The sequence below is a fragment of the Citrobacter rodentium NBRC 105723 = DSM 16636 genome, from assembly GCF_021278985.1.
In the GTDB taxonomy this organism is placed as follows: Bacteria; Pseudomonadota; Gammaproteobacteria; order Enterobacterales; family Enterobacteriaceae; genus Citrobacter_A; species Citrobacter_A rodentium.
In genome coordinates this window covers 2123754-2180117 of sequence record NZ_CP082833.1, presented here as the reverse complement: position 1 = coordinate 2180117, position 56364 = coordinate 2123754, and the positions used below count along the sequence as shown (strand labels likewise).

The following is a 56364-nucleotide window of genomic DNA, read 5'->3' as shown; positions in this document are numbered from 1 at the left end:
TTTCTTTACAGGGAATAGCAATGAATTCAACGATCTGGCTTGCGCTGGCCCTCGTTCTGGTGCTGGAGGGACTTGGCCCGATGCTCTATCCGCGCGCGTGGAAAAAGATGATTTCCGCCATGACGCAGCTGCCGGAAAATACTTTGCGCCGCTTCGGCGGTGGACTTGTGGTTGCAGGCATTGTCATCTACTACATGTTGCGGAAAACGGTTGGCTGATCAAAAAGTGGTCGGATTTGGCATGATTCAGGGGCAAAAAGTGCTGTATCTCTGAAAAAGCGATGGTAGAATCCATTTTTAAGCAAACGGTGATTTTGAAAAATGGGTAACAACGTCGTCGTACTGGGCACCCAATGGGGTGACGAAGGTAAAGGAAAGATCGTCGATCTTCTGACTGAACGGGCTAAATATGTTGTGCGCTACCAGGGTGGACACAACGCAGGCCATACTCTCGTAATCAACGGTGAAAAAACCGTCCTCCATCTTATTCCATCAGGCATTCTTCGCGAGAACGTAACCAGCATCATCGGTAACGGTGTTGTGCTGTCTCCTGCTGCGCTGATGAAAGAGATGAAAGGTCTGGAAGACCGTGGCATCCCCGTTCGTGAGCGTCTGCTCCTGTCTGAAGCCTGTCCGCTGATTCTTGATTATCACGTGGCGCTCGATAACGCCCGTGAGAAAGCGCGTGGCGCAAAAGCGATCGGCACCACAGGTCGCGGCATCGGGCCGGCTTATGAAGACAAAGTGGCGCGTCGCGGTCTGCGCGTCGGCGACCTGTTCGACAAAGCGACCTTCGCTGAAAAACTGAAAGAAGTGATGGAATATCACAACTTCCAGCTGGTTAACTTCTACAAAGTGGAAGCCGTTGACTACCAGAAAGTGCTGGATGATGTGATGGCGATTGCCGACATCCTGACCGCTATGGTTGTTGATGTTTCCGATCTGCTGGACCAGGCGCGCAAGCGTGGCGATTTCGTCATGTTTGAAGGCGCGCAGGGTACGCTGCTGGATATTGACCACGGTACGTATCCGTACGTGACCTCCTCGAACACCACCGCTGGCGGCGTGGCGACCGGCTCCGGCCTGGGGCCGCGTTATGTGGACTACGTTCTGGGGATCATCAAAGCGTACTCCACGCGCGTGGGCGCGGGTCCGTTCCCGACCGAGCTGTTTGATGAAACCGGCGAGTTCCTCTGCAAGCAGGGTAACGAATACGGCGCCACCACCGGTCGTCGTCGTCGTACCGGCTGGCTGGACTCCGTCGCCGTGCGCCGTGCGGTACAGATCAACTCTCTGTCTGGCTTCTGCCTGACCAAACTGGACGTGCTGGACGGTCTGAAAGAGGTGAAAATCTGTGTCGCCTACCGTATGCCGGATGGCCGCGAAGTCACCACCACTCCGCTGGCGGCTGACGACTGGCAAGGTATTGAGCCGATCTACGAAACCATGCCGGGCTGGTCTGAGTCCACCTTCGGCGTGAAAGAGCGTAGCGGTCTGCCGCAGGCGGCGCTGAACTACATCAAGCGTATCGAAGAACTGACCGGCGTGCCGATTGATATTATCTCTACCGGCCCGGATCGTACTGAAACCATGATTCTGCGCGATCCATTCGACGCATAATTACGGTATAATGCCCGGCAGCGTGATGGTTGCCGGGCCTGAAACACAGACCGGATAAGGCGTTTCGTTGCCATCTGGCTTTATACAATGCAAGATCCTCGCTTTTTTCCTTCCCGAACTGAAATAAATTAGCGACCTGGCGAGTGGCTGGTTTATCATCATTAGATAAGTTTTATCCCGTTTTCCCCTTTTCCTTGAGGTTGATGTGCAGTTAACGAGTTTCACCGATTACGGACTACGAGCGCTAATTTATATGGCGTCGCTACCGGAAGGCCGCATGACCAGTATTTCTGAAGTGACAGAAGTCTACGGCGTGTCGCGTAATCATATGGTCAAAATAATCAATCAACTTAGCCGGGCGGGCTTCATTACTGCTATCCGGGGAAAAAATGGCGGGATACGCTTAGGCAAAGCGGCGAATACAATTCGTATTGGCGATGTGGTGCGTGAACTTGAACCGCTGTCGCTGGTGAACTGTAACAGCGAATTTTGCCATATTACTCCTGCCTGCCGACTCAAACAGGCGCTTTCTAAGGCCGTGCAAAGTTTTCTGACGGAACTGGATAACTACACGCTTGCCGATTTGGTTGAACAGAATCAACCGCTTTATAAATTATTGCTGGTGGAGTGACGAAAATCTCCACCGGAGCTGACAATGGAGGAACCTCAATGTCACATGATCCTTTCCAGGAACGCGAAGCTGAAAAGTACGCGAACCCTATCCCGAGCCGGGAATTTATCCTCGAACATTTAACAAAACGTGAAAAACCGGCCAACCGCGACGAACTGGCCGCTGAACTGCACATTGAAGGCGATGAACAGCAGGAAGCCCTGCGTCGTCGTCTGCGCGCGATGGAGCGTGACGGTCAACTGGTCTTTACCCGCCGCCAGTGCTATGCGCTGCCGGAGCGTCTCGATCTGCTGAAGGGCATCGTTATTGGCCATCGCGACGGCTACGGTTTTCTGCGCGTCGAAGGGCGTAAAGACGATTTGTACCTTTCCAGCGAGCAGATGAAAACCTGCATTCATGGCGATCAGGTGCTGGCACAGCCGTTGGGCGCAGATCGTAAAGGTCGTCGTGAAGCGCGCATCGTCCGCGTACTGGTGCCGAAAACCAGCCAGATTGTGGGGCGCTATTTTACCGATGCGGGCGTGGGCTTTGTCGTCCCGGACGACAGCCGCCTGAGTTTTGATATCCTCATCCCGCCTGAAGAGGTGATGGGCGCGCGGATGGGTTTTGTGGTGGTGGTTGAACTCACCCAGCGCCCGACCCGCCGCACCAAAGCGGTGGGTAAAATCGTCGAGGTGCTCGGCGATAATATGGGCACCGGCATGGCCGTTGATATGGCGCTGCGTACCCATGAAATCCCCTACATCTGGCCGCAGGCGGTAGAGAAGCAGATTGCCGGTCTGAAAGAAGAGGTGCCGGAAGAGGCGAAAGCGGGACGCGTGGATCTGCGTTCCCTGCCGCTGGTGACCATCGACGGTGAAGACGCTCGCGACTTTGACGATGCGGTTTACTGCGAGAAGAAACGCGGCGGCGGCTGGCGTCTGTGGGTGGCGATTGCCGACGTAAGCTACTACGTTCGTCCACCGACGCCGCTTGACCAGGAGGCGCGCAACCGTGGTACTTCCGTCTACTTCCCTTCGCAGGTGGTGCCGATGCTGCCGGAAGTGCTCTCCAACGGTTTGTGCTCCCTCAATCCGCAGGTCGATCGTCTGTGTATGGTCTGTGAAATGACCATCTCGAATAAAGGCCGTCTGACCGGATACAAATTCTACGAAGCGGTGATGAGTTCGCATGCGCGTCTGACCTACACCAAGGTCTGGCATATGCTGCAGGGCGATCGGGAGCTGCGCGAGCAGTATGCGCCGCTGGTTAAGCACATCGAAGAGCTGCACAATCTCTACAAGGTGCTGGAGCAAGCGCGTGAAGAGCGCGGCGGTATCTCGTTTGAAAGCGAAGAGGCGAAGTTTATTTTCAACGCCGAGCGCCGTATCGAACGTATCGAGCAAACGCAGCGTAACGACGCGCATAAGCTGATTGAAGAATGCATGATTCTGGCCAACATTTCCGTGGCGCGTTTCGTTGAGAAAGCCAAAGAGCCAGCGCTGTTCCGTATCCATGATAAGCCGACCACCGAAGCGATTACCTCTTTCCGTTCCGTGCTGGCGGAGCTGGGGCTGGAGCTGCCGGGCGGAAACAAACCGGAGCCGCGCGACTATGCGGAACTACTGGAGTCGGTTGCCGATCGTCCGGACGCGGAAATGCTGCAAACCATGCTGCTGCGTTCGATGAAGCAGGCGATTTACGATCCGGAGAACCGCGGTCACTTTGGTCTGGCGCTACAGTCCTACGCGCACTTTACCTCGCCGATTCGCCGTTACCCGGATCTCTCGTTGCACCGCGCCATCAAATATCTGCTGGCGAAAGAGCAGGGGCATACCGGAAACACCACTGAAACCGGCGGCTATCACTACTCTATGGAAGAGATGCTGCAGTTAGGTCAGCACTGTTCCATGACCGAACGCCGCGCTGACGAAGCGACGCGTGATGTCGCTGACTGGCTGAAGTGCGACTTTATGCTGGATCAGGTCGGCAACGTCTTTAAAGGCGTAATTGCCAGCGTCACCGGCTTCGGCTTCTTTGTGCGCCTTGACGAGCTGTTCATCGATGGTCTGGTACATGTCTCCTCGCTGGAAAACGACTATTACCGTTACGATCAGGTCGGACAGCGTCTGACCGGCGAATCCAGCGGCCAGACCTATCGTCTGGGCGACCGCGTGGAAGTGCGCGTTGAAGCGGTCAATATGGATGAGCGTAAGATCGATTTCAGCCTGATCTCCAGCGAGCGCGCGCCGCGTAACGTTGGCAAAACGGCGCGTGAAAAGGCGAAAAAAGGCGATGCCGGCAAGAAAACCAGCCGCCGTCGCCAGGTCGGCAAAAAAGTGAACTTTGAGCCGGACAGCGCATTCCGCGGCGAGAAAAAAGGTAAGGTGGCTACTCAGCCGAAAGCGGCGAAGAAAAGCGACAAAAAAGCGAAAAAACCGTCAGAAAAAACGCTTAAAATCGCTGCCGCCACGAAAGCTAAACGCGCGGCGAAGAAAAAAGCCGCCGAATAATCGCCAGACACCAGCCGCCGGGGGGCAAATATGACCTGGCGGCCATAACCTTAACGAGTACTTTCATGAGTGAAATGATTTACGGCATCCACGCGGTGCAGGCTCTGCTGGAGCGCGCGCCTGAACGTTTTCAGGATGTGTTTATTCTTAAAGGCCGTGAAGATAAGCGCCTGCTGCCGCTGATTCACGCGCTTGAAGCGCAGGGCGTGGTGATCCAGCTGGCGAACCGCCAGTTCCTCGACGAAAAAAGCGAAGGGGCGGTCCATCAGGGGATTATCGCCCGGGTGAAGCCGGGGCGTCAGTATCAGGAAAACGATCTGCCGGACCTTATCGCTTCGCTCGAACAACCGTTTCTGCTGATCCTTGACGGCGTAACCGATCCGCATAACCTCGGGGCCTGCCTGCGTAGCGCGGACGCCGCTGGCGTCCATGCGGTGATTGTGCCGAAAGATCGCTCCGCGCAGTTGAATGCGACGGCGAAGAAAGTCGCCTGCGGCGCGGCCGAAAGCGTTCCGTTAATCCGCGTCACCAACCTCGCGCGCACCATGCGTATGTTGCAGGAAGAGAATATCTGGATTGTGGGAACGGCGGGCGAAGCTGATCATACCCTTTATCAGAGCAAAATGACCGGACGCATGGCGCTGGTGATGGGCGCGGAAGGCGAAGGTATGCGCCGTCTGACGCGCGAACACTGCGACGAACTGATTAGCATTCCGATGGCGGGTAGCGTTTCGTCACTCAACGTTTCGGTGGCGACAGGCATCTGTCTGTTTGAGGCCGTTCGTCAGCGTAGTTAAAACTCACTTTAAACGCTAAGCCATCCCTTTTCGGATGGCTTTTTTGTGACCGTTATCCCAGGCGTACTTTTCTCTCCCTGACCATACTTACTGTCGCTGCCATTGACGGAGGGAGACACAATGCACTGGCAAACTCATACCGTTTTTAACCAGCCGTTACCCCTTAACAACAGTAACCTTTTCCTTTCTGACGGCGCGCTGCGCGAAGCGGTTGCCCGCGAAGGCGCTGGCTGGGACAGTGAACTGCTCGCCAGCATCGGACAACAACTTGGCACTGCGGAATCGCTTGAACTGGGGCGGCTGGTGAATGCCTGGCCGCCTGAGTTGCTGCGTTATGATCCGCAGGGGCAGCGGCTGGACGACGTTCGTTTTCATCCCGCCTGGCACCTGCTCATGCAGGGGCTGTGTACCAATCGCGTGCACAATCTGCCCTGGGAAGAGGAGGCGCGCGCCGGATCGTTTGTCGCCCGGGCGGCGCGTTTTATCTTACACGCCCAGGTCGAAGCCGGAACGCTATGCCCGATAACCATGACCTTTGCCGCCACGCCGCTGTTGCAACAGATGCTGCCAGCCCCGTTTTCAGAGTGGCTGACGCCGCTGATGAGCGATCGCTATGATTCGCACCTTATGCCGGGCGGGCAAAAGCGCGGCCTGCTGATAGGCATGGGGATGACCGAAAAACAGGGCGGTTCCGATGTCCTGAGCAATACCACCCGGGCCGAGCGTCTGGAGGATGGTACGTACCGGCTGGTGGGGCATAAATGGTTTTTCTCGGTGCCGCAGAGCGACGCCCATCTGGTGTTGGCGCAGGCGCAGGCGCGAGGGGGGCTTTCCTGCTTTTTCGTGCCGCGTTTCTTACCCGACGGCAGGCGCAACGCGGTCCGCCTGGAGCGGCTGAAGGACAAGCTGGGCAACCGCTCAAACGCCAGCTGTGAGGTGGAGTTTGATGATGCCATCGGCTGGCTGCTGGGCGAAGAGGGAGAGGGTATTCGTCATATTCTGAAGATGGGCGGTATGACGCGCTTTGACTGTGCGCTCGGCAGTCACGGCCTGATGCGCCGCGCGTTTTCGGTGGCGATTTACCATGCCCATCAGCGGCAGGTTTTTGGCAAGGCGTTAATCGATCAGCCGATGATGCGACAGCTGCTCAGCCGGATGGCGCTCCAGCTTGAGGGGCAAACCGCGCTGCTGTTTCGTCTGGCGCGCGCCTGGGATCGCCGCGGGGAGGCGAAGGAGCAGCTGCTGGCGCGTTTGTTTACACCCGCCGCGAAATTTGCCGTCTGTAAAAGCGGTATTCCGTTTGTTGCCGAAGCGATGGAGGTGCTCGGCGGCATCGGCTATTGCGAGGAGAGCGAACTGCCGCGCCTGTACCGGGAAATGCCGGTCAACAGTATCTGGGAAGGGTCCGGCAACGTGATGTGTCTGGATATTCTGCGGGTGCTCAGCAAACACGCCGGCGCAGAAGAGATGCTTATCGGGATGTTCTCTGAAGTCAGAGGCCAGGACCGGCATTTTGACCGCGCAGTCCGCCAGCTACAGCAGCGTCTGCGCAATCCTGTAGAGGAACAGGGGCGTGACATCGCCCGGTTGATTTATCTGCTGGGCTGCGGCGCCCGGATGCTGCGGCACGCTTCGCCTCCCGTGGCGCAGGCCTGGTGCCAGATGATGCTGGATACGCGTGGGGGAATGCGGATTTCCGCGCAGGTTCAGGATGAGGTGCTGCTGCGGGCGACGGGGGGAGTACGCTGATAACGTTGCCGGGTAGCGTTGACGCTTACCCGGCCTGGTTGCCTGTTATGCGTAAAGGATGGCCTGAACGCGCCAGTTGTCTGGCTGCTGTTCTTCATACATCTGGATAATGCGATACCATGAAGCGCCTTGTTCATCCGCTTTTAACGCCACGATACGCTCCACATCCTGTGGATTTCCTGGAATATTACTGACAGAAATCAGGCCAATTTCATTCAGGCCCGTCACGCAATCCGCGCTGGCGAATTCAGCAGACTGGGCCGTAGTGCTTATAAGTCCGGCAGTAAGCAACACTGAATTAAAGGCAAAAGATTGTTTCATCGTCAGCTCCATTTTACGTTTCCCCGCATGATGCAGGGCGAGTCCATCGCCGAAATAAACCTTCAGCCTCCTGCTGTTGGTTTATTGTGCACAGGAAAACGTATAGAGGCGTAAAGCAACGTGAAACTGTCTTAAATTCCACGCTTTTTTATTTACGATATAAAACGGCCTGTGAATACCACTGACCCGTCACGATGGTTTCATCCACCATGACGATAACGTAATAATCCGCTTGCGCTGCGGCGGCTTTGGCTCTGACCTCGTCTAACGCATCATCCGGAGAACCTCTGACCAGCGAGGTCACGGTTCCGATTCGCTGCAACCCCTGCGTCTGGTTGCGCCGAATCTCCTGCGGATGATCGGCAACCGGGGGCGCTGGCTGCGGCGTTCCCTGGAGGGCGCTACATCCGCTTAACAGCATAACCAGCATCAAAGGGGCAAGCCGACGCATAACTCTATCTCGTTTCCTGATAGCCATAGTGTAGTGCCTATTTTATTTCCCTTTGGGGGAATGTTCCCGAAATGTTAACTTCCGCGCGATTTTCGAATGAAAATATCGCGAAAGCGTAATCCAGTTCTCAACATTATGAATCGTTAATCAACACCTGACCTTGCTAAATGAATTACCCCGTGGCATACCGGATGAAAAAGGGGCTAAATATGATTGAAATCGAAACGCGACAATTAACCGGACAGCATCTGCTTCATGCCTTTCCCGGCGGCAAAAATAATACGCCGTTGCCGGTGATTGTTTTCTACCACGGATTTACCTCCTCTGCGCTGGTCTATAGCTATTTTGCCGTCGCGCTGGCGCAGGCCGGATTTCGGGTCATTATGCCGGACGCCCCGGAACATGGCGCACGTTTTAACGGCGATGCGCAGACAAGAATGTCTCGCTTCTGGCAAATCCTGCAGCAAAACATGGAAGAGTTTGCGGCGTTACGTGCGGCTATCGACGCGGAGGGCTGGCTACAGCATGACCGGCTCGCGGTCGCCGGAGCGTCAATGGGCGGCATGACCGCGCTGGGGATTATGGCCCGCCATCCGGACGTTAAGTGCGTCGCCAGCCTGATGGGGTCGGGCTATTTTACCCGCCTGGCGCGGACCCTGTTTTCCCCTTTCCCTCTTGATACCGCCGCGCAGCAGGCGGCGTTCGCCAGCCTTATCGCGCCGCTGGCGCAGTGGGAGGTGACGCAGCAGCTGGAACGCCTGGCGGACAGGCCACTGCTGTTATGGCACGGAGAGGATGACGACGTCGTTCCGGCGGCTGAATCATTCCGCTTACAGCAGGCGATGCGTCAGGCAGGCCTGGATCGGCATCTGAGCTGCCACTGGCAGGCGGGCGTGCGTCATCGCATCACGCCTGAAGCCCTGGCGGCAACGGCGTCGTTTTTTCGCCAGCACCTTTAGACGCGCAGAACGTTCACGCCCTGCGCTTCCAGCTGTTGCAGGATGTCTGGATCAGCGTTTTTGCCGGTGATCAGCATATCGATGCGATCCGCGCGGCTGAACAGCATACCCGCGCGCGCGCCGACTTTGCTGCTGTCGACCAGCACAACCAGCTTACCCACCACGCTAAGCATCTTTTGCTCGGCCATGGCGGTCAGCATGTCGGTTTTGTACAGACCATCCGCCGTCAGCCCTTTACCGCTGGTAAACATCCAGTGCCCGGCATAGAGGCTGTTTTCACTGCCCTGCGGGCTTAAGGTGATCGACTGGCTTTTATTGTACTGACCGCCCATGATAATGACGCTCTCATGCTCCTGGTCGATAAGATAGTTCGCCAGCGGCAGATAATTGGTGATGATCTGCACGGGTTTACCGCACATCTCCCGGCCCAGTAAAAATGCGGTGGAGCCGCAGTTGATCACCACGCTTTCCCCCGGATTGACCAGCTGAGAGGCGGCCTTCGCGATACGCACTTTTTCATCATGGTTCTGCGCCTGGTGCAGATTCATCGGCGTCCAGCGCGGGCGCTGCTGGGTGATAGCTTCAGCGCCATTGCGAACTTTTTTCAGCTTACCGCTCTCGTCGAGTTTATTAATATCCCGGCGCGCTGTCGCCGGGGAAATGCCTAAGCGCTCAACGACATTTTCAACGGTTACAAAGCCCAGCTGCGCCAGCATATCCAGTAAGATTTGATGTCTTTGTGCTTCCGTCATGCGCTATTCCGATACAAAATGATTTTTAAAGATGATATTTGAAATAGCCTGAAAATACTAAAGTAAATGGAAAAAAATGCCGGGAAAACCCGGCATTTTCGCAATTACAGGAAGGATTTGAACGGCAGGTCCGGCTCGATCGTAAAGCAGTCGTCAAAGCCGCGCGGGTAGTGGTATTCAAAGTTGTCTTTATCCGCGGGCCAGGTAAATTTCCCGCCAACCTGCCAGATGAACGGCTTAAAGCCGTACTGCAGGCGATTTTTCTTCATCTCCCACAGCACGCGGATCTCCTGTGGATCGGCCTGGAAATTCGACCAGATATCGTGGTGGAACGGGATAACCACTTTCGTATTCAATGCTTCCGCCATCCGCAGGATATCGGCGCTGGTCATTTTATCGGTAATACCGCGCGGGTTTTCGCCATAGGAGCCCAGCGCCACGTCGATCTGATGTTCATTGCCGTGCTTTGCATAGTAGTTGGAATAGTGGGAATCGCCACTGTGGTACAGCGTGCCGCCTGGCGTTTTGAACAGATAGTTAACGGCACGCGCATCCATGCCGTCCGGCAGAATGCCAGCCGCTTTCCGATCCGCCGGCAGGGTGATCAGCGCGGTGCGATCGAACGCATCAAGCGCGTGAATTTCAATGTCTTTGACTTTGACGACATCGCCGGGTTTCACCACGATGCAGCGCGCTTCCGGCACGCCCCAGCCGATCCACAGATCCACGCAGGTCTGCGGCCCAATAAACGGCACATCGTCAGCGCAGTTTTGTATTACTGCCGCCGCCACGTTGACGTCGATATGATCGTTATGATCGTGCGTCGCCAGCACCGCGTCGATCTGACGAATGGCGAAAGGGTCGAGTACAAACGGCGTGGTGCGCAGGTTCGGCTGTAATTTTTTCACCCCGGCCATGCGCTGCATCTGGTGGCCTGTTTTCATTAGCGGGTTGCCGTGGCTTTGTTTACCGGTGCCGCACCAGAAATCCACGCAGATGTTGGCGCTGCCTTCTGACTTCAGCCAGATGCCGGTACAGCCCAGCCACCACATCGCGAAGGTGCCTGGCGCGACCTGCTCCTGCTCTATTTCCTCGTTCAGCCAGCTTCCCCACTCCGGGAATGTGTTCAGGATCCATGACTCACGGGTGATGGTATTCACTTTGCTCATTGTTTTGACTCCTGGTTAAATCAAATCTAATCAGTTAATGACTCGTTATGATTAATGTTGTCACCATTTTGAGCAGTTTGCAATGGGCTTTGCAGACGCTTTTTGGCAGCATCCTATGCGTATAACCTCATATTTTTTCGGAATTACAACAAGATTCTTCAATTATTTAATTGAAAATAAAGGGTTATTCTCTTTGTGGATTCGTCTGGTGAAAAACACTGCAAACGCTATGGAAATAATTTGCGTGATGCGTCACAAATAATCAAATTCAATCTTGTGGTGATTATTTGTGATTACTAGAGTGATGGCACCCACCACGGAGGGATTGCCCTTTGTGTTCTTGTTTACCGGAGAGAGTTATGGAGATCCTCTACAACGTCTTTACCATTTTCTTTAATCAGGTAATGACCAATGCCCCGCTGCTGCTCGGTATCGTGACGTGCCTGGGGTATATCCTGCTGCGTAAAAGCGTCAGCGTAATTATTAAAGGCACCATTAAAACCATTATCGGCTTTATGCTGCTGCAGGCAGGATCTGGCATTCTGACCAGCACCTTTAAGCCCGTGGTGGCGAAAATGTCGGAAGTGTACGGTATCAACGGCGCGATTTCCGACACCTACGCCTCCATGATGGCGACCATCGAGCGGATGGGCGACGCCTATAGCTGGGTTGGATACGCCGTGCTGCTGGCGCTGGCGCTGAATATTTGTTACGTCCTGCTGCGGCGTCTCACCGGGATCCGCACCATCATGCTTACCGGACACATTATGTTTCAGCAGGCGGGGCTGATCGCGGTTTCGCTCTATATCTTCGGCTATTCGATGTGGACCACCATTATCTGCACCGCCATTCTGGTTTCCCTGTACTGGGGCATCACCTCCAACATGATGTACAAACCGACTCAGCAAGTGACCGACGGCTGCGGTTTCTCCATCGGTCACCAGCAGCAGTTCGCTTCCTGGATCGCCTATAAGGTCGCGCCGTACCTGGGCAAAAAAGAAGAGAGCGTGGAAGATCTTAAACTGCCGGGCTGGCTGAACATTTTTCACGACAATATCGTCTCAACGGCAATCGTCATGACGATTTTCTTCGGCGCGATACTGCTCTCCTTCGGCATCGATACGGTGCAGGCGATGGCGGGCAAAACCCACTGGACGATCTACATCCTGCAAACCGGCTTTGCGTTTGCCGTGGCGATTTTCATTATCACCCAGGGCGTACGTATGTTCGTCGCCGAACTTTCCGAAGCGTTCAACGGCATCTCTCAGCGCCTGATTCCTGGCGCCGTCCTCGCCATCGACTGCGCCGCGATTTACAGCTTCGCGCCTAACGCGGTGGTCTGGGGCTTTATGTGGGGCACCATCGGTCAGCTGATCGCCGTCGGCATTCTGGTGGCCTGCGGTTCGTCCATCCTGATCATTCCGGGCTTTATCCCGATGTTCTTCTCTAACGCCACCATTGGCGTCTTCGCTAATCACTTCGGCGGCTGGCGCGCGGCGCTGAAGATATGCCTGGTGATGGGGATGATCGAAATCTTTGGCTGCGTCTGGGCGGTGAAACTGACGGCAATGAGCGCCTGGATGGGGATGGCTGACTGGTCGATTCTGGCGCCGCCGATGATGCAGGGCTTTTTCTCCATTGGCATCGCGTTTATGGCCGTCATTCTGGTTATCGCGGCAGTTTACATGGTCTTCGCCGGGCGCGCGCTGCGTGCGGAAGAAGACGCAGAAAAACAACTGGCAGAACACTCTGCCTGATAAGGAGTCTGGATTATGACCGTACGTATTCTGGCTGTATGTGGCAACGGGCAAGGGAGTTCCATGATCATGAAAATGAAAGTGGACCAGTTTTTGACCCAATCCAATATCGACCACACGGTAAACAGCTGTGCTGTGGGCGAGTACAAAAGTGAGCTGGGCGGCGCGGATATCATCATCGCCTCAACGCATATCGCTGGTGAAATTAGCGTAACAGGTAACAAACATGTGGTTGGCGTGCGCAATATGCTGTCGCCTGCCGATTTTGGTCCAAAGCTGCTGGAAGTGATCAAAGCGCATTTCCCGCAGGACGTGAAGTAAGGAGGCGTCATGAAACTACGTGATTCGCTGGCGCAGAACCATTCCGTTCGTTTGCAGGCGGAAGCCAGTAGCTGGCAAGAGGCGGTGAAGATTGGCGTCGAGCTGCTGGTGGCCGCCGACGTGGTCGAACCGCGCTACTACCAGGCCATTCTCGATGGCGTTGAGCAGTTTGGCCCGTACTTTGTGATTGCGCCGGGTCTGGCCATGCCGCACGGACGACCAGAAGAGGGGGTGAAGAAAACCGGCTTTTCGCTGGTGACGCTGAAAACGCCGCTGGCGTTCAATCACGAAGATAACGATCCGGTCGATATCCTCATCACTATGGCCGCCGTTGATGCCAATACCCATCAGGAGGTGGGCATCATGCAGATCGTGAATCTGTTTGAAGACGAAGCCAACTTTGACCGTTTACGCGCCTGCCGTACCGAGCAGGACGTGCTGGATTTAATTGACCGCGCCACGGCGGCTGTTTAAAGGAGTTTCATATGTCTCAGTTACCTATGTTGCAGGTCGCGCTGGATAACCAAACGTTGTCCCACGCCTACGAAACTACCCGCCTGATTGCGGAAGAGGTCGATATCATTGAAGTGGGCACCATTCTCTGCGTCGGCGAGGGGGTACGCGCGGTGCGCGACCTGAAAGCGCTGTATCCGCATAAAATCGTGCTGGCGGACGCCAAAATTGCCGATGCAGGTAAGATTCTCTCCCGGATGTGCTTTGAAGCCAACGCAGACTGGGTCACCGTGATCTGCTGCGCGGATATCAACACCGCGAAAGGCGCGCTGGAAGTGGCGCAAGAATTTAACGGCGACGTGCAGATTGAGCTGACCGGTTACTGGACCTGGGAACAGGCGCAGCAGTGGCGTGACGCGGGCATACAGCAGGTGGTTTATCACCGTAGCCGCGACGCGCAGGCGGCGGGCGTCGCCTGGGGCGAGGCGGATATCAGCGCCATCAGGCGTCTTGCCGATATGGGCTTTAAAGTGACCGTGACCGGCGGCCTGGCGCTGGACGATCTGCCGCTGTTCAAAGGCATTCCGATTCACGTCTTTATTGCCGGTCGCAGCATTCGCGATGCCGACTCTCCGGTGGAGGCCGCGCGTCAGTTCAAACGTTCCATCGCCCGGCTGTGGGGATAAGGAGCGGTTATGCTGTTGAAACAGAACCCGCTGGGCATTTATGAAAAAGCGCTCCCGGCCGGGGAGTGCTGGATGGAACGTCTGCGGATGGCCAGCGCGCTGGGCTTTGATTTTGTGGAAATGTCGGTAGATGAAACCGACGCCCGCCTGGCGCGGCTCGACTGGAGTCGTGAACAGCGCCTGGCGCTGGTAAGCGCCATTGCAGAAACCGGCGTTCGCGTCCCGTCGATGTGTCTGAGCGCCCATCGTCGTTTCCCGCTGGGCAGCGAAGATGATGCGGTGCGCGCGCAGGGGCTGGCGATCATGCGCAAGGCGATCCAGCTTGCTCAGGGCATCGGGATTCGCGTGATCCAACTGGCAGGCTATGACGTCTATTATCAGCAGACCAATAACGAGACGCGCCGTCGTTTTCGCGACGGCCTGAAAGAGAGCGTGGAGATGGCGAGCCGGGCGCAGGTGACGCTGGCGATGGAGATAATGGATTATCCGTTGATGAACTCCATCAGCAAGGCCTTAGGCTATGCCCATTATCTGAATAATCCCTGGTTCCAACTCTATCCTGATATCGGCAATTTGTCGGCGTGGGACAACGATGTGCAGATGGAACTTCAGGCCGGGATCGGCCATATCGTGGCGGTGCATGTGAAAGACACCAAGCCTGGCGTATTCAAAAACGTACCGTTTGGCGAAGGAGTGGTCGATTTTGAACGCTGTTTTGCCACGCTCAGACAGAGTGGGTACTGCGGGCCATACCTGATTGAGATGTGGAGCGAAACGGCGGACGATCCGGCGCTGGAGGTGGCGAAGGCGCGCGACTGGGTGAAAGCGCGCATGGTCAGCGCGGGTCTGGTGGAGGCGGCATAATGCAAACGTTAAAGCAGCAGGTATTCGACGCCAATATGGATTTGCCGCGCTATGGCTTAGTGACCTTTACCTGGGGAAACGTCAGCGCCATTGACCGTGAACGAGGTCTGGTGGCGATTAAACCCAGCGGCGTCGCTTATGAAAGCATGACGGTTGACGATATGGTCGTCGTCGACATGGTGGGCAGGGTGGTGGAAGGGCGCTATCGCCCGTCATCCGATACCGCCACCCATCTGGCGCTGTATCAGCGTTATCCCACTCTCGGCGGCGTAGTGCATACTCACTCCACCCACGCGACGGCGTGGGCGCAGGCGGGTCTGGCCATTCCGGCGCTGGGCACCACCCATGCGGATTATTTCTTCGGCGATATCCCCTGTACCAGAGCGTTGAGCGAAGAGGAAGTGCAGGGGGAGTATGAGCGCAACACGGGTAAGGTAATTATTGAAACGCTGGGCGACATTGAGCCGCTGCATACGCCCGGAATAGTGGTGTATCAGCACGGCCCCTTCGCCTGGGGCAAAAACGCCCACGACGCGGTGCATAATGCCGTGGTGATGGAGGAAGTGGCGCGAATGGCTTGGATTGCGCGCGGTATTAACCCTGGCCTCAGCCCGATAGACGGTTATCTGATGAATAAACACTTCATGCGCAAGCATGGCCCCGACGCTTATTACGGGCAGAAGTGAACGGGTAAAACGCGCCGGAATCCGTTCCCTCCGGGGAGGTAACCGGTCAGGTTCAGGCGCGTTTTTCTAAACAAAGCCCCCTGGAAAGGGGGCAAGTCAGAGTATGGCAATATTTTCGTTGGTGTTTCCTGGTGCTAGCGATAAATCTCTGCGCTCGGGTGAATGTTGCCGTTGCTGCCGGGCTCGCGGATCAGAACGACAGAGAAGTACTTCGCTCCCCGGGCGTCGGCTTCGTCATTGAGGGCTTTTACCGCCTCACTTTCGGTGGCGACATGATGATTAATGTAAATCACCCCTAAGCTCTGCACGTCTTCCATATTCCTGGCCTGCTGGTGGTCTATCTCAATGGCAGACTGCGCGCTGGCGCCCAGCAAAAGCCCGGCCAGAAGGGCTATCATACGGATTCGCATACCTGCCTCCTTAACCGCTGGTTCTGGTGAGCGATACCGTTTTGGGCAATCCCTGTTGATCTTATTTTAATCGCAGTCCGCAAAGTCGATGGCGACCATTTCTGTTGCAGTTGTTCAAAAAATTACCGCATCAGGCGTAGCAGGTTTAACTTTTTGATTCAGCTGGAATCGCCTCTGCAGTGGCGGCATCTTGTCTGTTATCAGGCAGTTTGACGCGTATCAACCTGTCATAAAAAACCAGGATCAGCGTATTTCCCTGCCAGTTAAAAGCCATGTTTTTTAACCCGCAGTAGCGAAGTCGACGCAATGATGCAATTTTTGTCGCGCTGGCAACATCCCAGATATCCGCGGTTATTCCTGAACCCGCTAGTTTTCCACAACCTGCCTGAGCATAAAAGCGTCCATGAGCGGAACGGGCGGTTGCATCGATACTATCAGCATTATTAAGCTCTGCGCTAAAGCGCCATTTGCCGCTGAGGCTATCAATAAAATAGGTCCCCATTCGCCAGGCATTCATGTCATGTTGAAGCGGTGATTGATGTTGATAATGCAGCGCTATCCAGTGGGCTTCACTGGAGCCCAGCGGATATGGCGTATGTCGGGTAATGTTATCGGCAGATAAATCGATGCGGCGGCTTCCGATATCGGCTGGCGAGCGGAAAGGAACCGTATACGAAAGTTCAGCTCTACCGGTTTCTGAATTAAGTTTTACTAACCCATTGCTGTCTTCAAGCCAAAAATAGCCTGGGGTTGAAATCAGAACCGGTTGAATGGAGTTTCCGCTGGCGAAATGGTTACGGCAAGTTCTGAACAGGCTATTTTCTGGCGGAGATATACGCGGATCGATACGGCGAAAAATCAAACATCCTTTCCCTTCGTCGCTATAGTCGGTAGAAAAGGTAATGGGATTCCCGTTCGCATCACTGAACCATGATGTCACGCCAGTTTCTTCATTTAAAGCCAGCGTAGCTATTTTTCTGGTGGGGATATTCAGTTCAAACCACTGGCCCGGAGACGTATTGAACCAGGCCTTCTCTCCCTGATGGACCAACGTTAAACCGGACAGACTTTTCCCTTGCCAAAGTTGGGTGGCATGCTGCGGATTTCCGGGCCCGGTGATATAGAGTTCCGAAACGTAATTTTGCTGTTGGCGATCGTAGCGTTGCGTGGCGAATAATGAATTGCCGTCAGGAAGTTCCTTGTATTCCTTAATTTCCCGGGAGTCATCCGTATCAGAAAGGAGATCTTTAAGTGTTATTGTCACCATGCTTATGGTGTCTGATGACGTTGTTTCACCAGGCTGACGTTCAGGCGCAGTTTCCGCTAACGGTGCTTTTTTAACCCATGCCATGACCTCTGAAGCAAGTTCGCTTTGTAGATTATTTTCCTTCAGGTAGGTGGTAATGGGTTTAATACTCTCCTCCAGTACGAACTTGTCAGAGAGATAGCTCTGTAATGGCCTGAGGCCCGGCCCGAGAAGATTGAAGTTTTTCCAGTAGTCGATTCTGTTCTCTATTGCCTTTAGATACGAATAGTTGGGATTAGGCGATAAAACACATGTTGTTAAGAACAACGCAACTTTTGGCTCGCCAAAAACAGCGCTGGCATCCATTATTTTCAGATAAGTGGTACGTTTAGTGTCACCTACAGAGTATGTTTTACGTGCCTCTGTAAACGATATTTCTTTTTGTAGTTCAGGCTGTTTAATTAATTCCTGCGGCGTCAACCATAACAAATGCTGTGAAATAGCCCGATTTGTTTTGTGTTCAACTTCTTTGGGCGTGATATAGCCAGCCTGCTGGGCTTGCCATAATTTCGGCGTGATAAATTTTTCAGCCAGGCTGGCGGCCACTTCCGGTCTGTGTGATAGCAGGGCCTGCCCCCAGTCCTCTTCCAGGTAAGCGACAGGCATTGACGCTGACCGAAGACTAAAATTTTCTTGTTTAAGTAAGTCCGACAGCTTCGGCGCCAGCGTATTCCAGTCGGCGGCGATCGCCAGCGTCATTTTATCTGCCGCAATCCGTTTTTTGCCATCCAGCCAGACCAGAATGTTGGTATCGTCCAGGGGCGCTCCCGGCGAACTTGTCAGCCCCCGCTCTGCGGGCGATTCCCATTGCCACCGGGTAAAAACCGGCGCAGGATTATAGTCAGTATAGGGTGAGGGTAAACAGCTTTCAGGGCGCGGCGGGCTCTCTGTGCCAGTGTGAATGACATACCAGGCCATCAGGCCTGTGAAAATAAACGCCAGCCCATATTTTTTGCTAAGCATCCTTTGCTCCAGGTCAGATATTCCATTTTATCTCCCTGAATACTAAGTGTTCATCCCGGCAAAAACCATCTAATAACAACCACAAGATGGAATCCTCTCTTCTCGCCGGGGGATGAGCAGCGACAGCGCGCAGGCGATTGTTTGCAAATCGCCTTGAGTTTCCCGCCTGACACCAGTATTATGACGCGTCATTTTTCAGCCGACCTTTAACACGTTCCTTGCCTCCCCGGGCCTCGGCTGACCCAGACAGGAGGCTGAATAATCCGTAAGGAGCAATTCGATGCGTCATTACGAAATCGTTTTTATGGTCCATCCTGACCAGAGCGAACAGGTTCCGGGCATGATCGAGCGCTACTCTGCTGCCATCACTGGTGCAGAAGGCAAGATCCACCGTCTGGAAGACTGGGGCCGCCGTCAGCTGGCTTACCCGATCAACAAACTGCACAAAGCACACTACGTTCTGATGAACGTTGAAGCGCCGCAGGAAGTGATCGATGAGCTGGAAACTACCTTCCGCTTCAACGATGCCGTTATCCGTAGCATGGTAATGCGTACCAAGCACGCTGTTACCGAAGCATCTCCGATGGTTAAAGCGAAAGACGAGCGCCGTGAGCGTCGCGATGATTTCGCTAACGAAACCGCAGATGATGCTGAAGCTGGGGATTCTGAAGAGTAATTTCTGATGACCAACCGTCTGGTGTTGTCCGGCATCGTGTGCAGGGCTCCCCTTCGAAAGGTCAGTCCATCAGGAATTCCGCATTGCCAGTTCGTGCTTGAGCATCGTTCTGTGCAAGAGGAAGCCGGGTTTCACCGGCAGGCGTGGTGCCAAATGCCCGTTATTGTTAGCGGACACGAAAACCAGGCCATTACTCACAGTATAACGGTCGGTAGCCGCATAACCATCCAGGGATTTATCTCTTGCCATAAGGCGAGAAATGGCCTGAGTAAAATGGTTCTGCATGCCGAGCAGATTGAATTGATAGATTCTGGAGACTAGCCATATGGCACGTTATTTCCGTCGTCGCAAGTTCTGCCGTTTCACCGCGGAAGGCGTTCAAGAGATCGACTATAAAGATATCGCTACGCTGAAAAACTACATCACCGAAAGCGGTAAGATTGTCCCAAGCCGTATCACCGGTACCCGTGCAAAATACCAGCGTCAGCTGGCTCGCGCTATCAAACGCGCTCGCTACCTGTCCCTGCTGCCGTACACTGATCGCCATCAGTAATCGGTCACGGTCCATTAATACGACTTTGAGAGGATAAGGTAATGCAAGTTATTCTGCTTGATAAAGTAGCAAACCTGGGTAGCCTGGGTGATCAGGTTAACGTTAAAGCGGGCTACGCTCGTAACTTCCTGGTACCACAGGGTAAAGCTGTTCCTGCTACCAAGAAAAACGTTGAATACTTCGAAGCACGTCGCGCTGAACTGGAAGCTAAACTGGCTGACGTTCTGGCTGCTGCCAATGCACGCGCAGAGAAAATCAACGCGCTGGAAACCGTTACTATCGCGTCTAAAGCAGGCGACGAAGGTAAACTGTTCGGTTCCATCGGTACTCGCGACATCGCTGACGCTGTAACTGCAGCAGGCGTTGAAGTGGCTAAGAGTGAAGTTCGTCTGCCGAACGGCGTTCTGCGTACCACCGGTGAGCACGAAGTGAACTTCCAGGTTCACAGCGAAGTATTCGCTAAGCTGACCATTAACGTTGTTGCAGAATAAGTTTTTATTCTGACAGCTTCGTGAAAAACGCCGACCTTGTGTCGGCGTTTTGCTTTTCTGAAGGCGCTCTTTATCCCACTGGCTATTCTTTACCCTTTTCGGGATAATCAATAAAAATAAAACAACATTTCAAACTGGTGAAGAATGGATACCCTGCACCCGCAACCTCTGTTTGCCCGCAAGAACATTGTCTGGCTGAGCGCCGCGTTTTGCTGCCTGCTATGGGGCAGCGCCTACCCGGCGATCAAAAGCGGCTATGAGATCTTTCAGATTGCCGCCGATGATATCCCCTCAAAAATCGTTTTTGCCGGATACCGTTTTCTGTTCGCCGGACTACTGCTGTTACTGCTGGCGATGGCCCAGCGTAAACCGATTGGTCGGCTTACTTCGCGTCAGTTTGGGCAACTGACGCTGCTGGGGCTGACGCAGACCTCTTTACAGTACATCTTCTTTTACGTGGGGCTGGCTTTCACCACCGGCGTGAAAGGCTCGATCATGAATGCTACCGGCACCTTCTTTAGCGTGCTGCTGGCGCACTTTATTTATCAGAATGACAAACTCAGCTACAACAAAGCGTTGGGCTGTATCCTCGGTTTTGCCGGCGTGATGGTGGTCAATTTCAGCAACGGGCTGGACTTCAGTTTCAGCCTGGCGGGCGACGGCTCGGTGGTGCTGGCGGCCTTTATCCTTTCCGCCGCCACGCTTTATGGCAAGCGAATTTCGCAGACCGTCGACCCGACGGTGATGACGGGCTACCAGTTAGGAACTGGCGGCCTGGCGCTGGTTGTTGGCGGTTATGCCTGCGGCGGCACGCTTACCGTTCACGGTTTTTCATCCGTGGCGATCCTCGGCTATCTGACGCTGCTCTCTTCGGTGGCGTTTGCCCTGTGGAGTATTTTGCTCAAATACAACCGCGTGGGCATGATCGCGCCGTTTAACTTCCTGATCCCGGTCTCCGGCGCGCTGCTGTCGGCGATTTTCCTCGGCGAAAATATCCTTGAGTGGAAGTACGCGATTGCGCTGGTGCTGGTCTGCTCGGGGATATGGTGGGTTAACAAGGTGAATAAAACGCAGGCTGTCTGACGGCGCTGCGCCTGTCGACTGGCCGGAGGATCTCGCCCCCGGCATTCTTCGTCAACGTACCCGAATAAAACTGCCGTCCGGCTGACGCGTAAACAGCACCTGTTGATTGTTGCCGGTATCGATAGTCAATCCGGTGACGACGCCGTTGGCGTTCTGGCGAACCTGAACCATTTGCCCCTCCTGCAGGTTGCTCAACGGTTTACCTGCGCCTTCAACCTGGGCCATCGCATAGACGTCCGTTGGCGGCAGACCGTGGTCGCGGAACAGCTGCGCCAGGGTTTTGCCGGAGCCTACGCGATAAGAACGCCACTGCTGGTCAATGCCGCTGTCAGGCTGGAAAGGCTGAACCTGCGACTGAGGCTGCTCTTCCGGTTCGCTTTCCTGAACGGGTTCCGGCGAGACAGGAGCGACCTGGTCCGGATCGTTCTGCGGCGCGACGAGCTGCGGCTGAGACGGGGCGCTGCCCGGCGGCTGAGACTGCGACTGGATGTCCAGCTGCGCGTCGCGGCTTGCCGCTGGCGTCACGCTATGGTCATCTGAGGGAAGCAGGAAACCGACCACCAGTACTATCGCCGCAATGATGATGCCGCGGCGGTGCCCCGGCGGAAGCGGGTCCATGAGGCGAAAATTGTCCGGTGCGTGCCAGATTTTCGCCAGGGTTGATTTTAGTTCAAAGCGCCCGGGCATGGCTTTCCTCCTGCTCCGCGTCTCGTTCCTCAATCATAGAGTATAGACAGCTAACGCTATGATGTTCGTGATATTACCCGTTTTGCCACATTGATACGGGGTTTGCCTATTGTTTCTTTTTCCCTGTGATTTGTCATCCTCCCGGCGACAACATTTTACCGGAAGGGACGTGGCTGTTATGCTGCCCGCTACTTTAAATCCGATGAAAGGAAATACGATGGCAACCCCGACTTTTGACACTATCGAAGCGCAGGCAAGTTACGGCATTGGCTTGCAGGTAGGGCAGCAGCTGAGCGAATCCGGTCTGCAAGGGCTGCTGCCGGAAGCGCTGGTGGCTGGCATTGCCGATGCGCTGGAAGGCAAACAGCCTGCCGTTCCGGTTGATGTGGTGCACCGCGCGCTGCGTGAGATTCATGAGCGGGCCGACGCCGTTCGTCGTGAACGCTTCCAGGCGATGGCTGCGGAAGGCGTAAAATACCTCGAAGAAAACCGTGAGAAAGAGGGCGTAAACAGCACCGAGTCCGGCCTGCAGTTCCGCGTACTGACCCAGGGTGAAGGTCCGATTCCGGCGCGCACCGACCGCGTTCGCGTACACTATACCGGTAAGCTGATCGACGGCACCGTGTTTGACAGCTCCGTTGCGCGCGGCGAACCGGCTGAATTCCCGGTTAACGGCGTGATCGCTGGCTGGATTGAAGCGCTGACCCTGATGCCGGTTGGTTCGAAATGGGAGCTGACCATTCCTCAGGAGCTGGCCTACGGTGAGCGTGGCGCCGGCGCTTCCATTCCGCCGTTCAGCACCTTGGTATTCGAGGTTGAGCTGCTGGAAATCCTCTAAGCAGAGACTTCTGTTCCCTTCTGAAAAGAGGGGAACAGAAAATACGCAATAAAAACGTTTATTCTGCTTCTTATAGAGTTTTATCTTGCATATGAGTTCGTTGCGTGTATTTTTGTGAGCTAATTCGCGTTAACAGAGTGATATGACACTCACTTTAAACATTTAATTAACATTATATTTAATTCATAGTATTCATCCCACCGATTCTTACCTAATATCGATGAGTCCTGACAACAGGATCGTCGTATCATAGAAACACAACAGACGCATTAAAGGCCGCAGAGCCTGCACAACACAGACAGGTACAGGAAGAATAAAACATGGTAGATCAGGTAAAAGTCGCTGCCGACGAACAGGCGTCGACTGAACAGTCGCTACGGCGCAATCTTACAAACCGGCATATTCAGCTTATTGCGATTGGCGGCGCCATCGGCACGGGGCTGTTTATGGGCTCAGGTAAAACCATTAGCCTCGCCGGTCCGTCGATCATTTTTGTCTATATGATCATTGGCTTCATGCTCTTTTTCGTGATGCGCGCAATGGGCGAATTGCTGCTCTCGAATCTGGAATATAAATCGTTCAGCGATTTCGCTTCGGATCTGTTGGGTCCGTGGGCTGGCTATTTTACCGGCTGGACCTACTGGTTCTGCTGGGTGGTCACCGGAATGGCGGACGTGGTGGCGATTACCGCCTATGCCCAGTTCTGGTTCCCCGGCCTTTCCGACTGGGTCGCCTCGCTGGCGGTGGTTATTCTGCTGCTGAGCCTGAACCTCGCCACTGTAAAAATGTTCGGTGAGATGGAGTTCTGGTTCGCGATGATCAAAATCGTCGCCATCGTCGCGCTGATTGTCGTGGGCCTGGTGATGATCGCCATGCACTTTAAATCACCGACCGGCGTAGAGGCCTCCTTCGCACACCTGTGGAATGACGGCGGCTGGTTCCCGAAAGGCATCAGCGGCTTCTTCGCGGGCTTCCAGATTGCGGTGTTCGCGTTTGTCGGTATCGAACTGGTTGGGACGACGGCGGCGGAAACTAAGGATCCGGAAAAATCGCTGCCGCGGGCGATCAACTCTATTCCGATCCGTATCATTATGTTCTACGTTTTCGCGCTGATCGTCATTATGTCGGTGACGCCGTGGAGCTCCGTGGTGCCGGATAAGAGCCCGTTCGTTGAGCTGTTTGTGCTGGTAGGCTTGCCTGCCGCGGCCAGCGTGATCAACTTCGTGGTGCTGACTTCTGCGGCATCATCGGCAAACAGCGGCGTGTTCTCAACCAGCCGTATGCTGTTCGGTCTGGCGCAGGAAGGGGTGGCGCCGAAAGCGTTCGCCAAACTCTCTAAGCGCGCAGTTCCGGCGAAAGGGCTGACCTTCTCCTGTATTTGCCTGCTGGGTGGGGTGGTGATGCTGTACGTGAACCCAAGCGTGATCGGCGCGTTCACCATGATCACCACGGTGTCGGCGATCCTGTTTATGTTCGTCTGGACCATCATCCTGTGTTCGTATCTGGTATATCGCAAACAGCGTCCGCAACTGCATGAGAAGTCGAACTACAAGATGCCGCTCGGTAAGCTGATGTGCTGGGTGTGCATGGCGTTTTTTGTGTTTGTCATCGTGCTGCTGACGCTGGAGGATGATACCCGTCAGGCGCTGATCGTCACGCCGCTGTGGTTTATCGCGCTGGGGCTGGGCTGGCTGTTTATCGGTAAGAAACGCATGGCGGGAATGCGTTAAGCGTTTTGACCATTAACGGCCACGGACCGTAGGCCGGATAAGGCGAAGCCGCCATCCGGCGATAGCGTAATGCCCGGTGGCGCTGTCGCTTACCGGGCCCACGGACCGTAGGCCGGATAAGGCGTAAGCCGCCATCCGGCGATAGCGTAATGCCCGGTGGCGCTGCCGCTTACCGGAACCACGGACCGTAGGCCGGATAAGGCGTAAGCCGCCATCCGGCAACCGCTTACTCTCCGGCTAACGCGCGCGGGAACAGGACGTTATTTTCCAGACTGATGTGTTCCATCAGGTCATCAATCATCGCGTTAATTCCGTTGTACATCGCTTTCCAGGTGGTGCACGCTTCCGGTGGAATGGTCACGTTATGGGTGGTGTGCTTGATCACCTCCAGCAGTTCGCCCGCCTCATCATGCTCGCTTTCCATCACGCTGATAGGACCCATCGCCTGGCTGCCCATGCCCTGTTTGATCATCGGGAACAGGATCTGCTCCTCTTTCATCATATGGCTCGAAAGCTCCTGATGCAGCATGGTCAGGTATTTCGCCAGACCTTTCGGTACGTTTGGCTTGTCGGCGTGAACGCGTTCAACTTTGCTGGCCTGCAGGATCAGCTCCGGGAGCTGCTCGCGGTGTCTGTCGTGATAGCGCACGATAATATGGTCGATAATTTCCGCCAGCGGCGCGGTACGCCAGTCTTTTTCAATCGGCTGTTCAGCCAGTTGGGCAAGCTGCGCTTCAATAGCCTCAACATCCAGTTCCTTACGGGCAGCAGCGCGCGCCAGCGTCTGCTTACCGCCGCAGCAGTAATCCATATCGTACTTACGAAACAGTGCCGAAGCGCGAGGAATAGAGAGCGCCAGTTCACCCAAAGGTTGATCGCGATAAGCCATAGCCGTTACCTCATTCTCAATAATATAAGATGTATATTAAATACATCTTTAAGGGGAAGCTATAACCCTTTCGGGGAAGAGGTATTTGTGATGAACATCACAAAAAAATAGTTTCGGCTTTAACGTACTGAAAGCTATTGGAAAGTACGTAACCCGGCCAGAGCAATTCTCAACGGGGATTAAACAACTCGCCATCACTGCCGATACCAACACCTCAGACAATACCTGCAAAATAAAAGGCAAAAAATGTATAAACGAATCAAAGTCATAACCTTATTGATTGTGGTGCTTATTGCGCTGGGGGCGATGCAGCTTCTCTCGGCTGGCGTGTTTATTACCGCGCTAAAAAATGACAAACAAAATTTCACGGTATCGCAGCTTTCCAGCCAGAACGTGGCGGAATTGACCGATGCGTGGATAAGCCTGAATCAGGCGCGCGTCACGTTGAACCGCGGGATGCTGCGTCTGCAGGGTAATATGGCGGGTCAGATTAATGGCGGTCAGCTCAACGAGCTGGTGCAAACCACCGATGCGCTGCTGGCGGAAGCGAAAAACCATTACGACAAATACTATGCCCTGCCGGAAACGCCGGGGCTGGAAGAACACCTGGCGGACCGACTGGAAGAGCAGTACGGCATCTACTCCGCGACGCTGGCGAAAATGAACGTCTTACTCGCCGAAGGTAAACTGGAGGAGATGTTTCAGCAGAACGCGGAACAGAAGCAGAAGGCTATGCAGAGCGTCTATCGGGAGTGGCGCGCCGCCCAGACGGAACTGGCGAATGCCGGGATTCAGGACAACGAAAAAGATTACCAGCGCATCCTGTGGATTCTGTCGTTTATTCTGCTGGCGGTGATGGCGGTGATTACGATCAGCTGGATGGCGATGCAGCGTGTGCTGCTGAAACCGCTGCATGAGGTGATGGACCATATTCGCCATATCGCCTCCGGCGATCTCACGCATGTTATTCAGGCCGACGGCAGTAACGAGATGGCGCTGCTGGCGCGCAATCTGCATGAGATGCAACAGTCGCTGGCGAACACCGTCAGCGTGGTGCGCGATGGCGCAGATACCATATATACCGGCGCGGGCGAGATTTCCGCCGGCAGTAACGATCTCTCTTCCCGTACCGAGCAGCAGGCGGCCTCGCTGGAGGAAACCGCAGCCAGTATGGAGCAACTTACCGCAACCGTCAGGCAGAATGCGGATAATGCCCGACAGGCGACGCAGCTGGCTATTAACGCCTCCGGTACGGCGCAGAAAGGCGGGGAAGTGGTGGAAGATGTGGTGCGCACAATGAATGATATTGCCGCCAGTTCCAGCAAGATCGCGCAGATTACCAGCGTTATCGACGGTATTGCCTTCCAGACCAATATACTGGCGCTTAACGCGGCGGTGGAAGCGGCGCGCGCAGGCGAGCAGGGGCGCGGCTTCGCGGTGGTTGCCGGGGAAGTGCGGACGCTGGCGAGCCGGAGCGCCCAGGCGGCAAAAGAGATCAAAGCGCTGATTGATGATTCCGGCGAGCGGGTCAGCGCCGGTTCCGCGCTGGTGCACGAGGCGGGAGAAACGATGAGCGAGATTGTCAGCGCGGTGACGCGCGTGACCGATATCATGGGCGAGATTGCTTCTGCCTCTGATGAACAGAGCCGGGGGATCGACCAGGTCGGACAGGCGGTGGCAGAGATGGATCGTGTGACCCAGCAGAACGCCGCGCTGGTGGAGGAGTCGGCTTCCGCCGCCGCCGCGCTGGAAGAGCAGGCCGCGCGGCTGAACCAGACGGTGGCGATATTTAAAGTCTAAGCGACTGCTGGAAGCGCCATCCGGCGCGTTCAGGTCTGGGAAAGCGGAACTGCGCCCGATTTTTGCGGCTTCGCTTTAACGGCGCTCACCACGCCGATAACCAGCAGCATAATACCGCTTAACGTCAGCAGCGGCGGAATCTCCTGGCGCAGGATAAAGGTATACAGCAGGCCCGCCAGCGTCTCGAAAACGATCAGCGGGCCGAGAATGACCGTCGGCAGGCGCTGGCTGGCGACGTTCCAGCACAGCGCGCCGACCCATGAGCAGAGCACCGCAATGGCCACCATCAGGCCGATAAAGACCGCGGGGCGCGGGCCGAACGGCAGTGCGAAGGTCGGCGTCTGTCCCTGCAGCCAGAAACAGGCGGCTACGTATCCCAACAGCGACACGGGCAGCGTCACCAGCGCCTGCGCTGTCGCCCACATCATCGGATGTTTATCCGGATTCTCCCGCAGCCAGCGGGCGTTACGTAGCGCATACCATGCCCAGCAAACCACCGAAATCAGCGCCAGCGCGATGCCTGAACCATAGCGCCAGGCGCTGAAATCAGGCTGCTCCTGATTCAGTTCCGCAATATTGACGCACAGTAAACCGATGCCGATCAGCGCCAGCGCCGGGGCCAGGCGTCGCCAGGCGATCCTGCCGTCGCGATGGCTGTAAAGCAGATTGGCGAACACCGGGATCACCACCGGCAGCGTGCCGATGATCATTGTTGATACCGGCGCGCCGGTGCGCTGGATCGCGCTTGCGAGGCAGAGGTAATAAATCAGGTTGCCCATCATGGTCAGCGCCAGCGCCGTCAGCCAGTCTTTCGCCGCCAGCTGGCGAAGGCGTGCGCGCCCCAGCCACGCGAGCGGCAGGGCGATCAGGCCCAGCGCCAGATAGCGTCCCATCGATTGCAGTACCGCCGGGTACTCCGGCACGATCAACGGCCCGACAAAGATCAGTCCCCACATCAGCCCTGCCAGCAGGGCATATAACAGGCCGCTAATCATTATTGATGTCCACATCGGGTCACAGGGTGAAGCGTCAGAAGGAGCTATCTTTTTGCTCCCCGCACGCATCCTTTTGCCATTATCGGAAAGGATGCGTGGGGATGCCAGTAAAATTTAACTATTTTTTAACACTTGCAGAAGGGCGCTGACGCTCTCAGCCAGCGTGGTGGTTGGCCGACCGGTTAGTTTGCTCAGCGTGCGGCTGTCGTCAAACAGACCGCCCTCAGACGCGCCGACGTCAGAATCGGCCAGCATATCCGCCAGGCCAGCAGGCAGGCCGACGTTTTTCAGCGCCGCGGCGAAATCCGCTTTGCTCAGATTCTGATAAACCACCTTTTTTCCGCTCTGGCGGCTCAGTTCGGCGGCCAGCTGGCTCAGCGTCCAGGCGTCATCACCCGCCAGCTCATACACCTTCCCGGCATGGCCTTCAGTGCTGATGACATGTACGGCCGCCGCTGCATAGTCGGCGCGCGTCGCGGCGGCAATTTTGCCTTCTCCCGCCGCGCCGATAAACACGCCGTGTTCCAGCGCGGCAGGGGCGCTCGCCAGGTAATTTTCGCTATACCAGCCGTTACGCAGCAGGGCATAGGGTATCGCGGATTCGGCCAGCATCTTCTCGGTTGCAACATGTTCAACGTGCAGGCCGAGCGGGGAGCGGTCTGCATGAAGCAGGCTGGTGTAGGCGATAAACTGCACGCCAGCGGCCTTTGCCGCGTTAATCACGTTGCGGTGCTGGGCTGCCCGTTGTCCGACTTCGCTGGAGGAGATCAGCAGCAGTTTTTCCACTCCCTGTAGCGCCGTGGTGAACGCCGCCTCATCACCGTAGTCTGCCTGACGCACCGTTATCCCCTGCTGGCTCAGCGCCGTTGCCTTCGCCGGGTTACGCACAATCGCCACAATCTGGCGGGCGGGGACAGTGTGCAGCAGGCTTTCAATAACGTGCTGGCCCAGTTGACCAGTTGCGCCGGTAATCGCAATCATCAGATCTCTCCTTACGTGTTCGTTGTGTTTCACTACGCTAACATCTAAACTAACTTTTAGTAAGTACATACAAAAAGGTAAGTATGAGATGACCACGCCAACGCTTTCTCAGCAGCTTCGCGCCGGTAACCTGTTCGCCGGGGAGTGTCCGTCACGGGATGTGCTTAAACATGTCACCAGCCGCTGGGGCGTATTGATTCTGGTTGCGCTGCGCGACGGTACGCACCGCTTCAGCGACCTGCGGCGCAAAATGGACGGCGTCAGCGAGAAGATGCTGGCGCAGTCGCTACAGGCGCTGGAACAGGATGGGTTTATTAATCGGGTGTCATATCCGGTGGTGCCGCCGCACGTGGAGTACAGCCTGACGCCGTCTGGCGAGCAGGTGAGCGAGAAGGTCGCCGCGCTGGCCGACTGGATTGAGCTGAATTTACCGCAGGTGCTGGCGCAACGGAAAGAGCGTGCGGCGTGACGGATAAGCGTTAGCCGCTATCCGCCAGCCGCACAACCATTACTGGCTTAAATCTATCTGGTAAATCGCAAACCCGATGTCATCGGTGGCGACCTTGCTCATCGGATACTGCGCCTTCTCTTTTATAAACGCGGCGGCTTTATCGGACGGTGACGTTTCAAAGCGAATATCGAGTTTGCCGCTGCTGTGAATCGGCGCCAGACGCCAGTTATTATCCGCCGCCGGGTGGATCTCTCCGCCCTGTTTCGACCCGGCGCTAATCCACGCCGCCAGCACTGAGCGGTTCTCGTCCGGCGCGGCGAAGGCGATATGGCTGTCGCCGGTGCCGGCGAACTTGCCGCCATAGGCGCGATAGTTGTTGGTGGCGACCAGGAACTGCGCCTGTGGATCGATCGGCCTGCCGTTGAAGGTCAGATTTTTAATCCGTTCGGCCTTCGGGTTGACCATCTGGCATTCACCGTCGTAACGGGCGGGCTGAGAGACGTCAATCTGATAGTCGACGCCGTCAATCACGTCGAAGTTGTAAGTACGGAAGCCGTCCCAGTTAATCAGCGACTGCGGCTGGTTGCTGTTGACGTCAATCTGGTTAAACTGTCCGGCAGAACACTCCAGCCACTCTTTTACCTCTTTACCGCTGGTTTTCACCACCACCAGCGTGTTGGGATAAAGGTACAGGTCCGCGGCGTTGCGGAAGGTCAGCTGGCCTTTTTCAACTTCGACAAAGCTGGCCGGATCGTTCTTGCGACCGCCCACTTTAAACGGCGCGGCGGCGGAAAGCACCGGCAGCTTCGCCAGGTCCGGATCGCCCTGAATAAAGCGCTCCACATACGCCTTCTGCGCGTTGTTCACCACCTGTACGGTCGGATCGTCCTGCACCAGCGCCAGATAGCTGTACATGTTGTCGGCGGATTTGCCGATGGGTTTGCTGACAAATTCGCGGGTGGCGTCATGGTCGCTTTTCAGGATATCCACCAGCGTCTTATCTTCCGCGGCGAGCGATTTTTTCGCCGCCGTGTCGTAAATCGGGCGCGCTTCAGCTTTCGCCTGCATCACCTGCCATTTACCGCTGTCATTATTGAGGACCAGATCGACCACCCCGAGGTGATCGCCCCATATGCCCGGCATGACCGCCGGTACGCCGTTGAGGGTGCCTTTATCAATATCCGCGCCTTTGATTGCGGCGAAGTCTTTGCCCGGAAAGACCGCGTGCGCGTGACCAAACATAATGGCGTCAACGCCCGGCACTTCGCTGAGATAATAGACTGAGTTCTCCGCCATGCTCTGGTACGGATCGGCGGAAAGACCCGAGTGGGCGATAACCACCACCACATCCGCGCCTTTCTCACGCATCTCTGGCACATACTGGCGCGCGGTTGCGGTGATGTCATTCACCGTGACTTTGCCGCTCAGGTTGGCTTTATCCCAGGTCATGATCTGCGGCGGCACAAAGCCGATATAGCCAATCTTCAGCGTTTGCCTGTTCCCTTCTTTATCAACGACGTCAGTCTCTTTGATCAGATAAGGGGTAAACAGCGGTTTCCCGGTCTTAACATCCATGATATTGGCGTTAACGTAGGGGAACCTGGCCCCAGCCAGCGCCTTATGCAGGTAATCCAGACCGTAGTTAAACTCATGGTTGCCGAGGTTGCCGACCGCGTAGTCCAGCGTGTTCAGCGCCTTATAAACCGGATGAATATCGCCTTCCTTCAGACCCTTTGCCGCCATATAGTCGCCCAGCGGGCTGCCCTGAATCAGATCGCCATTATCGACCAGCACGCTGTTTTTCACTTCGCCGCGCGCGGCGTTAATTAACGTTGCGGTGCGTACCAGTCCGAATTTTTCTGTTGCGGTATCTTTGTAATAGTCGAAATCCATCATATTACTATGTAAATCAGTGGTTTCCATAATTCGGAGATCGACAGTCGCGGCATTTACGCTGGCCGCGATCAGCGTGGCCAGAAGCGTTACACTAAACTTAATCATCAGGGGGCATCCTTTTAAGACTCAGGCCACAAAAGAAAATGTATATAGATTTTCTTTCTTACAGAAATGTGAATCATGCCATGAAAAGCGCGGCTAAAAACGCAGACGCTATCACAGTTGGCGGATCCTGCCGCGATAGGGTATAAGTAAAACAACGAGTTAACACCACTGCACTCAACGAGGTGGAGAATGTTAGAACAAGTCTGTCAGCTTGCACGGAACGCGGGCGATGCCATTATGCAGGTTTATGATGGAGCGAAACCGATGGAGATCGCCAGTAAGCTGGATGATTCTCCCGTCACCGCAGCGGACATTGCTGCTCATGCCGTTATCGTCGAAGGGTTGAAAACGCTGACTCCGGATATACCGATTCTGTCGGAAGAAGATCCGCCGGCCTGGGCTGTGCGTCAGCACTGGCAGCGCTACTGGCTGGTGGACCCGCTGGACGGCACCAAAGAGTTTATCAAGCGTAACGGCGAATTCACCGTCAATATCGCGCTGATTGATAAAGGCAAGCCGGTACTCGGCGTGGTCTACGCGCCGGTGATGAAAGTGATGTACAGCGCCGCCGAAGGCAAAGCCTGGAAAGAAGAGTGCGGCGTGCGTAAACCCATTCAGGTGCGTGACGCCCGCCCGCCGCTGGTGGTGATTAGCCGTTCGCATGCGGATAACGAACTGAAAGAGTATCTGCAGCAGCTGGGCGAACACCAGACTACCGCCATTGGCTCCTCGCTGAAGTTTTGTCTGGTGGCGGAAGGCCAGGCCCAGCTTTACCCGCGCTTCGGGCCGACCAGCATCTGGGATACCGCCGCAGGTCATGCGGTTGCCGCCGCCGCCGGGGCGCACGTTCACGACTGGCAGGGGAAAACGCTGGACTATACGCCGCGTGAATCGTTCCTTAACCCCGGCTTCCGCGTCTCTATTTACTGAGTAATTTATGCAGCAGGGCGATAACCTGCTGCACCTCTTCCTGCGTTAGCGCGCCGTCTTTCGCCCACTGTACTCGCCCGTCTTTATCGAGAACCACAACCGCCGAGCTTTCTTCTTCCAGTTGCCAGGCTTTGCGCGCCACGCCGTTGCTGTCGACGATAATCTGCGACCACGGATAGAGCTTCTTATTGCTCTCCAGACTACTGCGCACGAACATGCCGGAACCCGGAATCGCGTCATCGGTATTGACGATGGTGGTGGTCTGGTAGAGGTCGTGAGGCAGTTTTGCCGTTTTAATCGCCTCGATCAGCACCGCGTTCTTCTCCTTTGCCGAAGAGTGCCCGGCGAGGTGCTGGAGGATACGCACTTTTCCCGGCAGCTGGGCGCTGTTCCAGCGCTGATAGCTGAAATTATCGTTGTTCAGCATCAGTTCGCCGCGATCGGCGATGCCGACCGGCGGCACGCGCTGGTTGGTTTCGAAGCGATGGGCGGAGGCGAGCATCGGTACTAACAGGCACGCCAGCGCCAGTATGTTACGTAGGGTCATAGTCATTCCTTCTTTTTGTTTTGCAGGTGATCCGACCACTTGGGTCCAGCTTTCAATCATATGTGCGAATGGTGCTTTTTCCCGTAAACCTGATGTCAGATTGCGGACGGGCGCACAAATCGAGGGAAAAACGCGGGCTTATACTGGGGTTATCACCAGCAATCAGAGACGATTCTGATTAACTGTAATGAAAAGGTAAATAAACTTATACGCGCTGGAAACATCGTACGGATAGTCTATAGTCAAATGGCATTAAAATTTGCGCCTTAGAACTGTTGGGCCGATTGTGGCACCGCAAGGGCGACTCTTATAGCAGGAGACAACAATGAAAATTTTCCAACGGTACAACCCACTTCAGGTGGCGAAGTACGTGAAGATCCTGTTCCGTGGACGGTTATATATCAAGGACGTTGGCGCTTTTGAGTTTGATAAGGGTAAGATTCTTATCCCAAAAGTGAGGGACAAACAGCACTTGTCTGTGATGTCCGAAGTTAACCGTCAGGTTTTGCGTCTGCAAACAGAGATGGCTTAACCGAAGTGCTATGCAGTAGTTTTGAGTAGTAAGTCAAACGGCTCCCGACGGGAGCCGTTGGTGTTTCTGGGGTCAGGAGGCTTTGGTTTCTTCTTTTGCGTCCGGCAGCTTCGGCGCCAGAACGTTGGGCTTGCTGTTCAGACGGGTAACCAGCAGCTGATCGATACGGTAGTTATCGATATCCACCACTTCGAATTTGTAGCCGGAGAACTTCACCGAGTCGGTGCGTTTCGGGATTTTACGCAGCATGAACATCATAAAGCCGCCGATGGTTTCGTAGTTGCCGGACTGCGGGAACTCGTCTATATCCAGCACGCGCATCACGTCGTCAATAGGCGTTCCGCCGTCGATCAGCCAGGAGTTCTCATCGCGCGCCACAATCTGCTCTTCCAGACCCTGGCCGACCAGGTCGCCCATCAGGGTAGTCATGACATCATTGAGAGTGATGATCCCGACCACCAGCGCGTATTCGTTCATGATCACCGCAAAATCTTCCCCGGCGGTTTTGAAACTTTCCAGCGCTTCAGAGAGGGTAAGGGTGTCGGGAACGATCAGGGTATTGCGAATCTGCACGCCGCTGTTCAGCGCCATGCTTTGGTTCGCCAGTACCCGGTTAAGCAGGTCTTTTGAATCCACGTAGCCGATGATGTGGTCAATATCTTCGTTACACACCAGAAACTTCGAGTGCGGATGCTCCGCCACTTTGGTTTTCAGGCTCTGTTCGTCTTCGTGCAGATCGAACCAGATCACGCTTTCACGCGGCGTCATCGATGACGGCACGGTACGGGACTCCAGTTCAAACACATTTTCAATCAGCTCATGCTCCTGCTTACGCAGTACGCCAGCGAGCGCGCCCGCCTCCACCACAGCGTAGATATCATCCGACGTGATGTCATCTTTACGCACCATCGGCAGCTTGAAGATGCGGAAGATAACGTTCGCTAACCCATTGAAGAACCATACCAGCGGTGTGAAAACTAACAGACAGAAGCGCATCGGGTTGATGATGCGCAAAGCCACAATTTCTGGCGCAATCATACCGATGCGTTTCGGGGTTAAGTCCGCGAAGAGAATGAACATGCCGGTAACCAGCGAGAAAGAGAGAATAAAGCTCAACTGCTCGGAGAGTTCCGCAGGCATATAGCGTGAAAACAGCGCGTGAAACACCGGTGAAAAGGCGGCATCGCCGACGATACCGCCAAGAATGGCGACAGCGTTCAGGCCAATTTGCACCACGGTAAAGAACATGCCGGGGTTTTCCTGCATCTTCAGTACGCGCTGGGCATTGAGATTGCCTTCATCAGCCATCAGCTTCAGTTTGATTTTACGTGAGGCGGCAAGCGAGATCTCGGATATTGAGAAGAACGCACTCACAGCGATCAGGCAAAAAATAATAAAAATACTATCTAACATATCTTATCCGACCGTAGAGGCCAGATCCTCGGAAGGGAAGTTGATAAATCCACGTGGTAAAGCACAATGAAAACCGGCTCGTAGCGGTGAGCCGCTTAGTTCAGAGGTAGTATAGCGTAAGCGACAGTAACGCCGCCAGCGGGTTAATTTTCAGCGATAATCGTGCGTTCTTCTCCCTTCGCGCCCGGCGCGGCGTCCCACACTTCGTTATATTCATAGCCGGTCAGCGCTTTTATGACGTAGCGGGTTTCTTCGTCGCAGTCCGCGCTGTTGCCGCCCAGCTTGCGGCGGGCAACCTCTTTGATCAGGATCTTGTGCGTTTTCTGCGTCAGTTTAAACCGGAAGGTGGTATAGAAGCTGACGGCGAGCAGCGCTGCGGTCGCGAATACCATCAGGCCGATAATGGCGTGCAGGGCGCTGCTGGGCTGCACGCCGCCGCCTTTCACAAAGCCGCTCTCTTCCAGCACCACGCCTATCAGCATAATCGCCAGCGCGACGGTGCTTTTGCGGGTTAGCACCATCACTCCGGCAAAAATCCCTTCCCGACGCTGACGGGTGACAATTTCATCGACATCGGGAATAAAGCTGTAGATATTCCACGGAATGTAATACAGCCCCGCTTTCGCCAGGCCGAACAGCACAAAGATGGCTGAAAAGAGCAGCGCAGGAACCTGTATATCGCCCAGATAAACCACAAACAGAAAGGCCAGCACAAGGAAAATACTGCTGTAAGAGAGCCGCAGCGCGCCGGAAGGGGTCATGTTCAGCTTGTTCATCAGCATCATAAAGCCGAACGTTCCCGGAATAGAGACAAACGCCGCGATACTTAACAGGCCTGAAACCGCCGCCGCATCCTGTTTTAAGCCATAGACCACATAATACGTAAATACCGAGCCAAAAACGTCCATCGCGGTAAATGAGCAAATATAGATCAGAATATGCTGGCGAAAGATACGAATTTTAAAAGAGGAAAAGAGATCGATGACCAGATATTTTAAATGATTAAATAACCCTGCGCTCCGCTGGGTCGGTGGGGTGAATTCATACTCTTCCCGCACATCTTTCGCTTCCCAGGTTGTCGCCCAGGTAGTAAATACGGCAATAAAATAGATAACTGAAAAGACAATGCCGGTCAGCGTCCACGTAAAAGAGTTATCTTTGCCGGTGAACTGCATAATAATGCCCGGTACGGACACCGCTAAAAAACCGCCCAGCGAGGAGCACATCATGCGCACTCCGGCTAAACGCGTCCGCTCGCTGAAGCGGTTGGTCATCTCGGCGGCCAGCGTCTCCCAGGGAACCAGCACCATCGCCGACAGCAGTTCGATAGACAGATAGGTGCCCAGGTAATACCAGTAACCCATATCGGTTACCCATACCAGCGCATAAAGAAACATCAGCGGCGCGCTGATTAATAAAAAGAAACGTCGACGGCCAAATTTACGCCCCAGCCAGGTATTACCGAAATTATCCGTGATATATCCCATCACCGGGCTTAATATGGCATCGATAATACGGGCGATGGCAAATATCGACCCCGCTTCCAGTACCGATAGTCCACAATAGGTGGTGTAAAAAAATAACAGCCAGGTGCCAATAACTGCGAATGCACCGCCGCCAAATAAATCGGTTACGCCATAGCCAATCGCTACGCCGTAACCTACTCTCCGTTCAGTAGGTTTCGCCATATCATTATTCCTGTAGGGTACTTTTATTGCCGGAGGGCGGCGTCACGCTCTCCGGCATGGGGTGAATACGCTGCGGTTTTATTCCTCCATGTGGATCCATTGACGTAATTGCGACGATCGATAAATAGCATCGACAATCTGCAATGATTTAGCGGCTTCATGAATGTCGCACACCTTCCCGGCGGCGGGATGGCGCACGGCGTCATAGAACAGACGGATGGCTTCCCGGTGCCCGACGCCCCAGTAGCTTTTGCCGCTGCCGTCCGGGGCGGCGTCGCTCGCCAGCCTGCGCCGCGCGCCATCATGCAGCAGCCACAGCTCGCTGCCTTCAAGCAGCAGCGTGCCTTTTTCTCCGTCTATTTCCAGCTGCAGCGGAGAGTTAGCGGTGTGGCAATTGCTGGCGTAAAACAGACCGCGCGCGCCGTTGCCGAAGGCGAAGGTCGCCATCGCGCTGTCTTCGCCGTCAATCTCTTCGGCAAGCCAGCTGCTGTCGACCACGCCCTTCACCCGCGTCACTCCCTCGCCGAACCACTGCAACAGATCGAGGGTGTGAATGGCCTGGTTGATCAGCAGGCAGCCGCCTTCGGTGGCGTACTTGCCGCGCCAGGGGCTGTCACGGTAGTAGCTTCCGCCGCGCGACCAGGTCAGCACCGCCTTCATGGCGCGCATTTTGCCGATCGTCCCTTCCTGTAGCTGCTGTTTGATTGCCAGACTGGTCGGGTTCAGCCTGTTCTGGTAGCAGATCCCCAGCGTTCCCTTCGCCTGGAGAAGAGCGGTGGCAATTTCCGCCACCTCCGGCGCGCGCATTACCGCCGGTTTCTCGCAAAAAACCTCTTTTCCTGCCGCCAGCGCGGCAAGGATCATCGGCTTATGCAGATAGTGCGGCGTGCAGATGTGCACCACGTCGATAGCCTCATCCCTCAGCATCTCGCGATAGTCATGGTAAAAATGGCAGCCGTATTCCGCCGCTATCTGCTGCCCTTTGTTGATATCGCTCTCCGCGATTGCCCGCAGCGTCACGCCGGGCAGCTGCCGCAGCGCCGCAACGTGCGTGGTATGAATGGCGCCGCAGCCAATGATGGCGGCATTCAGTGTTTTCATATGCACTCCGTCATCCGCGCGCATTCGCCAGCATCTGCGCCTTAACGCACAGTTCGGCGGCCTTAAAGGCGTGAGCCTGGGTCATGGCGTTTTCGCTCCGGTGGAGGCAGTCAAGGATTAGCTCGCCAAAGTACGGAAAGCCGACTTTTCCCGCCACGGGGTAGCGAAATTCCCCCTCTTTATTGACCAGATAGACCACGTCCTGCTCGCCGCGGGTAATATCGGCATATTTACGGATTTCGATGTAGCCCTCGGTGCCGAGCAGAGTTAAACGTCCGTCGCCCCAGGTGGAGAGGCCGTCCGGCGTGAACCAGTCGCAGCGGAAATAGCCCGTCGCGCCGTTATCGCCCGCCAGCATCGCCTCGCCGAAATCTTCAAACTGCGGATACTGCGGGTGGTTTACGTTGCGCACCTGGCTGGCGACAATTCGCGCGTCGCTGTTGCCGGTGTAGAAGAGAAACTGCTCGATCTGGTGGCTGCCAATGTCGCAGAGAATGCCGCCGAAGTAGCGCCGCTCGTAGAACCACTCCGGGCGACCGCTGCCTTCCCGGTGCGGGCCGGTGCCGAGCGTCTGGATGACCTGGCCTATCGCTCCCTGTTTGACTAATTCGCCTGCAAAGACGGCGCTTTCGACGTGCAGGCGCTCGCTGTAGTACACCGCGTATTTACGCCCGGTTTTCGCCACCATCGCTTTGGCGTCTTCAAGCTGTTCGAGCGTGGTCAGCGGCGCTTTATCGGTGAAATAGTCCTTGCCCGCCGCCATTACCTTCAGGCCGAGCGGACAGCGCTGCGACGGAATTGCCGCCCCGGCGACCAGCCGCACCGAGGCATCGTCAAGAATGCGCTCCAGCGAGTCAGCGACCTGCGCCTGGGGATACTGTTTTAAGAAGGCCTCGACCTTCGCCGGATCGGGGTCGTATACCCACTTCAGCGTCGCGCCTGCTTCCGTCAGTCCGTTGCACATGCCGTAAATATGACCGTGATCGAGCGCGGCGGCGGCAATGATAAATTCGCCGGGTTTCACCACCGGCTGCGGTTTCCCGGTCGGGGCGTAGTTCATGCCATCTTTCATATTCATACTTCAACTCCTGAATCTAAATCTTTACCCAGAGGGATTGCGCCCACTTCGGTGAAATTGCTCACGGAGGCGGATTTCTCGTAAAAATGCGGGGCTTTCTCCAGCAGGCCGCCGGTACGATAAAAGGCATCGTCACGCTGAACCGGCAGCGTGACGACCGAGCGGGTAATCGCCGATTTATAGATCGCGGTGATGAGCTCCAGCGAACGCTTGCCCTGTTCGCCGTCGACCAGCGGCGCGGTTTGCTGTTCAATGGCGGTTAACACGTTCTCAATCTGCCCGGTATGCAACGTCCATTGCAGGGGCGGGGTGGCTTTAAACAGCGCGTTCAGGCTCTCTTCCAGCGCCAGGTTATTCTCCGGCTGCGGAAAGCCGTTATCGGCGGACTGGCTGGCAAAGGCTTTCCACGGCGCGGAGATCCGCGCTTTCTCGCCCTGTATTACGATCTTCTGGTCTTCGCCATGATGGACCACCGAGGCGGTAAGCTGGGTCAGCGCGCCGCCGGGGTATTTGAAAATCGCCGCGCTGAGATCTTCGACTTCCGCGTTGTCGTGGGCGACGTTAGTCATCATCGCCACCACTTCGTCGGGAAAGCCGAGCAGCCACTGAATCGCGTCGATATGGTGCACCGCATGATTCAGCGTGCAGCCGCCGCCCTCTTTTTCCTAGGTGCCGCGCCACCACAGATCGTAGTAGCAGTGTCCGCGCCACCAGAAGGAGTCGACCTGGGCGTGACAAATCTTGCCCGCCAGCCCGGAATCCACCGCCGCTTTTAAGCGCCAGAACGCGTCGGTGAAGCGATTTTGCGCAATAATGGAGAGCGTTTTTCCGCTGACCTGCCGGGCGGCAATCATCGCGTCGCACTCCTCCAGCGACGCCGCCATCGGTTTTTCGCACAGCACGTGCCTGCCGCTGTTCAGCGCATCAATACTGATTTCCGCATGGACGTAGGGCGGCGTACACACATCCACCAGGTCAATAGGCAGATCCGCCGCCAGCATCGCCGTATGGCTGGCGAACACCTGCGCGTCTGTCAGTCCATAGCGCGCTTTTTTCTCCTCGGCTTTTTCCGGGTAGATATCCACCAGCGCGACGATCCGACAACGCTCAGGAAAGGCGAGGTAGCCCTGAATATGGTTATGGGAGATATTCCCCGTTCCGACAATCGCAACGTTCAGCATCTTTTCTCCTTGTGATTACCAGCTACCTGAAGCGTCCAGCGTGCGGCTGACCACGTTTTTCTCGACCGAGGAGGCAATGCGCTCCTGCAACAGCTGGTAGTAACGCTGTTCATCAAAAGGCAGCGTGACCCAGTCGTCCGTCCAGGTGGAAAGGTGCATGGCGTTAGAGAGCGTCAGCCCGTGGATACCTTCGACGCCGGGAGCGATAAGCGGCTCGCCGTGCAGGATGGCGGCGGTGAAATTGCGGGTGATCACATAGTGCTCGCTGCATTCCGGCGCGGTGGGAATGCTGACTTCCCAACACTCCGGCTCGCCGAAGCCGTTTTGCCAGCGGGCGTTAAATTCGGTTTCAGATTCGCGCAGCCGCCAGAAGCGCAGGCGACCCTCTTCCACCACCACTTTGCCGCGATCGCCGACAATCTCCAGCCGGTTGGTGCCCGGCGCTTCTGCGGTGGTGGTGATGAACACGCCGGTCGCGCCGTTGGCGTATTCCGCATAGGCGGTGACCTCGTTTTCAACCTCTATCTGACGATGTTTGCCGAACTGGCAAAAGGCGCGCATCCGCACCGGCATCCCCACCAGCCACTGCCAGAGATCGAGCTGATGCGGGTCCTGATTGAGCAGCACGCCGCCGCCTTCGCCTTTCCAGGTGGCGCGCCAGCCGCCGGAGTTGTAATAGCTCTGCGAGCGATACCAGTTGGTAATGATCCAGTTGGAGCGGCGCAGTTCGCCCAGTTCGCCGCTGTCGATCAGATCTTTCACCTTCTGATAAAGCGGATTCGGGCGCTGGTTATACATCATGCTGAAGACCACGTCGCACTCACGGGCGCAGGCGTTCATCTCCTGTACCTGGGCGGTATAGACCCCGGCGGGCTTCTCGCACAGGGTGTGGATACCAAGGCGCATCGCCATCATCGACAGCGCTGGGTGGTCGTAATGCGGCGTGGCGACAATCACCGCGTCGATCAGCCCGCTTTCCAGCATCTCGCTGGCGTCGCTAAAAAGGGGAATCGACTCGCCGGTTAACTGGCGAATGGCCGCGTGTTTTTCGGGATTGTTGTCGCAGACGGCGGCCAGGCAGGCCTCATTAACCGTCCCGGCCAGCAGATAACGGGCGTGGACAGTGCCAATATTGCCGACGCCGATAATGCCAAAACGTACTTTTTTCATGTCATGCCTTAATCAGAATCGATGAGGGATAAGCGGAACATAGGAAACGCATGGAATAGCGACAACGGGATTTTGTGAGAGGGTTTGCAGGACGCAAAAGAAGTTAGCACGCAAAGCAAAAAGACGTTTTAGAATCAACGCGGTACGGCTGCAAAAATTTGCAAAGATACATTGCGAGCGAGGTCACAGAATGTCAGGCAAGCTAAAAATGGACGAAATTGCGGCTCTTACCGGCTTCTCTGTGAGTACGGTTTCCCGGGTGCTGAGCGGGAAGTCCTACACCAGCGACAGAGCGCGGGAGGCGATAGTCAAATGCGCCCGCCAGCTGGGCGTGCTTGACTCGCTCGCCAGCGGGCGACTGCTGATCAACGGCATTGTGGTTTTTGCGCCGCAGAGAACATTTACCTCCCAGGGCGACGCGTTTTACCTGGAGGTGACGCGCGGGATTGCCGAAGCGGTAGCGCCGCACGATGTCTATCTCACTTACTGCGGGCTGGATGAGCAGCGTGCGGATGTGAAAGTTTTTCTGGAAAAGGCCAACAATAAAAATATCAACGCCATCATTCTGATCGGCATTGACGATCCGACCATTCACACGCTGGCGCAGTCGCTGGAGAAACCGTGCGTATTGATTAATACGCAGGATCGGGAAGGGCTGATTGACGCGGTATCACCCGATCACCGGGCGACGGGCAACCGGGCGACGCAGTATCTGTTCGATCGGGGGCACCGACGCATTCTGCATATCACCAGCCTGCGCCGGGAAACCATGTACTGGCGGCTGGAAGGGATCAAAGAGGTGTATCGCCAGTATCAGATCCCGTTTGATTCACAGCGCGATTTGTTGGTAACGGAAGGATTTACCGCCGAAGAGGCGGAGCAGGCGACAGACGACTGGCTGCGCAATACGCCGCGTCAGGCGTGGCCGGAGGTGATTTTTTGCGCGGGCGCGCCGATGTCGTTGGGAATTCGTCACGTGCTTGAGCGCCTGCGGGTTCGTATACCCGAGGATATATCGTTGATGACTATCGGCGTACAGGAGCTGGATGCCGATATCGTCGGGGCGGTAACCAGCATTGCCATTCCCTGCCGGGCGCTGGGGGTGGAGGCGGTGCATCTGTTGCAAAACCGCCTCAACCGACCCTCCGCCCCGGTGTTCAATTTACTGTTAAAAGGCAAGGTGCTGGAGAGAGGCACGGTGGTCAACGCCACGCGCCACGCCGCCCGCGTTGCCGTGGCGCGGTAAATTCCGTGTGCGTATTGCCGGATAGCGGCGCAAGCGCCTTATCCGGCCTTGATATCAAACGCTTTAACTTTGCGGCGGCAGGCAAACGCCAATTCCGCCGATGCCGCAGTAGCCGTACGGATTTTTATGCAGATACTGCTGATGATCGTCCTCGGCGTAATAGAACGGTCTGGCGCTGCTGATTTCTGTGGTAATAACGCGATCGTCGCCGGCTGCGGTCATCGCCGCCTGAAAACGCTCTGCGCTGGCGCGCGCCGCGGCTTCCTGTTCCGGCGTCAGCGGATAGATCGCCGAGCGGTACTGCGTGCCGTGGTCGTTGCCCTGACGCATACCCTGCGCCGGATCGTGATTCTCCCAGAACACCTGCAATAACTGCTCATAGCTGATGACTTTCGGGTCGTATACCACCCGTACCGCTTCGGCATGGCCGGTTTCGCCGGTGCACACTTCCCGGTAGGTCGGGTTGGGCGTATAGCCTCCGGTGTAGCCTGCGGCGGTGCTGTACACGCCGGGAAGCTGCCAGAACAGTCGCTCCACGCCCCAGAAGCAGCCCATGGCGAAAATGGCGATTTCCATCCCTTCCGGTACGTTGGTCATTGAATGTTCATTAACGGCGTGCAGCGTCGCCACGGGCATCGGGGTATTACGTCCCGGCAGGGCATCTGACGGTGAAATCAGGTGCTTTTTATCAAATAAACTCATGGTGCCGTTCTCCCGAAAATCTGTAATTGGGGTTAAGGTTGTAACAAGACGCGTATTTGCACACAATATCGGTTACGAATAGGTCTAGAGTAAACATAAGAAATATTTGGGTTGGCGTCTGTTTTTCAATCCCAATTGTTGGGTTTTTGTTAAGCCGTGGATCGGCATTAAGCGTGTTTTCCAGGGTGGAAATAAGGGATATTCAGGAGAAAAAGTGCCACATATCCGTCAGTTATGCTGGGTAAGCCTGATGTGCTTAAGCAGTTCCGCCTTTGCCGCGAACGTCCGGTTACAGGTCGAAGGATTATCAGGGGAACTGGAGAGAAACGTCCGCGCTCAGCTCTCCACCATTCAAAGCGATGAGGTGACGCCGGACAGGCGTTTTCGCGCGCGCGTGGATGATGCTATCCGCGAAGGGCTGAAAGCGCTGGGCTATTATGAGCCGACCATCGATTTTGATCTGCGTCCGCCGCCGGCAAAAGGGCGGCAGGTATTACTTGCCAGAGTCTCGCCGGGAGAACCGGTGCGCATTGGCGGGACAGGAGTCATTTTACGCGGCGGCGCGCGTACCGACAGAGATTATCTGGATCTGCTGAAAACGCGTCCGGCCATCGGTACGGTGCTCAATCACGGGGATTACGACAACTTCAAAAAGTCCCTCACCAGCGTGGCGCTACGTAAAGGGTATTTCGACAGCGAATTTAACAAAAGCCAGCTGGGCGTCGCGCTTGACCGCCACCAGGCCTTCTGGGATATCGATTACAACAGCGGCGAACGCTATCGTTTCGGCCATGTCACCTTTGAAGGGTCGCAGATCCGCGATGAGTATCTGCAAAATCTGGTGCCGTTCAAAGAGGGGGACGAGTACGAATCGAAAGATCTCGGGGAGCTGAACCGCCGCCTCTCGGCGACCGGCTGGTTCAACTCGGTGGTGGTCGCGCCGGAGTTCGATAAGGCGCGCGAAACCAAAGTGCTGCCGCTGAAAGGGGTGGTATCTCCGCGCACTGAAAACACCGTTGAAACCGGGGTTGGTTACTCCACCGACGTCGGCCCGCGGGTGAAGGCGACGTGGAAAAAACCGTGGATGAACTCCTACGGACATAGCCTGACCACCAGCGCCAGCATCTCCGCTCCGGAGCAGGTGCTGGATTTCAGCTACAAAATCCCCCTGTTAAAGAACCCGCTGGAGCAGTATTACCTGGTGCAGGGCGGCTTTAAGCGCACCGATTTAAACGATACCGAGCAGGACTCCACGACGCTGGCGCTTTCCCGCTACTGGGATCTCTCTAGCGGCTGGCAGAGGGCGATTAACCTGCGCTGGAGCCTCGACCACTTTACCCAGGGGGAAGTGACCAATACCACCATGCTGCTCTATCCGGGCGTGATGATCAGCCGTACCCGCTCGCGCGGCGGCCTGATGCCGACCTGGGGCGACTCGCAGCGCTATTCCGTTGACTACTCAAACACGGCCTGGGGCTCAGACGTCGACTTCTCGGTTATCCAGGCGCAAAACGTCTGGATCCGCACCCTGTACGATCGCCACCGCTTCGTGATGCGCGGCAACCTCGGCTGGATCGAAACCGGCGACTTCGACAAAGTACCGCCGGATCTGCGCTTCTTCGCCGGGGGCGATCGCAGCATCCGCGGCTATAAATACAAATCCATCTCGCCGAAGGACAGCAATGGCGACCTGAAAGGGGCCTCAAAGCTGGCGACCGGTTCGCTGGAGTACCAGTACAACGTCACCGGAAAATGGTGGGGGGCGGTATTTGTCGACAGCGGCGAAGCGGTCAGCGATATCCGCCGAAGCGATTTCAAAACCGGCGCCGGGGTAGGCGTGCGCTGGCAGTCTCCGGTCGGGCCGATCAAACTCGATTTCGCCGCGCCGATCGGCGATAAAGACGAACACGGTTTACAGTTTTACATCGGCCTGGGGCCTGAATTATGAGTTTGTGGAAGAAAATAAGCCTCGGGGTACTGATTTTTATCCTGCTGTTGCTGGCGACCGTCGGGTTTCTGGTGGGCACGACCACCGGTCTGCATCTGGTGTTCAGCGCGGCTAACCGCTGGGTGCCGGGGCTGGAGATAGGTCAGGTGACCGGCGGCTGGCGCGATCTGTCGCTGAAGAATATCCGTTACGACCAGCCAGGCGTGGCGGTCAACGCCGGGGAAGTTCACCTGGCCGTGGGGCTGGAGTGCCTGTGGAAAAGCAGCCTGTGCGTGAACGATCTGTCGCTGAAGGACATTAACGTCGTCATCGACAGCAAAAAGATGCCGCCAGGCGAACAGGTTGAAGAAGAGGAAGAGAGCGGCCCGCTGAATCTCTCCACCCCCTATCCGGTCACCCTTTCCCGCGTCGCGCTGGAAAACATCAACGTTAAAATCGATGACACCACCGTCTCGGTGATGGATTTTACCTCCGGCCTGAACTGGCAGGAGAAAAACCTGACCCTGAAGCCGACCGCGTTGCAGGGGCTGCTGATCGCGCTGCCGAAGGTGGCGGAAGTGGCCCAGGAAGAGGTGGTTGAGCCGAAGATCCAGAACCCGCAGCCGGATGAAAAACCGCTCGGCGAGACGTTACAGGATCTATTCTCAAAGCCAGTCCTGCCGGAAATGACCGACGTTCATCTGCCGCTCAATCTTAATATCGAGGAGTTTAAAGGCGAACAGCTGCGTCTCACGGGCGATACCGATCTGACGGTCTTTAGCCTGCTGCTGAAGGTGAGCAGCATCGACGGCAATATGAAGCTAGATGCGCTGGACATCGACTCCAGTCAGGGAGCGGTTAACGCGACCGGTACCGCGCAGCTGGCCAATAACTGGCCGGTGGATATTACCCTCAACAGTACGCTGAACGTCGAGCCGCTGAAGGGCGAGAAGATCAAGCTGAAGGTGGGCGGCGCGCTGCGCGAGCAGCTGGAAGTGGGGGTCAATCTTTCCGGCCCGCTGGATGTGAATCTGCGGGCGCAGGCGCGGCTGGCGGAGGCCGGGCTGCCGCTCAATCTGGAAGTGGTCAGCGAGCAGATATCCTGGCCGTTTACCGGCGACAGGCAGTTCCAGGCCGATAATACCCGCCTTAAACTCACCGGCAAAATGACCGATTACACCCTGTCGATGCGCACGGCGGTGAAAGGGCAGGATGTGCCGCCAGCCACCATCACGCTGGATGCCAAAGGCAACGAACAACAGATCAACCTCGACAAGCTTACCGTTGCGGCGCTGGAAGGAAAAACCGAGCTGAAAGCGCTGGTGGACTGGCGGCAGGCGATCAGCTGGCGCGGCGAACTGACGCTGGACGGCATCAACACCGCAAAAGAGGTGCCGGACTGGCCGTCGAAGCTAAACGGCCTGATCAAAACCCGCGGCAGCCTGTATGGCGGCAGCTGGCAGATGGAGGTGCCGGAGCTGAAGCTGACCGGCAACGTTAAGCAGAACAAGGTTAACGTCAACGGTTCGCTGAAGGGCAACAGCTACATGCAGTGGACCATCCCTGGCCTGCACCTGGTGCTGGGGCCAAACAGCGCTGATGTGAAAGGCGAGCTGGGGGTCAAGGATCTCAACCTGGACGCCACCATCGACGCGCCGGGGCTGGATAACGCGCTGCCGGGACTGGGCGGAACGGCGAAAGGGCTGGTGAAAGTGCGCGGTACGGTCGACGCGCCGCAGCTGCTGGCGGATATTACCGCCCGTGGCCTGCGCTGGCAGGAGCTTTCCATCGCTCAGGTACGGGTGGACGGTGACATCAAATCGACCGACCAGATTGCCGGTAAGCTTGATGTCCGGGTGGAGCGCATCTCGCAGCCGGATGTGAATATCAATCTCGTCACTCTGCATGCCAAAGGCAGCGAAAAGCAGCACGAACTCCAGCTGCGGATTCAGGGCGAGCCGGTTTCCGGGCAGCTCGATCTGGCCGGTAGCTTTGACCGTGAAGAGATGCGCTGGAAAGGCACGCTGAGCAATACCCGCTTCCGCACGCCGGTGGGACCGTGGTCGCAAACCCGCGCCATCGCGCTGGACTATCGCGGTCAGGAGCAAAAAATCAGTATCGGGCCGCACTGCTGGACCAACCCGAACGCCGAGCTGTGCGTGCCGCAAACGATAGATGCCGGCGCGGAAGGCCGGGCGGTGGTGAATCTCAACCGTTTCGATCTGGCGATGCTGAAGCCGTTTATGCCGGAGACGACCCAGGCCAGCGGCGTGTTTAGCGGCAAAGCTGACGTGGCGTGGGACACCACCAAAGAAGGGCTGCCGCAGGGCAACGTCACGCTTTCCGGACGCAGCGTGAAGGTGACGCAGACGGTCAACGACGCGCCGCTGCCGCTGGCGTTTGACACCCTGAACGTCAGCGCCGATCTGCATGACAACCGCGCGGAGCTGGGCTGGCAGATCCGCCTGAGCAACAACGGTCAACTGGACGGGCAGGTGCAGGTGACCGATCCGCAGGGGCGTCGCAATCTGGGCGGCAACGTAAGCATCCGCAATCTTAACCTGGCGATGGTGAATCCGATCTTCGCCCGCGGCGAAAAAGCGGCGGGGTTGCTGAACGCGAACCTGCGCCTGGGCGGCGATGTGCAAAGCCCGCAGATGTTTGGTCAGCTGCAGCTGAACGGCGTGGATATCGACGGTAACTTTATGCCGTTCGATATGCAGCCGAGCCAGCTGGCGATGAACTTCAACGGGACGCGCTCAACGCTTACCGGCGTGGTGCGTACCCAGCAGGGAGAGATTAACCTGAGCGGCGACGCCGACTGGAGCCAGATCGAGAACTGGCGCGCGCGGATAGCGGCGAAAGGAAGCCGGGTGCGGATCACCGTACCGCCGATGGTGCGTCTGGACGTGTCGCCGGACGTGGTATTTGAGGCGACGCCAAGCCTGTTCACCCTCGATGGCCGCGTGGATGTGCCGTGGGCGCGTATCGTAGTGCATGAGCTGCCGGAAAGCGCGGTGGGCGTTTCCAGCGACGAAGTGATGCTGAATAATCAACTCCAGCCGGAGGAGCCGCAGACCGCCGCGATCCCCATCAACAGCAATCTGATCGTGCATGTCGGCAATAACGTGCGGATGGACGCCTTCGGGCTGAGAGCGCGTCTGACCGGCGATCTGAAGGTGGCGCAGGATAAACAGGGGCTGGGGCTGAACGGGCAGATCAATATACCGGAAGGCCGATTCCACGCCTACGGGCAGGATCTGCTGGTGCGCAAAGGTGAACTGCTGTTCTCCGGTCCGCCGGATCAGCCGATATTGAATATCGAAGCGATTCGTAACCCGGAGGCGACAGAAGACGACGTGATCGCCGGCGTTCGCGTCACCGGTTCGGCAGATGAGCCGAAGGCGGAGATCTTCTCCGATCCGGCGATGTCGCAGCAGGAGGCGCTCTCTTACCTGTTACGCGGCCAGGGTCTGGACAGTAACCAGAGCGACAGCGCGGCGATGACCTCAATGCTTATTGGTCTGGGGGTTGCACAAAGTGGTCAGGTTGTGGGTAAAATCGGGGAGACATTCGGCGTAAGCAATTTGGCGCTGGACACGCAGGGGGTCGGAGATTCATCCCAGGTGGTGGTCAGCGGATATGTATTGCCTGGTCTGCAGGTGAAATATGGCGTGGGGATATTCGACTCATTAGCCACGCTCACGCTACGTTACCGCCTGATGCCTAAGCTATATCTGGAAGCCGTGTCTGGCGTAGACCAGGCACTGGATTTGCTCTATCAGTTTGAGTTTTAGCAATGCGAATATTTGTCTACGGCAGTTTACGAACCAAGCAAGGCAACAGCCACTGGATGACCAATGCTCTGTTGCTGGGCGAGTACAGTATTGATAACTACCAGTTGTACAGTCTGGGCCACTATCCAGGCGCGGTTCCGGGGAACGGAACGGTACACGGTGAGGTTTATCGTATTGATAACGCCACGCTGGCCGAGCTGGATGCCTTACGCACCCGGGGCGGCGAATACGCACGCCAGTTGATCCAGACGCCGTACGGAAGTGCATGGATGTACGTGTACCAACGTCCGGTTGAAGGATTAACGCTGATCGAAAGCGGTAACTGGTTAGACAGAGACCAGTACTGAGCCAAACGCGCCACCTTCGGGTGGCGTTGTTTTTGCGAGGCCCTACGCAAAGTTATTTGTCATTTCACCACGCAATTTCTTTTTTCTCCGTCCCGCTTTCCGAAAAGAAAACGCCGCTTCATTTTCCGCTGGCGCGCACACTTTTAGCGGCGTAAAACGTTCTTGTTTCCACACCGGGTTATACTTTGTCTAACTCTGGAGGTGGATATGCGAATTACCATTAAGAAATGGGGAAACAGTGCCGGTATGGTGATACCAAACGTGGTGATGAAAGAGCTTGGCTTACAGCCGGGACAGAGTATGGAGGCCCATGTGACGAACAATCAGTTAGTGCTGACGCCCGCCATAAAGCGGTATTCGCTGGAGGAACTGCTTGCGCAGTGCGATCCGCAGGCGCCTGAAATACGCGAACAGGAGATATGGGGAGCCGCGGATCCGGCTGGTGATGAAATATGGTGAAGGAGCAGGTATTCGAACGGGGAGACATTGTGCTGGTCGGCTTCGAGCCGGCAAGCGGTCATGAACAACAGGGTAAGCGTCGGCCTGCGCTGGTTCTCTCCGTTCGTCCATTTAATCAGATGGGGATGACTCTGGTTGCGCCCATCACCCAGGGGGGGAACTATGCGCGTTACGCCGGGTTTTGCGTTCCGCTTCACTGTGAGGAGGGAGATATTCAGGGAATGGTGCTGATCAACCAGATACGGATGCTGGATCTCCGCGCCGGAGAGGCCCGTCGCATAGGCCTGGCTGCGGATGAGGTGGTCGAAGATGCGTTATTAAGATTGCAGGCCATCGTGGAATAGGGGAACAGGGGAAGGTAAGCCGGATAAGGCGCTTCGTCAGGCATAAAAAAACCCCGATCCGCCGATGCCCGACGTTCAGGGTTTATTGCAAAACGAACTTATTTCTTCGCAGCGCGCTCGAAGGAGGCAACGATTTCCGCTTTGGCGGCTTCGGCGTTGTCCCAGCCGTCCACTTTCACCCATTTGCCTTTTTCGAGATCTTTGTAGTGTTCGAAGAAGTGGGCAATCTGCGCTTTCAGCAGTTCCGGCAGGTCGTTCACATCTTTAATGTGATCGTACTCTTTGCTCAGCTTGGTGTGCGGTACGGCAACCAGCTTCGCGTCTTCACCGGTTTCGTCGGTCATTTTCAGAACGCCAACCGGACGGCAGCGGATCACGGAGCCCGGCTGCAGCGGGTACGGGGTCGGGACCAGTACGTCAACCGGGTCGCCGTCCAGAGACAGGGTGTGGTTGATGTAGCCGTAGTTGCACGGATAGAACATCGCGGTGGACATGAAGCGGTCAACGAACAGCGCGCCGCTCTCTTTGTCGACTTCGTATTTGATCGGATCTGCGTTAGCCGGGATTTCAATCACTACATAGATATCTTCCGGCAGCTCTTTACCCGCAGGTACGTTGAGTAAGCTCATGTCTGTTTCCTTTAACTGTGTCTTAAACAAGTGGCGAGTATTATAGCTATCTCGCGCCGAATGTCTCCGCCTGATTTTAGTTTCCCTCGCTTCGCTGCGCGCTTTTCAGCGCACTCTCATGACAGAAAAATCCATATCTTTAGCCGCTTTTTTCATAGGTCGATGGAAGCGATTACAAACTTGTGATTAACGTTTTATTTACTTTTTTGAAGTGTGATGTAACGCAATCCGTTACATAGTCGATTGTCTATAGTTTTTTCGCGACTGTTTCTTAACCAACTAAAACCCACCCTACGAGGACACAGTTATGTGGAAGCGCTTACTTTTAGTCACAGCAGTTTCGGCAGCCATGTCGTCTATAGTCATGGCCGCTCCCTTAACCGTAGGATTTTCGCAGGTCGGCTCAGAGTCCGGCTGGCGCGCCGCAGAAACTAACGTGGCGAAAAGCGAGGCCGAAAAGCGCGGCATTACGCTGAAGATCGCCGACGGCCAGCAAAAGCAGGAAAACCAGATTAAAGCGGTGCGTTCGTTTGTCGCCCAGGGCGTCGATGCCATCTTCATCGCGCCGGTGGTTGCGACGGGGTGGGAACCGGTGCTGAAGGAAGCGAAAGATGCGGAGATTCCGGTATTTCTGCTCGATCGCTCCATCGATGTAAAAGACAACTCTCTCTATATGACAACGGTGACGGCAGATAACGTCCTGGAAGGCAAACTGATTGGCGACTGGCTGATAAAAGAGGTGAACGGCAAGCCGTGCAACGTGGTTGAGTTACAGGGAACGGTAGGCGCCAGCGTGGCGATCGATCGTAAGAAAGGCTTTGCGGAGGCCATCGCTAACGCGCCAAACATCAAAATCATCCGCTCTCAGTCCGGCGATTTTACCCGCAGTAAGGGTAAAGAAGTGATGGAGAGCTTTATCAAAGCGGAAAACAACGGCAAGAACATCTGCATGGTCTACGCCCACAACGACGATATGGCGATCGGCGCCATTCAGGCGATAAAAGAGGCAGGGCTGAAACCGGGTAAAGATATTCTCACCGGTTCCATCGACGGCGTACCGGATATCTTTAAGGCGATGATTGACGGCGACGCTAACGCCAGCGTTGAGCTGACGCCCAATATGGCTGGGCCAGCCTTCGACGCGCTCGAAAAATTCAAGAAAGACGGCACGATGCCGCAGAAAGTCACCCTTACCAAATCGACGCTCTATCTGCCGGATACCGCGAAAGAGGAGTTAGAGAAGAAGAAAAATATGGGCTATTGATCGATTGAAAATGCCGGGCGGCGCTGTACCTGTCCGGCCTGTGATATACCGCTCTGTAGGCCGGATAAGGCGGTTACGCCGCCATCCGGCATTTACTGGCTGAGGCGCAATGCGTGCCCGTTCTGCGCTGACCCTGCTTTTTGCACCGGGGGAACCATGACCACCGATCAACATCAGGAAATCCTCCGTACCGAGGGCTTGAGTAAATTCTTCCCTGGCGTTAAAGCGCTGGATAACGTCGATTTCAGCCTGCGACGCGGCGAAATCATGGCGCTGCTGGGGGAGAACGGCGCCGGGAAATCGACGCTAATCAAGGCGCTGACCGGCGTTTACCATGCCGATCGCGGCGCCATTTTTCTTGAAGGCAACGCCATTTCCCCAAAGAACACCGCCCATGCCCAGCAGCTGGGTATCGGCACGGTGTATCAGGAGGTGAACCTGCTGCCGAACATGTCGGTGGCCGATAATCTGTTTATTGGTCGCGAGCCCCGACGTTTTGGCCTGCTGCGGCGCAAAGAGATGGAAAAGCGCGCCACGGAGCTGATGGTTTCTTACGGCTTCTCTCTCGACGTGCGCGAGCCGCTAAACCGCTTTTCGGTGGCGATGCAGCAAATTGTCGCCATCTGTCGGGCTATCGATCTCTCTGCGAAGGTATTGATCCTCGACGAACCCACCGCCAGCCTCGATACCCAGGAAGTGGAGATGCTGTTTGGCCTGATGCGCCATCTGCGCGATCGCGGCGTCAGCCTGATCTTCGTGACCCATTTTCTCGATCAGGTCTATGAAGTCAGCGATCGGATCACTGTTTTACGCAACGGTAGCTTTGTCGGCTGTCGGGAAACCCGTGAGCTGCCGCAGATCGAACTGGTGAAGATGATGCTGGGACGCGAACTCGACACACATGCGCTTAAGCGAGCAGGGCGCACCCTGCTGAGCGAGAAGCCCGTGGCGGCGTTTAAAGGCTTTGGCAGAAAGGGAACCATCGCGCCGTTCGACCTCGCCGTGCGCCCCGGCGAGATCGTCGGTCTGGCCGGACTGTTGGGATCCGGGCGAACGGAAACCGCAGAAGTTATTTTCGGCGTCAAACCGGCAGACAGCGGCAGCGCGCTGATCAAGGGCAGGCCGCAAACGCTGCGATCGCCGCATCAGGCGTCCTGTCTGGGGATCGGCTTCTGTCCGGAAGATCGCAAAACCGACGGCATAATCGCCGCGGCGTCGGTACGGGAAAATATCATTCTGGCGCTACAGGCCCAGCGCGGCTGGCTACGACCGATTCCGCGTAAGGAACAGGATGACATCGCCGCGCGCTTCATCCGTCAGTTGGGTATCCGCACGCCCGACGCGGAACAGCCGATTGAGTTTCTCTCCGGCGGTAACCAGCAGAAGGTGCTGCTGTCACGCTGGCTGCTGACCAGACCGCAGTTTCTGATCCTCGACGAACCCACGCGCGGTATTGATGTTGGCGCGCACGCCGAGATCGTCCGGCTGATCGAAACCCTGTGCGCCGACGGTCTGGCGCTGCTGGTGATCTCCTCAGAACTGGAAGAGCTGGTGGGCTATGCGGATCGGGTTATTATTCTGCGCGACCGTAAACAGGTAGCGGAGATCCCGCTGGCTGAACTGTCCGTGCCGGCGATCATGAACGCCATTGCGGCATAAGGAGATCTGTGTGATGCCTCACTCTGTTCCGCAAAGCGCTTCGTCAAAGCGTCGCTTTCGCTGGCCAGCCGGAACGCCGCAGCTGATCGCGCTCCTGCTGGTGCTGTTGGCGGACAGCCTTGTCGCGCCGCATTTTTATCAGATCGTCCTGCAGGACGGGCGTCTGTTCGGCAGCCCGATCGATATTCTCAACCGCGCCGCCCCCGTGGCGCTGCTGGCGATAGGCATGACGCTGGTGATCGCCACCGGCGGCATCGATCTTTCCGTCGGTGCGGTAATGGCGATAGCCGGCGCCACCACCGCCGCGATGACCGTCGCCGGGCACAGCCTGCCGGTGGTGCTGCTTGCCGCGCTGGGCGCAGGCGTTCTTGCGGGGTTATGGAACGGTATCCTGGTGGCGATCCTGAAAATTCAGCCGTTCGTCGCGACGCTGATCCTGATGGTAGCCGGGCGCGGCGTCGCACAGCTGATCACCGCCGGGCAGATCGTCACTTTTAACTCGCCCGCGCTCTCCTGGCTTGGCAGCGGATCGCTGCTGCTGTTTCCGACGCCGGTTATTATCGTACTGGTCACGCTGGCGCTGTTCTGGCTGCTCACACGCAAAACTGCGCTTGGCCTGTTTATCGAAGCGGTCGGGATCAATATCCGGGCGGCAAAAAACGCCGGCGTGAATACGCGGATCATCGTCATGCTCACCTATATGCTGAGCGGGCTGTGCGCGGCGATCGCGGGCGTTATCGTCGCGGCGGATATTCGCGGCGCGGACGCCAACAACGCCGGGCTGTGGCTGGAGCTGGACGCGATTCTGGCGGTGGTGATCGGCGGCGGCTCGCTGATGGGCGGACGCTTCAACCTGTTTTTATCGGTAGTGGGGGCGCTGATCATTCAGGGGATGAACACCGGTATTTTGCTCTCCGGCTTCCCGCCGGAGATGAACCAGGTTGTGAAGGCCGTGGTGGTGCTGTGCGTGCTGATTGTCCAGTCGCAGCGCTTTATCAGTCTGATTAAAGGAGTGCGCGGTCGTGATAAAACGTAATTTACCGCTGATGATCACCCTCGGGGTTTTTGTGCTGGGCTACCTTTACTGCCTGACGCAGTTTCCCGGCTTCGCCTCCACGCGGGTGATCTGTAATATCCTGACCGACAACGCTTTTCTCGGCATCATCGCCGTCGGCATGACCTTTGTGATCCTCTCCGGCGGGATCGATCTCTCCGTAGGGTCAGTGATTGCCTTTACCGGCGTCTTTCTTGCAAAAGCCATCGGTTATTGGGGGATCTCGCCGCTGCTGGCGTTTCCGCTGGTGCTGGCGATGGGCTGTGCCTTCGGCGCCTTTATGGGGCTACTGATTGACGCGCTGAAGCTCCCGGCGTTTATCATCACCCTCGCCGGGATGTTCTTTCTGCGCGGGGTCAGCTATCTGCTCTCTGAGGAGTCAATTCCCATCAACCATCCCGTCTACGACACCCTCTCCAGCCTGGCGTGGAAAATTCCCGGCGGTGGCCGCCTGAGCGCGATGGGGCTACTGATGCTGGCGGTGGTGGCGATCGGTATTTTTCTCGCTCACCGCACGCGGTTTGGCAATCAGGTGTACGCCATTGGCGGTAACGCGACCTCAGCAAGCCTGATGGGGATTTCCACTCGCAGCACCACCATCCGTATCTATATGCTTTCTTCCGGGCTGGCGACGCTTGCCGGGATTGTGTTCTCCATCTATACCCAGGCCGGGTACGCGCTGGCGGGCGTTGGGGTGGAACTGGACGCTATCGCGTCGGTGGTGATTGGCGGCACGCTGCTCAGCGGCGGAACAGGCACCGTGCTCGGCACGCTGTTTGGCGTGGCGATTCAGGGTCTGATCCAGACCTACATCAACTTCGACGGTACGCTCAGTTCCTGGTGGACGAAAATCGCAATTGGCATTTTGTTATTCATTTTCATCGCCATGCAGCGTGGTCTGACGGTGCTGTGGGAGAATCGTCAGCACTCGCCCGTCACCCGCACAGGATCGGCCAGCGCGCCAGAAAGAAACAGATGAAATAATTAATCAGCTAAACTTATTCCGGTTGTTGTCGATAGATTTTATATCTTCTTCAACCGGACAATAACGATGCCCAACTCCCTCTCCGTAAGAAATACTCTGCTGGTCTTATTATCGCTGATTACTGCATTCCTGCTGCTGACGGGCGGTATGGGAATGTATGCCTCGACCCACAACATCACCTCCTGGGCCTGGTTCGGCGCTATGTGGGGCGTCATGCTGGCGACTATCGCGCTGCTGGCTGTCGCCTGGCTGATGCTGCGTAATAATATTCTCAACCCGCTGGACAGCCTGGTTAAACAACTGGAGCGCCTGGCGACCGGCGATTTGTCGGCGACGGAAAGCCGCTACGCCAGCGCCGAGTTTAATCGCCTGCAGGCCGCGCTTGAGGGAATGCGCGTGGCGCTGAGCGAATCGGTAAAACGAGTACGTAAAGCCAGCTCGCAAATCGATACCGGCAGCCATAAGCTGGCGGCAGGCAATATGAACCTTGCCGTGCGCACCGAATCGACCGCCACTTCGCTGGAACAAACCGCCGCCAGCATAGAGCAGCTCACCGCGACGGTGAAACAGAACGCGGAAAACGCCGGTCAGGCGCATCAGCTGGCGAAACTGGTATCGGATACCGCCGATCGCGGCAGCGAAATGGTCTGCTACGTCATCGAGAAAATGCGCGATATCTCCGGTAGCTCCAACCGGATTGCCGATATCCTCGGCGTTATCGACGGCATTGCGTTCCAGACCAATATCCTG

54 protein-coding genes and 1 pseudogene (1 of these 55 cut by a window edge) are annotated in these 56364 nt (G+C 56.1%); 35 read left to right on the top strand and 20 right to left on the bottom strand.

What is annotated here, in order from left to right:
* Positions 1 to 20: 20 nt before the first annotated feature.
* From K7R23_RS10315 to K7R23_RS10290, 6 genes are all read left to right on the top strand, one after another.
* Positions 21 to 218: a DUF2065 domain-containing protein gene (locus K7R23_RS10315; RefSeq protein WP_012907327.1), complete on the top strand. Its 198-nt coding sequence runs from the start codon at positions 21 to 23 to the stop codon at positions 216 to 218.
* A gap of 102 nt (positions 219 to 320) precedes the next feature.
* Positions 321 to 1619, top strand: a complete 1299-nt coding sequence (purA, locus tag K7R23_RS10310) for an adenylosuccinate synthase (protein WP_012907328.1) — start codon at positions 321 to 323, stop codon at positions 1617 to 1619.
* A 205-nt stretch (positions 1620 to 1824) separates the two neighbouring features.
* Positions 1825 to 2250, top strand: coding sequence for a nitric oxide-sensing transcriptional repressor NsrR (gene nsrR, locus K7R23_RS10305; protein ID WP_012907329.1), 426 nt, complete (start codon positions 1825 to 1827; stop codon positions 2248 to 2250).
* 38 nt (positions 2251 to 2288) lie between these two features.
* Positions 2289 to 4742: a ribonuclease R gene (rnr, locus tag K7R23_RS10300; protein ID WP_012907330.1), complete on the top strand. Its 2454-nt coding sequence runs from the start codon at positions 2289 to 2291 to the stop codon at positions 4740 to 4742.
* Between the two features lie 65 nt (positions 4743 to 4807).
* The gene (gene rlmB, locus K7R23_RS10295) at positions 4808 to 5539 is read left to right on the top strand and encodes a 23S rRNA (guanosine(2251)-2'-O)-methyltransferase RlmB (RefSeq protein ID WP_012907331.1); all 732 of its coding nucleotides are present in this window, start codon (positions 4808 to 4810) and stop codon (positions 5537 to 5539) included.
* Positions 5540 to 5659: 120 nt separating this feature from the next.
* Positions 5660 to 7288: an isovaleryl-CoA dehydrogenase gene (locus tag K7R23_RS10290; RefSeq protein ID WP_012907332.1), complete on the top strand. Its 1629-nt coding sequence runs from the start codon at positions 5660 to 5662 to the stop codon at positions 7286 to 7288.
* 45 nt (positions 7289 to 7333) lie between these two features.
* Here K7R23_RS10290 and yjfN read toward each other — a convergent pair whose 3' ends face one another.
* Together yjfN and bsmA are read right to left on the bottom strand one after the other, a co-directional pair.
* A complete protein-coding gene (gene yjfN / locus K7R23_RS10285) occupies positions 7334 to 7609 on the bottom strand; it encodes a DUF1471 family protease activator YjfN (RefSeq protein ID WP_024132885.1) in 276 nt (91 codons plus the stop codon).
* Positions 7610 to 7757: 148 nt separating this feature from the next.
* On the bottom strand, positions 7758 to 8087 hold the full coding sequence (gene bsmA / locus K7R23_RS10280) for a biofilm peroxide resistance protein BsmA (RefSeq protein ID WP_012907334.1): 330 nt from the start codon (positions 8085 to 8087) through the stop codon (positions 7758 to 7760).
* Positions 8088 to 8269: 182 nt separating this feature from the next.
* Here bsmA and yjfP point away from each other — a divergent pair, with 182 nt between their 5' ends.
* Positions 8270 to 9019, top strand: a complete 750-nt coding sequence (yjfP, locus tag K7R23_RS10275; protein WP_012907335.1) for an esterase — start codon at positions 8270 to 8272, stop codon at positions 9017 to 9019.
* On the opposite strand, the gene ulaR is transcribed toward yjfP, so the two are convergent.
* Both ulaR and ulaG read right to left on the bottom strand, forming a co-directional pair.
* Positions 9016 to 9771, bottom strand: a complete 756-nt coding sequence (gene ulaR / locus K7R23_RS10270; RefSeq protein ID WP_012907336.1) for an HTH-type transcriptional regulator UlaR — start codon at positions 9769 to 9771, stop codon at positions 9016 to 9018. The two genes, yjfP and ulaR, sit on opposite strands and share 4 nt — an antisense overlap.
* 104 nt (positions 9772 to 9875) lie before the next feature.
* Entirely contained in the window at positions 9876 to 10940 is a 1065-nt protein-coding gene (ulaG, locus tag K7R23_RS10265; RefSeq protein WP_012907337.1) for an L-ascorbate 6-phosphate lactonase, read from the bottom strand.
* A gap of 359 nt (positions 10941 to 11299) precedes the next feature.
* Here ulaG and ulaA point away from each other — a divergent pair, with 359 nt between their 5' ends.
* From ulaA to K7R23_RS10235, 6 genes are read left to right on the top strand one after another with little or no spacing between them, the layout of a single operon-like run.
* Positions 11300 to 12697 (top strand): PTS ascorbate transporter subunit IIC, encoded by a 1398-nt coding sequence (gene ulaA, locus K7R23_RS10260; RefSeq protein ID WP_012907338.1) that lies wholly within the window; start codon positions 11300 to 11302, stop codon positions 12695 to 12697.
* Positions 12698 to 12712: 15 nt separating this feature from the next.
* Complete coding sequence (gene ulaB / locus K7R23_RS10255) at positions 12713 to 13018, top strand: PTS ascorbate transporter subunit IIB (RefSeq protein WP_012907339.1); 306 nt, start codon at positions 12713 to 12715, stop codon at positions 13016 to 13018.
* 9 nt (positions 13019 to 13027) lie between these two features.
* Positions 13028 to 13492, top strand: coding sequence for a PTS ascorbate transporter subunit IIA (gene ulaC, locus K7R23_RS10250; protein WP_012907340.1), 465 nt, complete (start codon positions 13028 to 13030; stop codon positions 13490 to 13492).
* An 11-nt stretch (positions 13493 to 13503) separates the two neighbouring features.
* On the top strand, positions 13504 to 14157 hold the full coding sequence (gene ulaD / locus K7R23_RS10245) for a 3-keto-L-gulonate-6-phosphate decarboxylase UlaD (protein WP_012907341.1): 654 nt from the start codon (positions 13504 to 13506) through the stop codon (positions 14155 to 14157).
* 9 nt (positions 14158 to 14166) lie between these two features.
* A complete protein-coding gene (locus K7R23_RS10240; RefSeq protein WP_012907342.1) occupies positions 14167 to 15021 on the top strand; it encodes an L-ribulose-5-phosphate 3-epimerase in 855 nt (284 codons plus the stop codon).
* A complete protein-coding gene (locus K7R23_RS10235) occupies positions 15021 to 15707 on the top strand; it encodes an L-ribulose-5-phosphate 4-epimerase (protein WP_012907343.1) in 687 nt (228 codons plus the stop codon). Before K7R23_RS10240 ends, K7R23_RS10235 begins: the two co-directional genes overlap by 1 nt.
* 134 nt (positions 15708 to 15841) lie before the next feature.
* Here the strand turns inward: K7R23_RS10235 and K7R23_RS10230 are convergent, their stop codons facing one another.
* On the bottom strand, positions 15842 to 16117 hold the full coding sequence (locus tag K7R23_RS10230; protein WP_012907344.1) for a YdgH/BhsA/McbA family protein: 276 nt from the start codon (positions 16115 to 16117) through the stop codon (positions 15842 to 15844).
* A gap of 145 nt (positions 16118 to 16262) precedes the next feature.
* Positions 16263 to 18386 (bottom strand): hypothetical protein, encoded by a 2124-nt coding sequence (locus K7R23_RS10225; protein WP_024132886.1) that lies wholly within the window; start codon positions 18384 to 18386, stop codon positions 16263 to 16265.
* Positions 18387 to 18666: 280 nt separating this feature from the next.
* On the opposite strand from K7R23_RS10225, the gene rpsF reads away from it, so the two are divergent.
* The 5 genes from rpsF to K7R23_RS10200 all read left to right on the top strand — a co-directional run bounded on the left by rpsF (position 18667) and on the right by K7R23_RS10200 (position 21189).
* Positions 18667 to 19062, top strand: coding sequence for a 30S ribosomal protein S6 (gene rpsF, locus K7R23_RS10220; protein ID WP_001216673.1), 396 nt, complete (start codon positions 18667 to 18669; stop codon positions 19060 to 19062).
* Between the two features lie 6 nt (positions 19063 to 19068).
* The gene (gene priB / locus K7R23_RS10215; protein WP_012907346.1) at positions 19069 to 19383 is read left to right on the top strand and encodes a primosomal replication protein N; all 315 of its coding nucleotides are present in this window, start codon (positions 19069 to 19071) and stop codon (positions 19381 to 19383) included.
* Positions 19384 to 19387: 4 nt separating this feature from the next.
* The gene (gene rpsR / locus K7R23_RS10210) at positions 19388 to 19615 is read left to right on the top strand and encodes a 30S ribosomal protein S18 (protein WP_000135199.1); all 228 of its coding nucleotides are present in this window, start codon (positions 19388 to 19390) and stop codon (positions 19613 to 19615) included.
* Positions 19616 to 19656: 41 nt separating this feature from the next.
* Positions 19657 to 20106, top strand: coding sequence for a 50S ribosomal protein L9 (rplI, locus tag K7R23_RS10205; protein WP_012907347.1), 450 nt, complete (start codon positions 19657 to 19659; stop codon positions 20104 to 20106).
* Between the two features lie 144 nt (positions 20107 to 20250).
* Entirely contained in the window at positions 20251 to 21189 is a 939-nt protein-coding gene (locus tag K7R23_RS10200) for a DMT family transporter (protein ID WP_012907348.1), read from the top strand.
* 51 nt (positions 21190 to 21240) lie between these two features.
* On the opposite strand, the gene K7R23_RS10195 is transcribed toward K7R23_RS10200, so the two are convergent.
* A complete protein-coding gene (locus K7R23_RS10195) occupies positions 21241 to 21876 on the bottom strand; it encodes an OapA family protein (protein ID WP_012907349.1) in 636 nt (211 codons plus the stop codon).
* Positions 21877 to 22093: 217 nt separating this feature from the next.
* Here K7R23_RS10195 and fklB point away from each other — a divergent pair, with 217 nt between their 5' ends.
* On the top strand, positions 22094 to 22714 hold the full coding sequence (gene fklB / locus K7R23_RS10190; RefSeq protein WP_012907350.1) for a BamJ family beta-barrel-assembly machinery protein: 621 nt from the start codon (positions 22094 to 22096) through the stop codon (positions 22712 to 22714).
* A 320-nt stretch (positions 22715 to 23034) separates the two neighbouring features.
* Positions 23035 to 24444 (top strand): D-serine/D-alanine/glycine transporter, encoded by a 1410-nt coding sequence (gene cycA / locus K7R23_RS10185; protein ID WP_012907351.1) that lies wholly within the window; start codon positions 23035 to 23037, stop codon positions 24442 to 24444.
* 226 nt (positions 24445 to 24670) lie between these two features.
* Here cycA and ytfE read toward each other — a convergent pair whose 3' ends face one another.
* On the bottom strand, positions 24671 to 25333 hold the full coding sequence (gene ytfE, locus K7R23_RS10180; protein WP_012907352.1) for an iron-sulfur cluster repair protein YtfE: 663 nt from the start codon (positions 25331 to 25333) through the stop codon (positions 24671 to 24673).
* Positions 25334 to 25579: 246 nt separating this feature from the next.
* Here ytfE and K7R23_RS10175 point away from each other — a divergent pair, with 246 nt between their 5' ends.
* Positions 25580 to 27133, top strand: a complete 1554-nt coding sequence (locus K7R23_RS10175) for a methyl-accepting chemotaxis protein (protein WP_012907353.1) — start codon at positions 25580 to 25582, stop codon at positions 27131 to 27133.
* 29 nt (positions 27134 to 27162) lie between these two features.
* Here the strand turns inward: K7R23_RS10175 and K7R23_RS10170 are convergent, their stop codons facing one another.
* Positions 27163 to 28128, bottom strand: coding sequence for a DMT family transporter (locus tag K7R23_RS10170; RefSeq protein WP_012907354.1), 966 nt, complete (start codon positions 28126 to 28128; stop codon positions 27163 to 27165).
* Between the two features lie 114 nt (positions 28129 to 28242).
* Entirely contained in the window at positions 28243 to 29109 is an 867-nt protein-coding gene (locus K7R23_RS10165; protein WP_012907355.1) for an SDR family oxidoreductase, read from the bottom strand.
* Positions 29110 to 29197: 88 nt separating this feature from the next.
* Between K7R23_RS10165 and K7R23_RS10160 the strand changes: the two genes are divergently transcribed.
* A complete protein-coding gene (locus K7R23_RS10160) occupies positions 29198 to 29578 on the top strand; it encodes a winged helix-turn-helix transcriptional regulator (protein WP_012907356.1) in 381 nt (126 codons plus the stop codon).
* Between the two features lie 39 nt (positions 29579 to 29617).
* On the opposite strand, the gene K7R23_RS10155 is transcribed toward K7R23_RS10160, so the two are convergent.
* On the bottom strand, positions 29618 to 31561 hold the full coding sequence (locus K7R23_RS10155; RefSeq protein ID WP_012907357.1) for a bifunctional 2',3'-cyclic-nucleotide 2'-phosphodiesterase/3'-nucleotidase: 1944 nt from the start codon (positions 31559 to 31561) through the stop codon (positions 29618 to 29620).
* Positions 31562 to 31750: 189 nt separating this feature from the next.
* On the opposite strand from K7R23_RS10155, the gene cysQ reads away from it, so the two are divergent.
* Positions 31751 to 32491, top strand: coding sequence for a 3'(2'),5'-bisphosphate nucleotidase CysQ (gene cysQ / locus K7R23_RS10150; RefSeq protein ID WP_012907358.1), 741 nt, complete (start codon positions 31751 to 31753; stop codon positions 32489 to 32491).
* Here cysQ and K7R23_RS10145 read toward each other — a convergent pair.
* The gene (locus K7R23_RS10145; protein ID WP_012907359.1) at positions 32481 to 33038 is read right to left on the bottom strand and encodes a YtfJ family protein; all 558 of its coding nucleotides are present in this window, start codon (positions 33036 to 33038) and stop codon (positions 32481 to 32483) included. The two genes, cysQ and K7R23_RS10145, sit on opposite strands and share 11 nt — an antisense overlap.
* A 325-nt stretch (positions 33039 to 33363) precedes the next feature.
* Between K7R23_RS10145 and K7R23_RS10140 the strand changes: the two genes are divergently transcribed.
* Entirely contained in the window at positions 33364 to 33570 is a 207-nt protein-coding gene (locus K7R23_RS10140) for a DUF1107 domain-containing protein (protein ID WP_012907360.1), read from the top strand.
* Positions 33571 to 33642: 72 nt separating this feature from the next.
* Here the strand turns inward: K7R23_RS10140 and paeA are convergent, their stop codons facing one another.
* The 6 genes and pseudogenes from paeA to K7R23_RS10110 all read right to left on the bottom strand — a co-directional run bounded on the left by paeA (position 33643) and on the right by K7R23_RS10110 (position 41201).
* Positions 33643 to 34983, bottom strand: coding sequence for a polyamine export protein PaeA (gene paeA, locus K7R23_RS10135; RefSeq protein WP_012907361.1), 1341 nt, complete (start codon positions 34981 to 34983; stop codon positions 33643 to 33645).
* A 143-nt stretch (positions 34984 to 35126) separates the two neighbouring features.
* On the bottom strand, positions 35127 to 36671 hold the full coding sequence (locus K7R23_RS10130; RefSeq protein WP_012907362.1) for an MFS transporter: 1545 nt from the start codon (positions 36669 to 36671) through the stop codon (positions 35127 to 35129).
* A gap of 78 nt (positions 36672 to 36749) precedes the next feature.
* Entirely contained in the window at positions 36750 to 37772 is a 1023-nt protein-coding gene (locus K7R23_RS10125; RefSeq protein ID WP_012907363.1) for a Gfo/Idh/MocA family protein, read from the bottom strand.
* A gap of 10 nt (positions 37773 to 37782) precedes the next feature.
* On the bottom strand, positions 37783 to 38850 hold the full coding sequence (locus K7R23_RS10120) for a Gfo/Idh/MocA family protein (protein ID WP_012907364.1): 1068 nt from the start codon (positions 38848 to 38850) through the stop codon (positions 37783 to 37785).
* Positions 38847 to 40031, bottom strand: a pseudogene (locus K7R23_RS10115) (Gfo/Idh/MocA family protein). Before K7R23_RS10115 ends, K7R23_RS10120 begins: the two are co-directional and overlap by 4 nt.
* Before the next feature lie 15 nt (positions 40032 to 40046).
* Complete coding sequence (locus K7R23_RS10110; protein ID WP_012907365.1) at positions 40047 to 41201, bottom strand: Gfo/Idh/MocA family protein; 1155 nt, start codon at positions 41199 to 41201, stop codon at positions 40047 to 40049.
* A 190-nt stretch (positions 41202 to 41391) separates the two neighbouring features.
* Between K7R23_RS10110 and K7R23_RS10105 the strand changes: the two genes are divergently transcribed.
* On the top strand, positions 41392 to 42447 hold the full coding sequence (locus tag K7R23_RS10105) for a LacI family DNA-binding transcriptional regulator (protein ID WP_012907366.1): 1056 nt from the start codon (positions 41392 to 41394) through the stop codon (positions 42445 to 42447).
* Between the two features lie 63 nt (positions 42448 to 42510).
* Here the strand turns inward: K7R23_RS10105 and msrA are convergent, their stop codons facing one another.
* Positions 42511 to 43149 (bottom strand): peptide-methionine (S)-S-oxide reductase MsrA, encoded by a 639-nt coding sequence (gene msrA / locus K7R23_RS10100; protein ID WP_012907367.1) that lies wholly within the window; start codon positions 43147 to 43149, stop codon positions 42511 to 42513.
* 214 nt (positions 43150 to 43363) lie between these two features.
* On the opposite strand from msrA, the gene tamA reads away from it, so the two are divergent.
* From tamA to K7R23_RS10075, 5 genes are all read left to right on the top strand, one after another.
* Positions 43364 to 45097, top strand: a complete 1734-nt coding sequence (tamA, locus tag K7R23_RS10095) for an autotransporter assembly complex protein TamA (RefSeq protein WP_012907368.1) — start codon at positions 43364 to 43366, stop codon at positions 45095 to 45097.
* Complete coding sequence (tamB, locus tag K7R23_RS10090; protein WP_012907369.1) at positions 45094 to 48873, top strand: autotransporter assembly complex protein TamB; 3780 nt, start codon at positions 45094 to 45096, stop codon at positions 48871 to 48873. Before tamA ends, tamB begins: the two co-directional genes overlap by 4 nt.
* A gap of 2 nt (positions 48874 to 48875) precedes the next feature.
* Complete coding sequence (locus K7R23_RS10085; RefSeq protein ID WP_012907370.1) at positions 48876 to 49220, top strand: gamma-glutamylcyclotransferase family protein; 345 nt, start codon at positions 48876 to 48878, stop codon at positions 49218 to 49220.
* A gap of 207 nt (positions 49221 to 49427) precedes the next feature.
* Positions 49428 to 49679, top strand: coding sequence for a type II toxin-antitoxin system ChpS family antitoxin (locus tag K7R23_RS10080; protein WP_012907371.1), 252 nt, complete (start codon positions 49428 to 49430; stop codon positions 49677 to 49679).
* Positions 49673 to 50023 carry a type II toxin-antitoxin system ChpB family toxin gene (locus tag K7R23_RS10075; protein WP_012907372.1) on the top strand — a complete coding sequence of 117 codons (351 nt, stop codon included), beginning with the start codon at positions 49673 to 49675 and terminating at the stop codon, positions 50021 to 50023. Before K7R23_RS10080 ends, K7R23_RS10075 begins: the two co-directional genes overlap by 7 nt.
* Positions 50024 to 50121: 98 nt before the next feature.
* On the opposite strand, the gene ppa is transcribed toward K7R23_RS10075, so the two are convergent.
* Positions 50122 to 50652 (bottom strand): inorganic diphosphatase, encoded by a 531-nt coding sequence (gene ppa, locus K7R23_RS10070; RefSeq protein ID WP_012907373.1) that lies wholly within the window; start codon positions 50650 to 50652, stop codon positions 50122 to 50124.
* Between the two features lie 307 nt (positions 50653 to 50959).
* Between ppa and ytfQ the strand changes: the two genes are divergently transcribed.
* The 5 genes from ytfQ to K7R23_RS10045 form a co-directional block, all read left to right on the top strand.
* Complete coding sequence (gene ytfQ, locus K7R23_RS10065) at positions 50960 to 51916, top strand: galactofuranose ABC transporter substrate-binding protein YtfQ (protein ID WP_012907374.1); 957 nt, start codon at positions 50960 to 50962, stop codon at positions 51914 to 51916.
* Between the two features lie 156 nt (positions 51917 to 52072).
* Complete coding sequence (ytfR, locus tag K7R23_RS10060; protein WP_012907375.1) at positions 52073 to 53575, top strand: galactofuranose ABC transporter, ATP-binding protein YtfR; 1503 nt, start codon at positions 52073 to 52075, stop codon at positions 53573 to 53575.
* 13 nt (positions 53576 to 53588) lie between these two features.
* Positions 53589 to 54611: a galactofuranose ABC transporter, ATP-binding protein YtfT gene (gene ytfT / locus K7R23_RS10055; protein WP_012907376.1), complete on the top strand. Its 1023-nt coding sequence runs from the start codon at positions 53589 to 53591 to the stop codon at positions 54609 to 54611.
* Entirely contained in the window at positions 54598 to 55608 is a 1011-nt protein-coding gene (gene yjfF, locus K7R23_RS10050; protein WP_012907377.1) for a galactofuranose ABC transporter, permease protein YjfF, read from the top strand. The genes ytfT and yjfF overlap by 14 nt, the downstream gene beginning before the upstream one ends.
* Positions 55609 to 55680: 72 nt before the next feature.
* Positions 55681 to 56364 carry the 5' portion of a methyl-accepting chemotaxis protein gene (locus K7R23_RS10045; protein WP_012907378.1) on the top strand. The gene runs 429 nt beyond the window's last position, so the window shows 684 of its 1113 coding nt (coding positions 1–684); its start codon is at positions 55681 to 55683; the stop codon falls past the right edge of the window.

What these genes read in the sequence shown, in the direction of transcription:
- K7R23_RS10165 (WP_012907355.1), bottom strand. Translation starts at nt 29,109, where the DNA reads ATGATTGCGATTACCGGCGCAACTGGTCAACTGGGCCAGCACGTTATT.
- rpsR (WP_000135199.1), top strand. Translation starts at nt 19,388, where the DNA reads ATGGCACGTTATTTCCGTCGTCGCAAGTTCTGCCGTTTCACCGCGGAA.
- K7R23_RS10170 (WP_012907354.1), bottom strand. Translation starts at nt 28,128, where the DNA reads ATGATTAGCGGCCTGTTATATGCCCTGCTGGCAGGGCTGATGTGGGGA.
- K7R23_RS10140 (WP_012907360.1), top strand. Translation starts at nt 33,364, where the DNA reads ATGAAAATTTTCCAACGGTACAACCCACTTCAGGTGGCGAAGTACGTG.
- K7R23_RS10105 (WP_012907366.1), top strand. Translation starts at nt 41,392, where the DNA reads ATGTCAGGCAAGCTAAAAATGGACGAAATTGCGGCTCTTACCGGCTTC.
- ulaA (WP_012907338.1), top strand. Translation starts at nt 11,300, where the DNA reads ATGGAGATCCTCTACAACGTCTTTACCATTTTCTTTAATCAGGTAATG.
- K7R23_RS10175 (WP_012907353.1), top strand. Translation starts at nt 25,580, where the DNA reads ATGTATAAACGAATCAAAGTCATAACCTTATTGATTGTGGTGCTTATT.
- msrA (WP_012907367.1), bottom strand. Translation starts at nt 43,149, where the DNA reads ATGAGTTTATTTGATAAAAAGCACCTGATTTCACCGTCAGATGCCCTG.
- K7R23_RS10120 (WP_012907364.1), bottom strand. Translation starts at nt 38,850, where the DNA reads ATGAATATGAAAGATGGCATGAACTACGCCCCGACCGGGAAACCGCAG.
- purA (WP_012907328.1), top strand. Translation starts at nt 321, where the DNA reads ATGGGTAACAACGTCGTCGTACTGGGCACCCAATGGGGTGACGAAGGT.
- K7R23_RS10160 (WP_012907356.1), top strand. Translation starts at nt 29,198, where the DNA reads ATGACCACGCCAACGCTTTCTCAGCAGCTTCGCGCCGGTAACCTGTTC.
- K7R23_RS10290 (WP_012907332.1), top strand. Translation starts at nt 5,660, where the DNA reads ATGCACTGGCAAACTCATACCGTTTTTAACCAGCCGTTACCCCTTAAC.
- tamB (WP_012907369.1), top strand. Translation starts at nt 45,094, where the DNA reads ATGAGTTTGTGGAAGAAAATAAGCCTCGGGGTACTGATTTTTATCCTG.
- ulaG (WP_012907337.1), bottom strand. Translation starts at nt 10,940, where the DNA reads ATGAGCAAAGTGAATACCATCACCCGTGAGTCATGGATCCTGAACACA.
- cycA (WP_012907351.1), top strand. Translation starts at nt 23,035, where the DNA reads ATGGTAGATCAGGTAAAAGTCGCTGCCGACGAACAGGCGTCGACTGAA.
- ulaC (WP_012907340.1), top strand. Translation starts at nt 13,028, where the DNA reads ATGAAACTACGTGATTCGCTGGCGCAGAACCATTCCGTTCGTTTGCAG.
- ulaB (WP_012907339.1), top strand. Translation starts at nt 12,713, where the DNA reads ATGACCGTACGTATTCTGGCTGTATGTGGCAACGGGCAAGGGAGTTCC.
- K7R23_RS10315 (WP_012907327.1), top strand. Translation starts at nt 21, where the DNA reads ATGAATTCAACGATCTGGCTTGCGCTGGCCCTCGTTCTGGTGCTGGAG.
- rnr (WP_012907330.1), top strand. Translation starts at nt 2,289, where the DNA reads ATGTCACATGATCCTTTCCAGGAACGCGAAGCTGAAAAGTACGCGAAC.
- ytfQ (WP_012907374.1), top strand. Translation starts at nt 50,960, where the DNA reads ATGTGGAAGCGCTTACTTTTAGTCACAGCAGTTTCGGCAGCCATGTCG.
- ppa (WP_012907373.1), bottom strand. Translation starts at nt 50,652, where the DNA reads ATGAGCTTACTCAACGTACCTGCGGGTAAAGAGCTGCCGGAAGATATC.
- K7R23_RS10155 (WP_012907357.1), bottom strand. Translation starts at nt 31,561, where the DNA reads ATGATTAAGTTTAGTGTAACGCTTCTGGCCACGCTGATCGCGGCCAGC.
- K7R23_RS10125 (WP_012907363.1), bottom strand. Translation starts at nt 37,772, where the DNA reads ATGAAAACACTGAATGCCGCCATCATTGGCTGCGGCGCCATTCATACC.
- ytfE (WP_012907352.1), bottom strand. Translation starts at nt 25,333, where the DNA reads ATGGCTTATCGCGATCAACCTTTGGGTGAACTGGCGCTCTCTATTCCT.
- K7R23_RS10080 (WP_012907371.1), top strand. Translation starts at nt 49,428, where the DNA reads ATGCGAATTACCATTAAGAAATGGGGAAACAGTGCCGGTATGGTGATA.
- K7R23_RS10130 (WP_012907362.1), bottom strand. Translation starts at nt 36,671, where the DNA reads ATGGCGAAACCTACTGAACGGAGAGTAGGTTACGGCGTAGCGATTGGC.
- bsmA (WP_012907334.1), bottom strand. Translation starts at nt 8,087, where the DNA reads ATGGCTATCAGGAAACGAGATAGAGTTATGCGTCGGCTTGCCCCTTTG.
- cysQ (WP_012907358.1), top strand. Translation starts at nt 31,751, where the DNA reads ATGTTAGAACAAGTCTGTCAGCTTGCACGGAACGCGGGCGATGCCATT.
- K7R23_RS10235 (WP_012907343.1), top strand. Translation starts at nt 15,021, where the DNA reads ATGCAAACGTTAAAGCAGCAGGTATTCGACGCCAATATGGATTTGCCG.
- K7R23_RS10075 (WP_012907372.1), top strand. Translation starts at nt 49,673, where the DNA reads ATGGTGAAGGAGCAGGTATTCGAACGGGGAGACATTGTGCTGGTCGGC.
- K7R23_RS10230 (WP_012907344.1), bottom strand. Translation starts at nt 16,117, where the DNA reads ATGCGAATCCGTATGATAGCCCTTCTGGCCGGGCTTTTGCTGGGCGCC.
- fklB (WP_012907350.1), top strand. Translation starts at nt 22,094, where the DNA reads ATGGCAACCCCGACTTTTGACACTATCGAAGCGCAGGCAAGTTACGGC.
- K7R23_RS10200 (WP_012907348.1), top strand. Translation starts at nt 20,251, where the DNA reads ATGGATACCCTGCACCCGCAACCTCTGTTTGCCCGCAAGAACATTGTC.
- ytfR (WP_012907375.1), top strand. Translation starts at nt 52,073, where the DNA reads ATGACCACCGATCAACATCAGGAAATCCTCCGTACCGAGGGCTTGAGT.
- K7R23_RS10085 (WP_012907370.1), top strand. Translation starts at nt 48,876, where the DNA reads ATGCGAATATTTGTCTACGGCAGTTTACGAACCAAGCAAGGCAACAGC.
- yjfP (WP_012907335.1), top strand. Translation starts at nt 8,270, where the DNA reads ATGATTGAAATCGAAACGCGACAATTAACCGGACAGCATCTGCTTCAT.
- K7R23_RS10225 (WP_024132886.1), bottom strand. Translation starts at nt 18,386, where the DNA reads ATGCTTAGCAAAAAATATGGGCTGGCGTTTATTTTCACAGGCCTGATG.
- K7R23_RS10110 (WP_012907365.1), bottom strand. Translation starts at nt 41,201, where the DNA reads ATGAAAAAAGTACGTTTTGGCATTATCGGCGTCGGCAATATTGGCACT.
- paeA (WP_012907361.1), bottom strand. Translation starts at nt 34,983, where the DNA reads ATGTTAGATAGTATTTTTATTATTTTTTGCCTGATCGCTGTGAGTGCG.
- K7R23_RS10240 (WP_012907342.1), top strand. Translation starts at nt 14,167, where the DNA reads ATGCTGTTGAAACAGAACCCGCTGGGCATTTATGAAAAAGCGCTCCCG.
- K7R23_RS10145 (WP_012907359.1), bottom strand. Translation starts at nt 33,038, where the DNA reads ATGACCCTACGTAACATACTGGCGCTGGCGTGCCTGTTAGTACCGATG.
- rplI (WP_012907347.1), top strand. Translation starts at nt 19,657, where the DNA reads ATGCAAGTTATTCTGCTTGATAAAGTAGCAAACCTGGGTAGCCTGGGT.
- rlmB (WP_012907331.1), top strand. Translation starts at nt 4,808, where the DNA reads ATGAGTGAAATGATTTACGGCATCCACGCGGTGCAGGCTCTGCTGGAG.
- ulaD (WP_012907341.1), top strand. Translation starts at nt 13,504, where the DNA reads ATGTCTCAGTTACCTATGTTGCAGGTCGCGCTGGATAACCAAACGTTG.
- rpsF (WP_001216673.1), top strand. Translation starts at nt 18,667, where the DNA reads ATGCGTCATTACGAAATCGTTTTTATGGTCCATCCTGACCAGAGCGAA.
- K7R23_RS10195 (WP_012907349.1), bottom strand. Translation starts at nt 21,876, where the DNA reads ATGCCCGGGCGCTTTGAACTAAAATCAACCCTGGCGAAAATCTGGCAC.
- yjfN (WP_024132885.1), bottom strand. Translation starts at nt 7,609, where the DNA reads ATGAAACAATCTTTTGCCTTTAATTCAGTGTTGCTTACTGCCGGACTT.
- ulaR (WP_012907336.1), bottom strand. Translation starts at nt 9,771, where the DNA reads ATGACGGAAGCACAAAGACATCAAATCTTACTGGATATGCTGGCGCAG.
- ytfT (WP_012907376.1), top strand. Translation starts at nt 53,589, where the DNA reads ATGCCTCACTCTGTTCCGCAAAGCGCTTCGTCAAAGCGTCGCTTTCGC.
- priB (WP_012907346.1), top strand. Translation starts at nt 19,069, where the DNA reads ATGACCAACCGTCTGGTGTTGTCCGGCATCGTGTGCAGGGCTCCCCTT.